The sequence below is a fragment of the Nonomuraea turkmeniaca genome, assembly GCF_005889735.1.
Taxonomy (GTDB): domain Bacteria; phylum Actinomycetota; class Actinomycetes; order Streptosporangiales; family Streptosporangiaceae; genus Nonomuraea; species Nonomuraea turkmeniaca.
Genome location: NZ_VCKY01000047.1, coordinates 1 through 53095, shown reverse-complemented (window position 1 = coordinate 53095; position 53095 = coordinate 1). Strand labels below are relative to the sequence as shown.

General features: G+C 71.1%; 53 protein-coding genes. 32 read left to right on the top strand and 21 right to left on the bottom strand.

Annotation, left to right across the window (positions count from 1 at the left end; translation table 11 throughout):
• The 3 genes from ETD86_RS16435 to ETD86_RS16425 form a co-directional block, all read left to right on the top strand.
• A partial coding sequence (locus ETD86_RS16435) for a DUF4394 domain-containing protein (RefSeq protein WP_138667021.1) occupies positions 1–398 on the top strand: 398 nt, incomplete at its 5' end.
• Between the two features lie 57 nt (positions 399–455).
• Positions 456–2156, top strand: coding sequence for a CocE/NonD family hydrolase (locus ETD86_RS16430; protein WP_211370091.1), 1701 nt, complete (start codon positions 456–458; stop codon positions 2154–2156).
• Positions 2138–3079 (top strand): helix-turn-helix transcriptional regulator, encoded by a 942-nt coding sequence (locus tag ETD86_RS16425; protein ID WP_138667020.1) that lies wholly within the window; start codon positions 2138–2140, stop codon positions 3077–3079. Before ETD86_RS16430 ends, ETD86_RS16425 begins: the two co-directional genes overlap by 19 nt.
• A gap of 16 nt (positions 3080–3095) precedes the next feature.
• Here the strand turns inward: ETD86_RS16425 and ETD86_RS16420 are convergent, their stop codons facing one another.
• On the bottom strand, positions 3096–3989 hold the full coding sequence (locus tag ETD86_RS16420; protein ID WP_138667019.1) for an SDR family oxidoreductase: 894 nt from the start codon (positions 3987–3989) through the stop codon (positions 3096–3098).
• A 299-nt stretch (positions 3990–4288) separates the two neighbouring features.
• Between ETD86_RS16420 and ETD86_RS16415 the strand changes: the two genes are divergently transcribed.
• Positions 4289–4498, top strand: a complete 210-nt coding sequence (locus tag ETD86_RS16415; protein WP_138667018.1) for a DUF3311 domain-containing protein — start codon at positions 4289–4291, stop codon at positions 4496–4498.
• Positions 4495–6108, top strand: a complete 1614-nt coding sequence (gene mctP, locus ETD86_RS16410) for a monocarboxylate uptake permease MctP (RefSeq protein WP_281286921.1) — start codon at positions 4495–4497, stop codon at positions 6106–6108. Before ETD86_RS16415 ends, mctP begins: the two co-directional genes overlap by 4 nt.
• Positions 6109–6152: 44 nt before the next feature.
• Here mctP and ETD86_RS16405 read toward each other — a convergent pair whose 3' ends face one another.
• Positions 6153–6494, bottom strand: a complete 342-nt coding sequence (locus ETD86_RS16405; RefSeq protein ID WP_138667017.1) for a DUF6285 domain-containing protein — start codon at positions 6492–6494, stop codon at positions 6153–6155.
• 39 nt (positions 6495–6533) lie between these two features.
• Between ETD86_RS16405 and ETD86_RS16400 the strand changes: the two genes are divergently transcribed.
• The 5 genes from ETD86_RS16400 to ETD86_RS16380 are packed head-to-tail and all read left to right on the top strand — an operon-like array spanning position 6534 to position 11080.
• Positions 6534–7316: a CPBP family intramembrane glutamic endopeptidase gene (locus tag ETD86_RS16400; RefSeq protein ID WP_138667016.1), complete on the top strand. Its 783-nt coding sequence runs from the start codon at positions 6534–6536 to the stop codon at positions 7314–7316.
• A 40-nt stretch (positions 7317–7356) separates the two neighbouring features.
• Entirely contained in the window at positions 7357–8547 is a 1191-nt protein-coding gene (locus ETD86_RS16395; RefSeq protein WP_138667015.1) for an acyl-CoA dehydrogenase family protein, read from the top strand.
• Positions 8544–9515 carry a phosphotransferase family protein gene (locus ETD86_RS16390; RefSeq protein WP_138667014.1) on the top strand — a complete coding sequence of 324 codons (972 nt, stop codon included), beginning with the start codon at positions 8544–8546 and terminating at the stop codon, positions 9513–9515. The genes ETD86_RS16395 and ETD86_RS16390 overlap by 4 nt, the downstream gene beginning before the upstream one ends.
• Positions 9516–9542: 27 nt before the next feature.
• Positions 9543–10262: an ABC transporter ATP-binding protein gene (locus ETD86_RS16385; RefSeq protein WP_138667013.1), complete on the top strand. Its 720-nt coding sequence runs from the start codon at positions 9543–9545 to the stop codon at positions 10260–10262.
• Positions 10259–11080 (top strand): ABC transporter permease, encoded by an 822-nt coding sequence (locus ETD86_RS16380; RefSeq protein WP_138667012.1) that lies wholly within the window; start codon positions 10259–10261, stop codon positions 11078–11080. Before ETD86_RS16385 ends, ETD86_RS16380 begins: the two co-directional genes overlap by 4 nt.
• Here the strand turns inward: ETD86_RS16380 and ETD86_RS16375 are convergent.
• Together ETD86_RS16375 and ETD86_RS16370 are read right to left on the bottom strand one after the other, a co-directional pair.
• Entirely contained in the window at positions 10986–11642 is a 657-nt protein-coding gene (locus ETD86_RS16375; RefSeq protein ID WP_138667011.1) for a TetR/AcrR family transcriptional regulator, read from the bottom strand. The genes ETD86_RS16380 and ETD86_RS16375 overlap by 95 nt on opposite strands.
• Positions 11639–12079: a hypothetical protein gene (locus ETD86_RS16370; RefSeq protein ID WP_138667010.1), complete on the bottom strand. Its 441-nt coding sequence runs from the start codon at positions 12077–12079 to the stop codon at positions 11639–11641. The genes ETD86_RS16375 and ETD86_RS16370 overlap by 4 nt, the downstream gene beginning before the upstream one ends.
• 441 nt (positions 12080–12520) lie before the next feature.
• On the opposite strand from ETD86_RS16370, the gene ETD86_RS16360 reads away from it, so the two are divergent.
• From ETD86_RS16360 to ETD86_RS16345, 4 genes are read left to right on the top strand one after another with little or no spacing between them, the layout of a single operon-like run.
• Positions 12521–13300 (top strand): hypothetical protein, encoded by a 780-nt coding sequence (locus tag ETD86_RS16360; protein WP_138667009.1) that lies wholly within the window; start codon positions 12521–12523, stop codon positions 13298–13300.
• Positions 13301–13305: 5 nt separating this feature from the next.
• Positions 13306–14415: a hypothetical protein gene (locus ETD86_RS16355; RefSeq protein ID WP_138667028.1), complete on the top strand. Its 1110-nt coding sequence runs from the start codon at positions 13306–13308 to the stop codon at positions 14413–14415.
• Between the two features lie 52 nt (positions 14416–14467).
• Positions 14468–15907 (top strand): hypothetical protein, encoded by a 1440-nt coding sequence (locus ETD86_RS16350; RefSeq protein ID WP_138667008.1) that lies wholly within the window; start codon positions 14468–14470, stop codon positions 15905–15907.
• The gene (locus tag ETD86_RS16345) at positions 15904–17181 is read left to right on the top strand and encodes an AAA family ATPase (RefSeq protein WP_138667007.1); all 1278 of its coding nucleotides are present in this window, start codon (positions 15904–15906) and stop codon (positions 17179–17181) included. Before ETD86_RS16350 ends, ETD86_RS16345 begins: the two co-directional genes overlap by 4 nt.
• Positions 17182–17235: 54 nt before the next feature.
• Here the strand turns inward: ETD86_RS16345 and ETD86_RS16340 are convergent, their stop codons facing one another.
• Entirely contained in the window at positions 17236–18177 is a 942-nt protein-coding gene (locus tag ETD86_RS16340; protein WP_138667006.1) for a GNAT family N-acetyltransferase, read from the bottom strand.
• Positions 18178–18245: 68 nt separating this feature from the next.
• Between ETD86_RS16340 and ETD86_RS16335 the strand changes: the two genes are divergently transcribed.
• Positions 18246–18566 (top strand): STAS domain-containing protein, encoded by a 321-nt coding sequence (locus tag ETD86_RS16335; protein ID WP_170223108.1) that lies wholly within the window; start codon positions 18246–18248, stop codon positions 18564–18566.
• Here the strand turns inward: ETD86_RS16335 and ETD86_RS16330 are convergent.
• The gene (locus tag ETD86_RS16330; RefSeq protein WP_246147944.1) at positions 18547–20118 is read right to left on the bottom strand and encodes an MDR family MFS transporter; all 1572 of its coding nucleotides are present in this window, start codon (positions 20116–20118) and stop codon (positions 18547–18549) included. The genes ETD86_RS16335 and ETD86_RS16330 overlap by 20 nt on opposite strands.
• Positions 20119–20220: 102 nt before the next feature.
• On the opposite strand from ETD86_RS16330, the gene ETD86_RS16325 reads away from it, so the two are divergent.
• On the top strand, positions 20221–20766 hold the full coding sequence (locus ETD86_RS16325; protein WP_138667003.1) for a TetR/AcrR family transcriptional regulator: 546 nt from the start codon (positions 20221–20223) through the stop codon (positions 20764–20766).
• Positions 20767–20856: 90 nt separating this feature from the next.
• Entirely contained in the window at positions 20857–21288 is a 432-nt protein-coding gene (locus ETD86_RS16320) for an ATP-binding protein (protein WP_138667002.1), read from the top strand.
• 139 nt (positions 21289–21427) lie between these two features.
• On the opposite strand, the gene ETD86_RS16315 is transcribed toward ETD86_RS16320, so the two are convergent.
• Positions 21428–21790: a hypothetical protein gene (locus ETD86_RS16315; protein ID WP_138667001.1), complete on the bottom strand. Its 363-nt coding sequence runs from the start codon at positions 21788–21790 to the stop codon at positions 21428–21430.
• 58 nt (positions 21791–21848) lie between these two features.
• A complete protein-coding gene (locus ETD86_RS16310) occupies positions 21849–22817 on the bottom strand; it encodes a Ppx/GppA family phosphatase (protein WP_138667000.1) in 969 nt (322 codons plus the stop codon).
• A 313-nt stretch (positions 22818–23130) separates the two neighbouring features.
• Between ETD86_RS16310 and ETD86_RS16305 the strand changes: the two genes are divergently transcribed.
• Complete coding sequence (locus ETD86_RS16305) at positions 23131–23946, top strand: formylglycine-generating enzyme family protein (protein ID WP_211370093.1); 816 nt, start codon at positions 23131–23133, stop codon at positions 23944–23946.
• A gap of 4 nt (positions 23947–23950) precedes the next feature.
• The gene (locus ETD86_RS16300) at positions 23951–25096 is read left to right on the top strand and encodes a UDP-N-acetylglucosamine--N-acetylmuramyl-(pentapeptide) pyrophosphoryl-undecaprenol N-acetylglucosamine transferase (RefSeq protein ID WP_138666999.1); all 1146 of its coding nucleotides are present in this window, start codon (positions 23951–23953) and stop codon (positions 25094–25096) included.
• Between the two features lie 48 nt (positions 25097–25144).
• Here ETD86_RS16300 and ETD86_RS16295 read toward each other — a convergent pair whose 3' ends face one another.
• The 5 genes from ETD86_RS16295 to ETD86_RS16275 form a co-directional block, all read right to left on the bottom strand.
• A complete protein-coding gene (locus ETD86_RS16295; protein WP_138666998.1) occupies positions 25145–26074 on the bottom strand; it encodes a hypothetical protein in 930 nt (309 codons plus the stop codon).
• A gap of 21 nt (positions 26075–26095) precedes the next feature.
• Positions 26096–26980 carry a hypothetical protein gene (locus tag ETD86_RS16290; RefSeq protein ID WP_246147943.1) on the bottom strand — a complete coding sequence of 295 codons (885 nt, stop codon included), beginning with the start codon at positions 26978–26980 and terminating at the stop codon, positions 26096–26098.
• Positions 26981–27026: 46 nt separating this feature from the next.
• Entirely contained in the window at positions 27027–27869 is an 843-nt protein-coding gene (locus ETD86_RS16285) for a coiled-coil domain-containing protein (RefSeq protein WP_246147942.1), read from the bottom strand.
• A gap of 300 nt (positions 27870–28169) precedes the next feature.
• A complete protein-coding gene (locus ETD86_RS16280) occupies positions 28170–28823 on the bottom strand; it encodes a response regulator transcription factor (RefSeq protein WP_138666997.1) in 654 nt (217 codons plus the stop codon).
• Positions 28820–29902 (bottom strand): sensor histidine kinase, encoded by a 1083-nt coding sequence (locus tag ETD86_RS16275; protein ID WP_246147945.1) that lies wholly within the window; start codon positions 29900–29902, stop codon positions 28820–28822. Before ETD86_RS16275 ends, ETD86_RS16280 begins: the two co-directional genes overlap by 4 nt.
• A 105-nt stretch (positions 29903–30007) precedes the next feature.
• Here ETD86_RS16275 and ETD86_RS55150 point away from each other — a divergent pair, with 105 nt between their 5' ends.
• Positions 30008–30154, top strand: coding sequence for a hypothetical protein (locus tag ETD86_RS55150; RefSeq protein WP_170223107.1), 147 nt, complete (start codon positions 30008–30010; stop codon positions 30152–30154).
• Here ETD86_RS55150 and ETD86_RS16270 read toward each other — a convergent pair.
• Both ETD86_RS16270 and ETD86_RS16265 read right to left on the bottom strand, forming a co-directional pair.
• On the bottom strand, positions 30117–32966 hold the full coding sequence (locus ETD86_RS16270) for an NACHT domain-containing protein (protein WP_138666995.1): 2850 nt from the start codon (positions 32964–32966) through the stop codon (positions 30117–30119). The two genes, ETD86_RS55150 and ETD86_RS16270, sit on opposite strands and share 38 nt — an antisense overlap.
• A 64-nt stretch (positions 32967–33030) precedes the next feature.
• Positions 33031–34896, bottom strand: a complete 1866-nt coding sequence (locus tag ETD86_RS16265) for a propionyl-CoA synthetase (protein WP_138666994.1) — start codon at positions 34894–34896, stop codon at positions 33031–33033.
• Between the two features lie 45 nt (positions 34897–34941).
• Here ETD86_RS16265 and ETD86_RS16260 point away from each other — a divergent pair, with 45 nt between their 5' ends.
• From ETD86_RS16260 to ETD86_RS55145, 3 genes are all read left to right on the top strand, one after another.
• Positions 34942–35580, top strand: coding sequence for a nucleotidyltransferase domain-containing protein (locus ETD86_RS16260; protein WP_246147941.1), 639 nt, complete (start codon positions 34942–34944; stop codon positions 35578–35580).
• A complete protein-coding gene (locus ETD86_RS16255; protein ID WP_138666992.1) occupies positions 35577–36326 on the top strand; it encodes a nucleotidyltransferase domain-containing protein in 750 nt (249 codons plus the stop codon). The genes ETD86_RS16260 and ETD86_RS16255 overlap by 4 nt, the downstream gene beginning before the upstream one ends.
• Positions 36327–36466: 140 nt before the next feature.
• The gene (locus ETD86_RS55145) at positions 36467–36622 is read left to right on the top strand and encodes a hypothetical protein (protein ID WP_170223106.1); all 156 of its coding nucleotides are present in this window, start codon (positions 36467–36469) and stop codon (positions 36620–36622) included.
• On the opposite strand, the gene ETD86_RS16250 is transcribed toward ETD86_RS55145, so the two are convergent.
• Positions 36619–37533, bottom strand: a complete 915-nt coding sequence (locus ETD86_RS16250; RefSeq protein ID WP_138666991.1) for a hypothetical protein — start codon at positions 37531–37533, stop codon at positions 36619–36621. The two genes, ETD86_RS55145 and ETD86_RS16250, sit on opposite strands and share 4 nt — an antisense overlap.
• Positions 37534–38085: 552 nt before the next feature.
• Between ETD86_RS16250 and ETD86_RS16245 the strand changes: the two genes are divergently transcribed.
• Positions 38086–40317, top strand: a complete 2232-nt coding sequence (locus ETD86_RS16245; RefSeq protein WP_138666990.1) for a hypothetical protein — start codon at positions 38086–38088, stop codon at positions 40315–40317.
• A gap of 335 nt (positions 40318–40652) precedes the next feature.
• On the opposite strand, the gene ETD86_RS16240 is transcribed toward ETD86_RS16245, so the two are convergent.
• Entirely contained in the window at positions 40653–40889 is a 237-nt protein-coding gene (locus ETD86_RS16240; protein ID WP_138666989.1) for a hypothetical protein, read from the bottom strand.
• A 528-nt stretch (positions 40890–41417) separates the two neighbouring features.
• Between ETD86_RS16240 and ETD86_RS58160 the strand changes: the two genes are divergently transcribed.
• A complete protein-coding gene (locus ETD86_RS58160) occupies positions 41418–42992 on the top strand; it encodes a PQQ-dependent sugar dehydrogenase (protein WP_138666988.1) in 1575 nt (524 codons plus the stop codon).
• A 144-nt stretch (positions 42993–43136) separates the two neighbouring features.
• Here ETD86_RS58160 and ETD86_RS16230 read toward each other — a convergent pair whose 3' ends face one another.
• The 3 genes from ETD86_RS16230 to ETD86_RS16220 all read right to left on the bottom strand — a co-directional run bounded on the left by ETD86_RS16230 (position 43137) and on the right by ETD86_RS16220 (position 45760).
• The gene (locus ETD86_RS16230) at positions 43137–43403 is read right to left on the bottom strand and encodes an ATP-binding cassette domain-containing protein (RefSeq protein ID WP_138666987.1); all 267 of its coding nucleotides are present in this window, start codon (positions 43401–43403) and stop codon (positions 43137–43139) included.
• 123 nt (positions 43404–43526) lie between these two features.
• Positions 43527–44363 (bottom strand): carbohydrate deacetylase, encoded by an 837-nt coding sequence (locus tag ETD86_RS16225; RefSeq protein ID WP_138666986.1) that lies wholly within the window; start codon positions 44361–44363, stop codon positions 43527–43529.
• Positions 44360–45760: an MFS transporter gene (locus tag ETD86_RS16220; RefSeq protein ID WP_246147939.1), complete on the bottom strand. Its 1401-nt coding sequence runs from the start codon at positions 45758–45760 to the stop codon at positions 44360–44362. Before ETD86_RS16220 ends, ETD86_RS16225 begins: the two co-directional genes overlap by 4 nt.
• Before the next feature lie 327 nt (positions 45761–46087).
• Between ETD86_RS16220 and ETD86_RS16215 the strand changes: the two genes are divergently transcribed.
• From ETD86_RS16215 to ETD86_RS16205, 3 genes are read left to right on the top strand one after another with little or no spacing between them, the layout of a single operon-like run.
• Positions 46088–46615 carry a PadR family transcriptional regulator gene (locus ETD86_RS16215; protein WP_138666985.1) on the top strand — a complete coding sequence of 176 codons (528 nt, stop codon included), beginning with the start codon at positions 46088–46090 and terminating at the stop codon, positions 46613–46615.
• 14 nt (positions 46616–46629) lie between these two features.
• Positions 46630–47358 (top strand): ABC transporter ATP-binding protein, encoded by a 729-nt coding sequence (locus ETD86_RS16210; RefSeq protein WP_138667023.1) that lies wholly within the window; start codon positions 46630–46632, stop codon positions 47356–47358.
• 5 nt (positions 47359–47363) lie between these two features.
• Complete coding sequence (locus ETD86_RS16205) at positions 47364–47771, top strand: FtsX-like permease family protein (protein ID WP_211370089.1); 408 nt, start codon at positions 47364–47366, stop codon at positions 47769–47771.
• 106 nt (positions 47772–47877) lie between these two features.
• Here the strand turns inward: ETD86_RS16205 and ETD86_RS16200 are convergent, their stop codons facing one another.
• Entirely contained in the window at positions 47878–48639 is a 762-nt protein-coding gene (locus ETD86_RS16200) for a FadR/GntR family transcriptional regulator (protein ID WP_211370088.1), read from the bottom strand.
• 174 nt (positions 48640–48813) lie between these two features.
• Between ETD86_RS16200 and ETD86_RS16195 the strand changes: the two genes are divergently transcribed.
• The 4 genes from ETD86_RS16195 to dgoD are packed head-to-tail and all read left to right on the top strand — an operon-like array spanning position 48814 to position 53031.
• Positions 48814–50064: an ABC transporter substrate-binding protein gene (locus ETD86_RS16195; protein ID WP_211370087.1), complete on the top strand. Its 1251-nt coding sequence runs from the start codon at positions 48814–48816 to the stop codon at positions 50062–50064.
• A gap of 59 nt (positions 50065–50123) precedes the next feature.
• Positions 50124–51065, top strand: coding sequence for a carbohydrate ABC transporter permease (locus ETD86_RS16190; RefSeq protein WP_211370086.1), 942 nt, complete (start codon positions 50124–50126; stop codon positions 51063–51065).
• Positions 51062–51877: a carbohydrate ABC transporter permease gene (locus tag ETD86_RS16185; protein ID WP_138666982.1), complete on the top strand. Its 816-nt coding sequence runs from the start codon at positions 51062–51064 to the stop codon at positions 51875–51877. Before ETD86_RS16190 ends, ETD86_RS16185 begins: the two co-directional genes overlap by 4 nt.
• Positions 51878–51882: 5 nt before the next feature.
• Positions 51883–53031 carry a galactonate dehydratase gene (dgoD, locus tag ETD86_RS16180; RefSeq protein ID WP_138666981.1) on the top strand — a complete coding sequence of 383 codons (1149 nt, stop codon included), beginning with the start codon at positions 51883–51885 and terminating at the stop codon, positions 53029–53031.
• Positions 53032–53095 lie beyond the last annotated feature (64 nt).

Sequence of the window (53095 nt, the reverse complement as noted above, 5' to 3'; positions counted from 1 at the left end):
TCACCAACCCGCCCGTGCCCCCCGCCACGGCCGGGGCGACCGCGACCGGCGTGACCGGCGCCGGCTACACCAACAACGACCTGGACGCGGCCACCGCGACGACCCTGTTCGACGTGGACACCATGAACGACCAGGTCTCGGTCCAGTCCCCCGCCAACGCCGGCAACCTGGCCCCGACCGGCAAGCCGGCCGTGGACGCGGCCACCGACGCCGGGTTCGACATCTACAGCAAGCTGAACAACGGCGTGACGGTGTCCAACACCGCGTACGCCACGCTCAAGGTCCGCGGCGCGTACCGCCTCTACACGGTCAACGTGCTCACCGGCATGGCGAACCTCGTTGGAACGTTCCCCGGCAGTCGCCAGGTGACCGACATCGCCGTCCAGCTCGACAAATAGTTCCCAGAGCGCCCCCGGGCTACCGCACCCCGGGCGGCATCTGTTACTGGTTGGTACATGAGACGCGTGCGGCTCCACCGCGATCTTCCGGTGCCGATGCCCGACGGCGTGACCCTGCTGGCCGACCACTACGCTCCGGCCGCAGGCGGGCGGGCCCCCGTCATCCTGATGCGCTCCCCCTACGGCCGGCGCGGGCTGTTCGGCTGGCTCTACGGCCGCGGCTTCGCCCGGCAGGGCTTCCACGTCGTGATCCAGAGCTGCCGGGGCGGTTTCGGCTCCGGCGGGCTGCCCGACCCGCTCGGCGACGAGCACGACGACGGCCTGGCCACCGTGGCGTGGCTGCGCGAGCAGCCCTGGTACGGCGGCTCGTTCGCCATGTTCGGCCCTTCCTACCTCGGCTACACGCAGTGGGCGATCGCTCCCTACGCCGGGCCGGACCTGAAGGCCATGGCCGTGCAGATCACCGCCTCCCAGTTCAGGGACGCCGCCTACGTGGGCGGCGCGTTCGCCTTGGAGTCGGCGCTGAGCTGGACCACGCTCACCGACGCCATGTCACGCCGCTTCGGCGGCGCCGCGTTGTGGACCGCGCCCCGGCTCACCCGCAGGGCGGTCCTGTCCGGGCGGCCCGTGGCCGAGCTGGACCTGGTCTCGGCGGGCCGGCCGCTGCCCTTCTTCCAGGATCTGGTGACGCATCACGCGGACCCGGCGGTGCCGTACTGGGACAAGCGCGACTTCTCGCTGAAGGTCGGCGACGTGGACGCGGCCGTCACCATGCTGGGCGGCTGGTACGACGTGTTCCTGCCGTGGCAGCTGAAGGACTACGCGGCGTTGCGGGCGGCGGGCCGGCGGCCGTATCTGACGATCGGGCCGTGGTACCACATCGACACGCGGCACGGCCGGCCCACGATGGCGGAGGCGTCGGCGTGGTTCCGCGCGCACCTGCTGGGCGACATGTCGCGGCTGCGGCCCGACCCCGTGCGGATCTACGTGACGGGCGCGGAGGAGTGGCGCGACCACCCCGACTGGCCGGTGCCGGGCATGCGCGAGCAGCGCTGGCACCTGCAGCAAGGGTTCGGGCTGGGTCCGGAAAGGGTGGGCACCGGCGGGCCGCAGGAGTCCGAGCCCGACCGGTTCCGCTACCACCCCGCCCATCCGACGCCGGTGATCGGCGGTCCGGTGCTGCTCGGCGACTCCCGGCCGCGCGACCAGCGGCGGCTGGAGCAGCGCCGTGACGTGCTGGTCTACAGCTCGCCGGCGCTGGAGTCGGCCGTGGAGATGATCGGACCGGTCCGCGCGGAGCTGTTCGTGCGCTCCAGCACCCCGTACGTGGACGTGGTGGCGCGGGTGTGCGACGTGTGGCCGGACGGGCGCTCGTTCAACGTGTGCGAAGGTGTGCGGCGCCTCGGGCCCTCCACCGATGACGTGCGGCGGGTGGAGTTCGACCTGTGGCCGATCGCGCACCGGTTCCGGCGTGACCATCGGATCCGGGTGCACGTGGCGGCCGGGGCGTACCCGACGATCGCCCGCAATCCCGGCACCGGCGACCCGCTCGGCGCGGGCGGTGCGATGGTGCCCAACGACATCGAGGTGTTCCACTCCCCCGACCGGCCCTCGGCCGTGGTGTTGCCGCTGTGTTCATGGCCTCACTCCGTGAGGCGGACTCGTTCACCCAACGCCGCCGCCTTCCCCCGCTCTGGTCGCTACGCTCCCGCCGCTCCTCCAGACGACGGCGCTCACTCGTGCGCGCCTCGCGGCTGATGTCGCTGGTCCTGCTGTTGCAGGGCCGGGGCGGGATGACGGCGGCCGAGCTGGCCAAGGAGCTGGAGGTCTCCGAGCGCACCGTGCATCGCGACGTGCTGGCGTTGTCGGAGGCCGGCGTGCCGGTCTACGCCGATCGGGGGCGGGGCGGCGGCTACCGGCTGCTGGAGGGCTACCGTACCCGGCTGACCGGGCTGGACCGGGCCGAGGCAGAGGCGTTGTTCCTGTCGGGCGTGCCGGCCGCGCTGCGCGAGATGGGGTTGCAGGACGTGGCGGCGACCGCCCGGCTGAAGGCGGCCGCCGCGTTGTCCCCGGCCCTGCGGGACGCGCCGGCGACCGCGGCGCAGCGGTTCCACCTGGACGCGCCGGGGTGGTTCGCCGGCGACGACCCGCCGCCGGCCGCGCTCGCGCCGCTGGCCAGGGCGGTGTGGAACGACCGCCGCGTCCGGACCGCGTACAAGGGCAACCAGCGGACGCTGGAGCCGTACGGGCTGGTGCTGAAGGCGGGGGTCTGGTATCTGGCCGCGCGGCTCGGGACGCGGGTCCTGGTCTTCCGGGTGCACCGGTTCGGCGCGATCGAGGTGCTCCCCGAGTCCTTCGACCGGGATCCGGGCTTCGACCTGGCCGCGTTCTGGGCGGAGCGGTCGGCCGAGTTCACCCGCTCGCTGCTGCGGGACGTGATCACGTTGCGGCTGAGCGAGCGGGGGCGGCGCATGTTGCGGCACATCGCCGACCCCGCGGCGCTGGCGGACGCGCTGGGGTCGCTCCAGCCGGACGGGACCGTGCAGCTGGCGGTGGAGTCGGTGGAGGTGGCCTTCTCGCAGGTGCTGCGGTTCGGGCCGGAGGCGGAGGTGCTGGCGCCGCCGGAGCTGCGGGCGATGGTCGCCGAGGCCGCCGCCCGCACCTCCGCGCTCTACGATTAGCGGGTCGCACCTGCCGTCAGCGGTAGTCGTCCGGGCCGGCGTCCTTGCCGGTCTCCTCCACCTCGGTGATGAAGCGCCACACCTGCGGGCGGCTGCCGTCCACATCGGTCAGGCCGTACGCCTCGGCCAGCTGCCCGCTGTCCACGGACCGGCCCGACCACCGTTGCTTGTCCGGGTCGCCGGCGATCGCGGCGATCCCGCGGCCCACGTAGGCGGGGGTCTCGGAGACCAGCCAGCTCTTGTGGGCCACCTTGGCCTCGCGCCAGTTGTCCTCGGTGACGCCGAAGTTGTCGAGCATCGCCTCCGAGCGCAGGAACCCGGGCGTGACCGCCACGCCCGTCCCGCCGTACGGGCGCAGCTCCTTGGACCAGGCGTACGCCAGCCGGTTCACCGACATCTTGGCCAGGTCGTAGTAGACGTTCTCCCGGTAGCGGGTCTCGTTGAACTCCCAGGTGCCGTCCGTGACCTCCACGACCAGCCCGCCCTCGTTCCTGATCAGCAGCGGGAGCAGGAACCTGCTGCTGATGATGTGGGTGTCGACGGCCAGCCGGAGCAGCCGCAGTCCCTTGTCCAGGTCGTGTTTCCACACGGGGGTGTCCCACTCCCACAGGTGGTCGCTGCCCCATACGTCGTTGACCAGCACGTCGAGTCGCCCCTGCTCGCGCTCCACGCGCCCGGCCAGCGCCTCCACCTGGGTGGGATCGAGGTGGTCGACCTGGACGGCGATGCCCGTGCCGCCGGCCGCCGTGACCAGCTCCGCCGTCTCCTCGATGGTCTCCGCCCTGTTCATCTCCGAGCGCTGCCCGCGGATGCTCCTGCCCGTGCAGTAGACCGTCGCGCCGGCCGCGCCCAGCGCGACCGCTATCCCTCGTCCCGTGCCGCGGGTCGCGCCCGCCACCAAAGCAATCATGGGACCGATCGTTCCCGGGAAAGAGGACATCTCTTGTCATGTTTTCCGCGGGAGCCGTTCGGCGCGTGCAACCGACCATTCGCCGATCGATGATCGGCAGGGGATGCCCCGGTAACTAAGCTCCAAAAACGGTGTTACGGGCACGTGTCTCGTGTGCCGAGATGAGGTCTCAGCATTTAGGCCAAACCGTAATATAAGCGACATTGGGTTTAATACCGCCGTAAAGCTACTCTCCCTCCATTGACTACCTGTCAGTAGCCGGTCACTACCGGCTGCTGAACCCTGCCATCGGAGGGTCGATGACTACCGGGGAACCCGGGCGGCCACGCACTGACCGCAGCCCATGGAACTGGCTGCTGGTCCTGCCCATCGTGCTGCCGCTCCTGACGTTCTTGTTCAACGCCGACGAGCCGCGCCTGCTGGGCTTCCCGCTCTTCTACTGGCTGCAGCTCGCCTTCATCGGAGTCGGCGTCGTGTCCACCACCATCGTCTACAGGATGACCAAGTGAGCGGGCACACGACCGAGCTGGTCGTCTTCACCCTGCTGTTCCTGGTCGTCAGCGGTATGGGCTTCGTCGCGGCCCGCTGGCGGCGGCCCGAGAACATCGAGAGCCTCAACGAGTGGGGGCTGGGCGGGCGGAACTTCGGGTCCTGGATCACCTGGTTCCTGGTCGGCGGCGACCTGTACACCGCCTACACGTTCGTCGCGGTGCCCGCGCTCGTGTTCGGGGCGGGCGCGCTGGGCTTCTACGCCGTGCCGTACACCGTGATCATCTACCCGCTGGTGTTCCTGGTCCTGGCCAGGATGTGGTCGGTCTCGCACGTGCACGGGTTCGTCACGCCGGCCGACTTCGTCCGGGCCCGCTTCGGGTCGCCGACGCTGGCGCTGCTGGTGGCGATCACCGGGCTGGTGGCGACCATGCCGTACATCGCGCTCCAGCTGGTCGGCATCGAGGCCGTGCTGAAGTCGATGGGCGTCACCGGGCACCTGCCGATCATCATCGCGTTCGCGATCCTGGCCGCCTACACCTACCAGTCCGGCCTGCGCGCCCCCGCGCTGATCGCCTTCGTCAAGGACACGCTGATCTACATCGTGATCCTGGCGGCGGTCATCTACATCCCGGCCAAGCTCGGCGGCTGGGGATCGGTCTTCGACGCGGCCAAGGCCAAGTTCGACGCCTCCCCCGCGCCCGGTGACGGGATCATCCTCAACGCCAACAACCAGCTGCAGTACATCACCCTGGCCTTCGGCTCGGCGCTGGCGCTGTTCCTCTACCCGCACAGCCTCACCGGCGTGCTGGCCTCCAAGAACCGCAACGTGATCAAGCGCAACATGTCGGCGCTGCCCGCCTACAGCCTCCTGCTCGGGCTGATCGCGCTGCTGGGCTACATGGCGATCGCGGCGGGGACCAAGCCGGTCATGAACCCGGACGGCAAGACAGCGGACAACAACACGATCGTGCCGCAGCTGTTCGACCAGATGTTCCCCGACTGGTTCACCGGCGTCGCCTACGCCGCGATCGGCATCGGCGCGCTGGTCCCCGCGGCGATCATGTCGATCGCGGCGGCCAACCTGTTCACCCGCAACATCTACCGTGAGTACTTCAACCAGCACGCCACCGACGCCCAGGAGGCCCGGGTCTCCAAGCTGACCTCGCTCCTGGTCAAGGTCGGCGCGGTGCTGTGCATCCTGGTGCTGGACCCGCAGTTCTCCATCGACCTGCAGCTCATCGGCGGCGTGATCATTCTGCAGACGCTGCCGTCGGTGGCGCTCGGCCTCTACACGCGCTGGTTCCACAAGGGCGGCCTGATGGCGGGCTGGGCGCTCGGCCTGGCGGTGGGCATGTGGATGCTCTACCTCATCCCGAACCCGGTCACCGGCAAGCAGCACTTCGGCGGCTCGGCGTTCGCGCTGTCCAACTTCGGCTTCGACACCAAGATGACCATCTACGTCGGGTTCGTGGCGCTGGCCGTCAACCTGGTGGTGGCGGCGCTGGGCACGCTGCTGTTCCGGGCGCTCAAGGTGGCCGACGGGCCGGACGCGACCTCGCGCGACGACTACTTCGCCGACGAGGGCGACCCCAAGGTCAAGGACCTGGACCTCACCGGCTCGCACTGACCGCCGGCGGCCCGCCCCCGTCCCCCCGGGGGGCGGGCCGCCGGTCACACCAGATAGCCGGGATTGGCGACCTCGAGCTTGGCCCGCACGGCCTCCTCCAAGGCGGTGACGAGCTCGTGGTCGTCGTCGATCCGGCCGTCGCGGATGGCGGCGGCCAGCTCGGCGTCACTGCCCATGCCGAGTGCGGCCAGCCGCGCCGCGTGCTCCGCCGCCTGGGCGGGCCCCAGCTCGATCTCCCGCTCCACCATGCCCAGCACGTTGATCGCGACCCGGGTGTGGAACCGCACCCGGCCCTCGACGGCCGGCAACACGTCGCTCTCGAGGAAATCGCGCACGGCGGCCACCAGCTGCGCCGCCGTCGGCACGTCGTGCGGGCCCTTCGTCATCTGATCTCCCTTTTAACGGTGAACGGCTAGCCTGCGGCCATGCGCACAGAGTCTCCCACCGCACCGGACCCGGTGCTCGGGCCCAAGCTCATCCGGGCCGAGATCTTCGTCGTCATGTCGGTCTCGCTCGGCGCGAGCGGCCTGGTGGCGCTCGTGCGGCTGATCGGGGCGCTCACCGCGCCGAAGGAGCTGAAGAGCCAGCAGGCCGTGCTCGTCGGGTCCATGGCCCCGGGGCGGCCGTGGCTGGACCTGACGTTGCAGCTGGTCCAGATCGCGATCTCGGTGGCGCCGGTGGGGCTGGTGGCGTACCTGCTGGTGCGCTCCGGGGAGTCGCTGCGGACCGTCGGCGCGGACCTGCGTGAGCCTCGGCGCGACCTGGTGCGCGGGGCGCTGCTCGCGGCCGCGATCGGCGGCACGGGATTGGCGTTCTACCTGGCGGTGTGGGCGAGCGGGGTGAACCTGACCGTCGTTCCCGGCGCGCTGCCCGAGGTGTGGTGGCAGGTGCCGGTGCTGCTGCTCGCGGCGGCCCAGAACGGCGTGCTGGAGGAGGTGCTGGTCGCCGGATACCTGCTGCACCGGCTCGGGCAGGCCGGGTGGGGGCCGTGGAAGGCCGTCGCGGTCTCGTCACTGCTGCGGGGGTCGTACCACCTGTATCAGGGGTTCGGGGGGTTCGTCGGGAACGTCGTGATGGGGGTGGTGTTCGGGCGGCTGTACCAGCGGTGGGGACGGGCGATGCCGCTGGTGGTGGCGCACACGCTCATCGACTCCGTCGCCTTCGTCGGGTACGCGTTCCTCCGCGGACGGGTCAGCTGGCTGCCCTGAGACCGTTGACTCGGCAACGATTGTCGGCTGAGATCCTTTCATGAGCTTCGCCGTGCCCGCCGGCGTCCGGCCGATCCGCGATGCCGTCCACGCGTTCATGACCGAGCGGGTCGAGCCCGCCGAGCCGGTGCTGCACGCGGGAGGGCCCGCCGCCGCGGCCGCGATGGACGAGCTGCGGGCCGAGGCCAAGAAGGAAGGCCTGTGGGCACTCGGCCACCCCAGGGAGCTGGGCGGCGGCGGGCTGCCGTTCCTCGACTACGTCTACGTCAACGAGGCGCAGGGGCGCAGCGAGTACGGGCAGCTGGCGCTGGGCACCTTCACCTTGCAGGACTCGCTCATGCTGCACGAGCACGCCTCGCCCGAGCAGCGCGAACGCTATCTCGAGCCGCTGGTGCGCGGCGACATCTGGCCCAGCTTCGCCATGACCGAGCCGTCGGTGTCCAGCTCCGACCCCACCCAGATCCGCACGGCCGCCGTGCTCGACGGCGGCGAGTGGGTGATCAACGGGCACAAGTGGTTCACGACCGGGGCCTCGCGGGCGGCGTACACGACCGTGATGTGCCGCACCGAGCCGGACGCCCCGCCACATCGGGCCTTCTCCATGATCCTGGTGCCGACCGACACGCCCGGCTACACGATCGTCCGCGAGACGCCGGTGCTGGGGCTGGACGGGGCGCACTGCGAGGTGCGTTACGAGGACGTCCGCGTGCCCGCCGCCAACCTGCTCGGGCAGCGCGGCCACGGGTTCGTCATAGCGCAGAAGCGCCTGGGGCCCGGCCGGATCTTCCACTGCATGCGCTGGCTCGGGCAGGCCCAGCGGGCCTTCGACCTGATGTGCCGCAGGCTGCACGAGCGCAGCGCGTTCGGCGAGCCGCTGGCGAACAAGCAGCTCATGCGGCAGCACGTGTTCGACTCCGCCACCGAGATCCAGGCCGCCAGGCTGCTCACGCTGCAGGCCGCCGAGGCCATCGACGCCGGCTCCGATGCTCGGGTGGAGATCGGGGTGATCAAGGTCGTCGGAGCGCGTATGCTGCACAACGTGATCGACCGCGCCATCCAGGTCTATGGAGCCGCGGGCCTGACGCCGGACACGCCACTGGAGCGGATGTACCGGCACGCGCGGGCCGGGCGGATCTACGACGGCCCCGACGAGGTGCACATCGACTCGGTGGGGCGGCGGATCCTGAGCGTGTACGCGGCGGGCGGCAACTGGGAGTTCGGCCTGCGATGAGCCGGCTCGAGGAGATCGTCCGCACGGTGTTCGGGGCCGGGTCGGCGATCCCGCACCGGGTCCGGCTGCCCGGAGGGGCCTCGCGCGAGACCTGGGCGCTGGACGTGGCCGCCGCCGACGGCACCCGGCACGAGCTGGTCCTGCGGCTCGACTCCCCCGGCGCCGCGCTGGAGGCCGGCGCCACGCTGGCGGCCGAGGCGGTGCTGATGCGGACCGCGTTCCAGGCCGGGGTGCCGGTGCCGCGGATCGTCTCCTGCGGCGAGTCGCACATCCTCATGACCCGCGTGCCCGGCGAGACGATCCCGCGCAAGATCCTGCGCGACGACGCCTACGCCGCCGCCCGGCCCCGGCTCGCCGGCCAGTGCGGGCAGGCACTGGCCGCCATCCACCGCATGCCGGTGTCGTGCGTGCCCCCAGAGACCGGGACCGGGACCGAGACCGACCCCCTGCGCCGCTGGCGGGACGTGCTCGACCTGCTGGGCGAGCCGCACCCGGTGTTCGAGCTGGCGCTGCGGCGGCTGGCCGCCACCCGGCCGCGCGCGGGCCGGCGGGCCGTGGTGCACGGCGACTTCCGCAACGGCAACCTGATCATCGGCCCCGAGGGCATCAGGGCGGTGCTCGACTGGGAGCTGGCCCACGCCGGGGACCCGCTGGAGGACCTCGGGTGGTTGTGCGTGAAGGCCTGGCGGTTCGGCTCGCCGCTGCCGGTCGGCGGGTTCGGCGCGTACGACGACCTCATCCACGCCTATGAGCGGGCCGGCGGCGACCCGGTGGACCGGGACGCGCTGCGCTGGTGGGAGACCTTCGGCGTGCTCAAGTGGGGCGTCATCTGCGTCATGCAGACCATGCGGCACCTGCGCGGCGGCGCCCGCTCCGTCGAGCTGGCCGCGATCGGCCGCCGCGTCTGCGAGAACGAGTGGGACCTGCTCGGGATGTTGCGCGACCGGGCGGAAAACCCGTTGCCTTGACCGAGCCTGGGATCGCAGGCTTGACCAGTGGCCATCCTGCAAGCAACCCATCTGCTCAAGCGGTTCGGATCGGTCACGGCCGTCCGCGACCTGAGCCTCACCATCGCCGAAGGCGAGGTCGTGGGGCTGCTCGGCCCCAACGGCGCCGGCAAGTCGACCACCCTCCACATGATGCTGGGCCTCATCACCCCGGACGCCGGCAGCATCAAGCTGTTCGGCATGGAGCTGGCCCAGCACCGGACCGAGGCGCTCAGCCAGGTCAACTTCGCCGCCAGCTACGTCGATCTCCCCGGTGTGCTGCGGGTGCGGGAGGTGCTCGACGCCTTCGCCCGGCTCTACGCCGTACGTCATCCGCGCCGGCGGGTCGACGAGATGATCGAGCTGTTCGAGCTGGGCCCGCTCGCCAAGCGGCAGTTGATGGCGTTGTCGTCCGGGCAGCGCACCCGCGTGCAGCTGGCCAAGGCGCTGCTCAACGCGCCCCGGCTGCTGGTGCTCGACGAGCCCACGGCCAACCTCGACCCTGACGCCGGTGACCGCATCCGCGGCCTGCTGTCCCGCCTGGCCAGGGAGAACGGCAGCGCCATGCTGATCACCTCGCACAACATGCGGGAGGTCGAGCGCATGTGCGACCGCATCCACTTCATGTCCGACGGCGTCGTCGTGGCGGCCGGCAGCGCCGCGGAGCTGGCCGGGCGTTATGGGGCCGAGGACCTGGAAGAGGTGTTCTTGAAGGTGGCGCGCGGATGACGACCCTGACCCTGCCCCCGTTGAGCCTGGCCGCGCGGCGCACCCGCGTCCTCGGCGTGGTCCGGCGCGACTTCGCGGCGCTGCGGCGCAGCCCGATCCGGATGTTCGAGATCCTGTTCTGGCCGACGGTCGAGCTGGTGCTGTGGGGCTTCGTGACGTTGTTCCTGCAGGCGCAGAAGGTGCCGTTCGTGGTGTCGTTCCTGCTCGGGGCCGTGCTGCTGTGGCAGGTGCTGCAGAAGGCGTCGAACGAGATCTCGATCGCGTTCCTCGAGGACATCTGGTCGCGCAACCTGCTCAACGTGCAGGTCAGCCCGCTGTCCAGCGTCGAATACCTGGTCGGGCTCGTGCTGTTCTCGCTGGGCAAGGTGGCCTTCGCGGTCGCGGTGATGGCCGCGCTCGCGCTGGGGCTCTACGGCTTCGGCGTGACGAGCCTGGGCGTGGGGATGGTGCCGTTCATGGGCGTGCTGCTCGTGCTCGGCTGGTCGCTCGGCCTGGTCGGCATCGCCGCGGTGCTGCGTTTCGGGGAGAACGCGCAGGTCATCGCCTGGTCCCTGGTGTTCGTGGTGCAGCCGCTGGCCGGGATCTTCTACCCGGTGTCCGTGCTGCCCGCGCCGCTGCAGGCCGTGTCGTGGTTCCTGCCCGCCTCCCACGTCTTCGAGGGCATGCGCACGGTCATGGCGGGCGGCGCGCTGCCGTGGGACCGGCTGGCCTGGGCGGCCGCGCTCAACGTGGGCTACCTGGCGGGGACGCTGGGACTGTTCGCGTGGGCGCTGCGGTACGCCCGGAAGCACGGGAAGCTCTCCCGCTTCGGGGACTGAGCGCGGCGGCGATCACCTCCACCAGGCCCTCCACCACCTGGTCCCGGTCCACCTCGGGATGCTCCAGCCACCAGTCGCCGGTCGTCTGCACCATGCCGACGAACGCGTGCCCCAGCACCTGCGCCCGCACCGGGTCCAGGGCAGCGCGCTCGGCGGCCAGCACCCCGCCCAGCTCCTCGCCCAGACCGCGCACCAGCGAGGTCATGTGGGAGCGGATCCTGGTGTCCTCGGCGCTGGCCCGGTGGAGCAGGAAACGGTAGAGGTTGAGGTTGGCCGCGATCAGGTCCAGGTACGCGCCGATCGTCGCCCTCGCCCGGCCGCGCAGGTCCGTCCCCGGCTCGGCGAACCGCGGTCGCAGCTGGGCGGTCAGCCTGCGCACGTGCCGGTCCGCGAGCGCCTCGTACAGGCCGCTCTTGTCGCCGAAGTGGCGGTAGAGGATGGGCTTGGTGACGCCGGCCGCGGCCGCGATGGCCGCCATCGACACGTCGGGACCCTCGCTGGAGATGACCCGGTCCGCGGCGTCCAGCAGCGCCCTGCGCCGATCCGGGTCCCGTCCGCTCACGCACTCAGGATAGATCGCCAACGGGCCGGCAGCAGCGCCGAGAGCACCAGCAGGGCGCCGATGAGCGTGTAGAGGCCCGTCAGGCCGGCGAGCGTCCCGGGCGGCTCCGCCAGCTCCGCCGACGGCAACCCGTCCCACGCCAGTCCTTCCCAGGGGAGCGTCGCAGCGACGCCCAGCGCGGCGTCGGCGTCGACGGCGAACAACGCGCCGGCGGAGAACAGCGGGACACCGCAGGTCACCGCCGCCGCCGGCCAGGCCGACAGGACGGCGACGAGCACCGCGACGGCCGCCAGGCAGGCCAGCCCCACCGGCGCCGGGCCGCCCTCGGCCGCGCCCATCCGCAGGGCCTTGGCGCCTGCCTCGGTCAGGTAGTAGACGGGAACGAGGGCGGCCAGGCCGGCGACGGCTCCCATCAGATGACGACTCTCACGGGTCACACCGCCATCGTCCCCCTCTCCCGTGCCGGTTACGCGCGGCGGCGACAGCGGATGATCGACCGGGAGCCACGCGCGCGGCGGCGCGCACGCCATGCGCCGGCGGGGTCGCACGTGCGGGGTCGACCCTCCGCGGTCCCCGCTGGACGGCGTTAGCTTCGGATCATGGCGAACAGCGGAACGGGCCCAGGGCCCATCACCCCCGACGGATCCTCCGTCGAGTTCTACAGCGTGCTCAGAGCCGGCGCCGAGCCCGACATCGTCGCCCACCGTCATGATGGCCTCCCAGATCGGTGGCAGGTCGGCCGGGGGCGGGTCGACGGGGACGTCACCGGAGGACCGCGCGTGGGTCCTGGCGGTGCCCTTTACATTGTAGATCACACAATGGCCTCGATCTCGGTGTAATTACTGGAGAATACTGGGACTGTTGGTACGCTCACGGCCATGAGTGACCGGCTGGACGATCTGGAGCGGCGGATCGACGAGCTGCGGGCCGGGGTGCGCAAGGCCATGCGGGCCAGGGACGGCGCCAGGGCCCGGGCGCTGCGGGCCGAGCTGCGGACCGCCGAGCGCGACTGGGACGCCCTGGTCAGCGGCGAGCAGCCGGCGGCCGCGCCCGAGCCGACCCCGCTGGTCACCGTGCGCGAGCAGGTCCACCAGGGGCTGCGGCTGCTCGGGGCGACCGCGCAGCCCAGGCTGATCGTGGCCGTCAGCGAGGCGTTCCTCGGTGGGACGATCCGCAGCGCCCAGCTGACCAGTCTGCGCAGGGACGAGGAACGTTCGTTCCGGACCGCACCGTACGGACGCCCGTACTACCTGGGCGCGGCCCTGACGGACCGCCTCTCCCCCGCCCGTGGCCTGCTCACGCTCAGCGGCTGGCCGCTGGAGCGGCGCGTGGTCGGGCCGCTCAGTCCCCGCGTCGACTTCCTGACCTGTGCCATCGCGGTGGCCTCACAAGAGTCCGAGGACGAGCGGGCGACCAGGTTATTGGGGCGGATGGCCAGGAACATCCCCGGCGCCACCAACGCGAGCTCCGGCGCACTGGGCCCGCCCTGCCCCGAGCGGGTGATCGAGGCGGCCCGCGCCGAGCTGGCGGTGCACGCCGAGCGCGACACGCGGGACCGCGCCGAGCTGGCCCGACGCGCCGCCGCACAGCTGGATGACGCCGCCCGCCTGTTCGGCGCCGCTACGCTGAGCACGATCAAGAAGGAGTACGTCACGTGAGCGGCATGAACACGCAGCAGAGGCTCGACGCGCTGCGCGGCGCCACGCCGCCGCGGCCGCACGACGCCCGCGCCATCGCGGCGCTGGCCGCCAACCCGGGCTGCACCCGCCGGGCGCTCATGGACGGGGCCGGCGCCGACAAGGACGCCGCGGCCCGCCACCTCGGATTCCCCGCGCCCTTCGGGCAGTCACCGTTCGCGATCACGCGCGGGAACGTGTTCGAGTCGCTGGTCAAGGCCGACGGGTGCGCGGAGCTGCTGCGCATGCTGCGTGAGCTGCTCGGCCTGCCGATCGCCGAGGTGGCCTACCACGACGTCGAGAACGTCGGCGCCCACCTGCGCCACGCCCACACCCGCGCGCTGATCGACCGGGCGGCCCGCGACGCGCAGGACGCGGGCACGCTGTACGACCACCCGCTGCTCACCCTCCGGATCGCCGGCCACACCGCCTACCTGGAGCCGGACGTGGTGGCCTTCCAGCTGGGCGGCCGCTTCCACATCGTGGAGATCAAGTCGTTCGCGGTGATCGACGGGCAGGCCGACCCGGCGGCGGTCGCGGCGGCGGCCCGGCAGGCGGCCGTGTACGTGCTGGCGCTGCGCACCCTGCTGGAGGAGCTGGGTCACGACCCGCTGCAGGTCTCCCACGACGTGGTGCTGGTCTGCCCGGAGAACTTCGCCAACCGCCCGGTCGCGACGCTGGTCGACGTGCGCAAGCAGCTGGCCGTGCTGCGGCGCCAGCTGACCAGGATGACCACGCTCGACCGGCTGCTGGAGGGGCTGCCGGACGATCTCACGTTCGACCTGCTGCCCGGCGAGGACGGCCGGCCCACCAGGCCGGTCGCCGAGCTGGCCGACGCGCTGCGCAGGACGACCGCGCGGTACGCGCCCGACTGCCTGTCCACCTGTGATCTGTGCTTCTTCTGCCGTGACGAGGCCCGCCAGGAGGGCGCGTCCGACCTGCTCGGCCGGCAGGTGCGCGACGAGCTCGGCGGGGTCGGGTCGGTGGCGGAGGCGCTGGGGCTGGCGGACGGGGCACGGGATCCCGCGGCGGGCCAGGAGGAGATCGCCCGGCTGCTCCGCAACGCCGAACGCCTCCGCAGAGAGTGCCTGACGTGAGCCCGCCGACGCCTGCGCGAACGCCCCTGCCGGGCCGATGGGGGTGCCCGGCGTGAGCCTGCTGACGTCGCTCGCCCGGTTGCGGGCCCTGGACGAGGGCATCGCCCAGCCCATCGCCACCGTCCGGCACTGCCACCTGCGGGACCAGCCGATGGTGTTCATCCCGCTGAAGTTGTCGGGCGAGGCCGCCGCCCCGCTGGCCGCCATGCTCGGCACCGAACGCGACCGGCCGCGTCTGCTCGTGGTGTCCCAGCCGCGCAACCGCGACCTGCGCTTCGCCTGGGCGGCCGAGCTGGCCGGGGTGCTGCTGCCGTACATCGCGCGTTTCCTCGCCGACACCGAGACGGTGGAGCGGCGCGGCGCCGACCCGTACGAGCGGGCGCTGGACGCGCCGCAGCTCATCGTGCCGAACGCGGCCGGCGTGGCCTTCACCAGGCTCCTCGGGCGCTCCACCCGCTTCCGCCGCGCCGACGGACCGTACCCGGTGCCGGACGTGGTGCCGCTGCTGGGCCGGTGGCTGACCTACTTCGGGGAGCGGGCCGCGTACCCGGGCTCGTCACTCATGTTGGCCGCCACCGAGGAGCTGGGCCGGCACTGGGCGAGCGGGCAGAGCTCGCTGGAGGACGCCAACCTGGCCGCGCTGCTCGGCTGGATCACCGAGGGGCCGAGCGACGCCGCCGAGGATCCGCTGATCTGGCCGCCCGCCGGGCCCGCGACCGACCCCGGGTTCGACGCGGAGGTGCTCGCCCCGGCCATCGACAGCGGGTCGGCCGAGCGCATCACGGAGGCGCTGCGTTCCCAGCTGGAGCCAACGTGGCGGCTCATGTGGCAGGCGATCGACCTGCTGGCCGGCCTGGAGGCGGGCGCGAGCGTGGCGCAGCGGTGGGAGCAGGATCGCGGCTCGTTCAGCGGCATGGCGCAGAGCATCGCCGAGGGCGCGCCGCCGCAGGCCCGCAGGGACGGCGCGATCGCGGCCGCGGCCAAGCTGGCCCGCATGGAACGCGCGCAGGCCGGGTACGAGGTGCAGCGCGCCTACGACGACCCGTTGATCATGGCGGAGTACCGGCTCACCGGGGAGGCGTTCGCGGGCGAGGTGATCGAGACCGTCCCCGACAACGTCGAGGGCGAGGGCCGCTCCCGCAAGCTCCGCCCGCTCGTGGTGATCAAAACCGACGATCCGGTACGCCTGCCGCCCGGCGCGTCCCTCGGCACCCCGCAGCGCCGCGGCCAGGGCGCCGAGCTGGTGTCCGCGGACGAGGGCCTGGTCACCGTGAAGATCACCAAGGGCATGGGCCGGGGCAAGACGCCGACGCCCGGGGCGGTGCCCGAGGTCGGCGAGCGGGTCTGCTACACCTCCCTCACCGACGACTTCCAGGGCTCGCCGAACCTGCCCGACGCCGAGGCCACGCCGTGGACCCACGGCGGGCCTCCGCAGCACCACGCCGCGGAGCACACGCCCGACGACGAGGACGCCCAGGAGGAGTGGTCGTGACCGGCAGCCCGGAGCGGGTCATCGCGGACGTGCTGGCCGACCTGCCCCGGCACCGGGGCGTGGTCGTCGACTCGCCGCCGGGTGCGGGCAAGTCCACGCTCGTCGTACGCGCCGCCGCGCACATCGCGGCCACCGGCGAGCCGCTGATGATCGTCGCCCAGACCAACGAGCAGGTCGACGACCTGGTGGCCAGGATCTCCGACAAACATCCGCGGCTGACCGTGGGGCGGCTGTCGGCGAGCGGGTACGTGCCGCCGCTGCGGCTGCTGGAGCTGCCCGGTGTGCGGTTCGGCACCAGGATTCAGGATCTCGGTGATCCGGACATCGTCATCGCCACCGCCGACAAGTGGGCGTGGATCGGGGACCGGGTGTGGCCGTGGGCGATCGTGGACGAGGCGTACCAGATGCGCTCGGACAAGCTGCTGCGGATCGCGGGGTTGTTCGAGCGGGCGTTGTTCGTGGGCGATCCGGGGCAGCTGGACCCGTTCTCGATCGTGGACGGGGACCGCTGGTCGGGGTTGTCGTGGGACCCGCTGCAGAGCGCGGTGTCGGTGCTGCTGCGGCACAATCCGGACCTGCCGGTGCACCGGCTGCCCGTGTCGTGGCGGCTGCCGGCGTCGGCCGCGCCGGTGGTGTCGCGGGCGTTCTACCCGTTCACCGGGTTCCGGTCGGGGACCGGGCCTGGAGATCGGCGGCTGGAGCTGGTCACGGGCGGCATGGGGACCGTGCACGACCGGGCGCTGGAGGAGGCGGCGCGGTCGGGGTGGGCGCTGCTGGAGTTGCCGAACCGGCACACGGTGCGTACCGACGGGGAGGCCGTGCAGGCGGTCGCGCTCCTGGCCGCGCGGCTGCTGCAGCGGGGCGCGGTGGCGAGCTCGGAACAGGGCGAGCGGCCGGTGACGGCGGACCGGATCGCGGTCGGGGCGGCGCACCGGGACCAGGTGGCGGCGATCCGCGCCGCGGGACTGCCGCCGGAGATCACCGTGGACACCGCGAACCGGCTGCAGGGCCGGGAGTACGACGTGACGATCGTGCTGCACCCGCTGTCCGGGCGGCGCGACGCGACAGCCTTCCATCTGGAGTCGGGGCGGCTGTGCGTGCTGGCCTCGCGGCACCGGCACGCGTGCGTGGTGGTGGCCCGGGCGGGCATCGCCGAACTGCTCGACGCCCATCCATCGGCGGAGCCGGTGCAGCTGGGCGTGCCGGTGAAGTTTCCGGACGGGTGGGAGGCCAACCAGTCGGTGCTGGAGCACCTGTCCCGCCACCGCGTCTGAGGCCGGGCGGCCACCGGCGACGCGTCGGACGCCCAGGCCGGGAGCAAGGGCCGATCAGAGCCGGCGGCGCCAGACATCGATGACCATGACCGGGCGCATCCCCGCCGACTCGTACAACCCGAGCGCCGGCGTGATGTTGTTGGAGTCCACGTGCAGGATCGTGCCCTTGCGCCCGCGGGCCGCGTCGGCGGCGAAGGCGTGCCGCAGCAGGAACCGCCCCAGCCCCCGCCCCCGGAACTCGGGCAGCACGGCCAGCGTGGCCACGTACCCGCAGTCCTCGTCGCTCAGGAACTGGTTGCTGCCGATCAGCGCCGCCGCCGGCCGCCCGTCGAGCCGGGCGAGCGTGAGCTGGCTCCAGTCGGTGACGCTCTGCGCCTGCCGCCGCGCGTACCATTCGTCGTAGTCGATCTTGACGAAGCCGAAGTGCTGTGCGAAGGCCTCCTGCTGCACGCCGTGGGCCTCGCGCCGCACCTCCTCGCTCTCACCGGTGTGCAGCGTGATCCCGGCCGGCACGGCAGGCGGCTCCACCTGCTGACCCACTGGGCCCTCGTGATCGATCCGCATGCGGTGGAAGCTGGTCGCGGGCTCGAAGCCGTGTGCCTTGGCCAGGGCCTGCTTGCCGTGGTCGACGCGGTAGATGCCGAGGTCCATCGTGACGCCGGAGTGGCCACGCTCGGCGGCCAGCTCGCGGGCGCGCCCGGTCACCGTGCGCAGCAGCTCGTCCGCCAGGCCGTCGACGCCCGGCCGGGTGATCACCTCGACCTCGACCAGGTCGCTGTCGCCGTTGGCGCACGCCCAGGCCCAGGCCACGAGGGTGCCGTCCGCGTCGTGCGCCAGCCAGCCGTCCTTGTCGCGGTCGAAACCGGGCTCGACCAGCTCGTCGGCGATGTCGTCCAGCGTCATGTCGGGCACGCCGATCACCGCGGTGTCGTAGGCCGCGACAAGCTCGTGAATGGCCTCGGCGTCTTCAACCCTGGGCCGGCTGATTGCATGCATGGGGTGGATTGTGCACCTATGCCCCTCCCCCGCGCCTCCCATTTTTCCCGCCCGGCTAAGCTGTGGGGGTGCTCGACAGGGTGCCGTTGCGCATCGAGGTCGCCGTGCCCGACGCGACGACCGTCGCGCTCGCGCTCGGTGGCGACCTCGACCACGGCTCGACCCCCCAGCTCACCGCCCTTTCCTTCGCGGAGGGTTACCGCAGGATCGACGTGGACCTGTCGGAGCTGACCTTCATCGACTCCTCCGGCCTGGCCGGTCTCGTGGGCTTACGGCAGCGGGCGGCGGACGCCGGCGCCGTGGTGCACGTGGTGGCGCTGACGCCCTACCTCCGCAAGCTGCTCACGATGACGGCGCTCGACCTGCTGTTCAGCCTGCCGCCGGAGTGACGGGCTCCTTCGGCGAGGCGGCCACGGGGTCGCCGCCGCGCAGCGGGATCTCCTTGATGAACGCCGCCAGCACCGGCACCACCACGGCGAAGGCGATGGCCCACCAGAAGACGCCGGAGATCGACGTCGCCAGCGACTCCAGCAGCCCCGTACGCTGCGCGGCCGGCAACTGGGCGAGGGCCGCCGGGTCCGTCCTGCCGCCGCCCGCGGCGATCGCCTCGGCCGCCGGCGCCCCCAACCTGGCGGTCAGCTCGGACTGGAAGGAACTGTTGAAGACCGCGCCGAACAGCGAGACGCCGAACGAGCCGCCGATCGACCTGAAGAACGTGGTGGCGCTGCTGGAGACGCCCAGGTCGCGCTGCTCGACGCTGTTCTGGGCGATCAGCAGCGTGGTCTGCATGAGGAAGCCCATGCCGAGGCCGAGCACCGCGATGTAGACGCCGGTCAGCCAGGTGGGGGTGCCGACGTCCATCGTGGACAGCAGCCACATGCCGGCCGCCATGCCGACGCCGCCGATCACCGGGTAGATCTTGTACTTGCCGGTGCTGGTGATGGCCTTGCCCACGATCAGCGACACCACCATGGCCGCGGCCATCATCGGCAGGAGCAGCAGGCCGGAGTTGGTGGCGCTCGCGCCCTGCACGGTCTGCTGGAACAGCGGCAGGAAGTTGATCGCGCCGAACATGGCGAAGCCGAGCAGGAAGCCGATGGCCGAGATCAGCGTGAAGTTGCGGATCCTGAACAGCTGCAGCGGCATGATCGGCTCGACGGCCTTCCGCTCGACCAGCACGAACGCCGCCAGCGTGAGCACGGCGAGCGCGGCCAGGCCGAGGATCTGCCAGGAACCCCACGGATACTGGTTGCCGCCCCAGGTCGTGATGAGCACCATCGAGGTGATGCTGATCGACAGCAGGATCGCGCCCGCCCAGTCGATGCGTACCTTGTTGTGCAGCTTGGGGAGATGCAGGTTCGTCACGATGAGGACCAGCGCGACCGCGCCGACCGGCAGGTTCACGTAGAAGGCCCAGCGCCAGTCGAGGTGGTCGGTGATGAACCCGCCGACCAGCGGACCGGCGATCATCGCCAGTGACATGACGCCGGCCATGATGCCCTGGTACTGGCCGCGCTCGCGGGGCGGAACCAGGTCGCCGATGATCGCCATGACGTTCACCATCAGGCCGCCCGCGCCGAGGCCCTGCACCGCCCGGAACGCGATCAGCTCGGCCATGCCGCCGTCCGGCCCGCCGAACAACGACGACCCCGCCATGCCGCAGAGCGCCGACCCGATCATGAAGATGACGATCGAGATGATGAAGATGCTCTTGCGCCCGTACAGGTCGCCGATCTTGCCCCAGATGGGCGTCGACACGGTGGTGCCCAGCACGTACGCCGTCACGACCCAGGACAGGTGCGACAGGCCGCCGAGCTCCCCCACGATGCGTGGCATGGCCGTGCCCACGATCATGTTGTCGAGCATCGCGAGCACCATCGCCAGCATCAGCCCTGGCAGGACCACCATGACCTCACGGCGCCGCCCGACTGCCTCCGCCACCCTTCGCACCCCCAGTATTAAGATCTTGCTTACTTGCCGCCCGGCAAGCATAGACTAAGCTAAATACTTACTTGTCGGCCGTCAAGCTGAATTAGGTGCACAGTGCGGGAAGACACGCGAACCCGGATCCAGGAGATCGCGCTGAGGCTCTTCACCGAGCAGGGGTACGAGGCGACCTCGCTGCGGGAGATCGCCGAGGAGCTCGGCGTGACGAAGGCCGCCCTCTACTACCACTTCAAGACGAAGGACGACATCGTCACCAGCCTGGTGGACCTGCGCGTCGCCGAGATCGGGGAGCTGGTGGAGTGGGCGAAGACCCGGCCGAAGACGCCGGAGACGCGGCGTGAGCTGCTGGAGCGCTACGCCGCGAACCTCCGGCAGCCCCGCCACGTCGAGATGGTGAGGTTCCTCGAGCGTAACCAGACGGCGCTGCGCGACCATCCGAAGCTCACCAGGATGCGCGACACGATGCTCGAGCTGACGAAGCAGCTCTACGAGCCCGGGGCTCCGCCGGTGGAGCGGATCAGCCGCACGCTGGCGTTCTTCGCTCTGCACGCGGGCAAGTGGCTGTCGCTGCAGGAGGATCTCACCGAGGAAGAGATCGACAAGGCGTCCATGGAAGTGGCCCGGCGGCTACTCGAGCTGTAACATTTCCGGACTTTTGGCCTTTAAAGGGACGATTGGGGTGGATAAACGGGGGCAGGGGAGCACTTACGCATCCAGACGGGAGGAGGCGCAGTGGAGGCCACGATAGCGCTCCGACTGCCCAGGGATGCGGCGAGCGTCCCGTTGATCAGGCAAATGCTGGACGGCACACTCCGCTCGCTCGGCGTCGAGCAGCAGGTGCGCGACGACATCGAGCTCATGCTGACCGAAGCGTGCGCCAATGTGATCAAGCACGCGGGCCCCAGTGACGAGTACACGGTCAGCGCCAACGTCCGCCATCACGTGTGCGTCATCAGGGTCGTCGACACCGGCAACGGCTTCGATCCGCGGACGGTGATCGACCCCGAGCCGGGAGCCGAGCATGGACGAGGGCTGCAGATCATGCGGGCGCTCGCCGACGACATCCGTTTCACCAACAGACGCGAGAACGGGGCCATGGTGTGCCTGGAGAAGAGGCTGCGGTACGCGCCGGGAGCGGCGGGCCCCCCTCTCATGGCGTCGTGACCCATCCCCCAGGAAGTTTGGAGTAACCCCCAAGGACGGCCCAAGGACGGCTTGGAGCGCCGTCACCGGGAGCCTAGAGAAGCTTGGAGCGCCGCCCCACCGGAGCCTAGAGAAGCTTGGAGCGCCGCCCCACCGGAGCCTAGAGAAGCTTGGAGCGCCGCTCCAGCGGCCGGTGACCCCAAGGCGCGGAGCGGCGCGGGGCGCCGCCGAAGCCGCGGCGTTTCCTGGGCTCGGCACCGCCGAGCAGGAAGCGCCGCCGCAGCCGGGGCGTGCCGCCGCTCAGCTCCGCCCGCCGCCGTTCGGGCACCGTGCTCCCGCTGAGCTTCAGCGTCAGCCGTGCCTCCGTGCGGGTCAGCCGAGGCCACCACCTGCGCCAGTCGATCATCGACCCCGCCATGGCCGCGAGCGCCACCAGGACGACGATCGAGATGGCAAGAGTGGCCACGACGATCAGCAGGAGTACGACCACCAGGGACCCGATGGTGCCGAGGACGTCCAACATTCGCCGGAAGATGCCCGACCGCCGACGCCTTATGCCGACTCTTGGGGATACATCAGTCTTACTCCGACCTCTCCGGCGCGGTGGCGGACGGGTCGTGACGCCCGGGCAGGATGTCGAGCCGGCGCAGTATCACGCCCTCGCGCAGCGCCCACGGGCAGACCTCCAGCCGATCCACCTCGAACAGGTCCATCACCGCGTCGGCGACCAGCGCCCCGGCCGCGAGCTGCGCCGCCCTGCCCTCGGACACGCCGGACAGCTCCGCCCGCTCGGCCGCGTCCATGGTGGTGAGCTTGACCGCCCAGTCGGCCATGTCCTGCCTCGACAGCGAGCGCGTCACGTACGGACCGTCGCTGGACGGCGCCGCCCCGGCGATCCTGGCCAGTTGCTTGAAGGTCTTGGAGGTGGCCACGGCGCGGTTGGGCTCGCCGTACCTGACGATGCCGCCCACGGTGCGGGCGATCTCGGTGCGTACGTGCTTGCGCAGCTTGCGCACCTCCTCGGTGGACGGCGGGTCGGCGGTGAACCAGTCGCGGGTCAGCCGCCCGGCACCCAGCGGCAGCGACACGGCCACGTCCGGCTCCTCGTCCACGCCGGCGGCGATCTCCAGCGAGCCGCCGCCGATGTCGAAGGCCAGCAGCCGCCCCGACGACCAGCCGAACCAGCGGCGCACGGCCAGGAACGTCAGCCTGGCCTCATCCCGCCCGGACAACACCTCGATGTGCACGCCGCAGCTGTCCTCGACGCGCGCGAGCACCTCCTCGCCGTTGGCCGCCTCGCGCACGGCGGAGGTGGCGAAGGCCAGCAGGTCCTCCACCCCCTTGTCCTCCGCCAGGTGAACGGCCTCCTGGACGAAGGCGCACAGCCGCTCGATGCCCTCGTCCGCCAGCCGGTCGTCCTTGCGGAGGTACTCCGTTAGACGGAGCCCCTCCTTGTGTGAGAACGCGGGAATCGGCCGGGCGCCACGGTGGGCGTCGACGACCAGTAAATGAACGGTGTTCGAGCCGATGTCCAGCACGCCGAGTCGCATGGGCAAACGCTACCGTTCTAGGACTTTTGCGGCGAAACAGAGGGAGACTGCGGGCACCGGATCCTCCAACGTGACATGACCTGACAGAGCGCTCACGCTGGAACGCCCGCGGGCGCCCGGGTTCGAGGCGCGGCCGGCCCGGGGCAGACGCGTGATCGGGGGCGCCATCCAAAGGACTACCCTTCCTTGGTGTCATGACACGTTGGGGGGATCGTTGAGCGCTTGCTGTGGTCCGAGCAGGGACGGCGCCGCCGCCGCGGCGACGCACCGTCAGCCGGTGGGGATCACCACGCGGCGGGTGGCGCCACGCGGGATGGTGCGCATCCCCGGCGGGACGTTCCTCATGGGCGGCACCGACCCGGACGGCCGGCCCGAGGACGGCGAGGGCCCGGTCAGGGAGGTGCGGGTCGACCCGTTCATGATCGATCCGGCCTGTGTGACGAACGCGCAGTTCGCCACGTTCGTCAAGGAGACCGGGTACGTCACCGAGGCCGAGACGATCGGCTGGTCGTTCGTGTTCCGGCAGTTCGTCACGGGCGGCGTGATGGACGCGACGGTGCCGGGGGCGCCGTGGTGGGCGGGCGTGGAGGGGGCCACGTGGCGCTCCCCCGAGGGCCCTGGGTCGTCGATCGGCGACCGGCAGAACCACCCGGTCGTGCACGTGTCGTGGAACGACGCCACCGCGTACGCCACGTGGGCAGGCAAGCGCCTGCCCACCGAGGCGGAGTGGGAGATGGCCGCCCGCGGCGGGCTGGAGCAGAAGAGGTATCCGTGGGGCGACGAGTTGGCGCCCAGCGGGCGGCCGCGGTGCAACATCTGGCAGGGCCGCTTCCCCACCGCACCGAGCCGGGGCACGATGCCGGTCAAGTCGTTCCAGCCCAACGGGTACGGCCTGTACAACGTGTCCGGCAACGTGTGGGAGTGGACCGCCGACTGGTGGGGCACGACGTGGGAGCCGTACGCGGACAACCCCGCCGGACCCGCCGAGGGGACGGCGAGGGTGATCCGCGGCGGCTCGTACATGTGCCACGATTCCTACTGCAACCGCTACCGGGTGGCCGCCCGCACCGCCAACACACCGGACTCCTCGACCGGGCACACGGGTTTCCGCTGTGCGGCCATAGTCTGATCGCATGTCACGAACCCTGCGACTGTTGATCACCGGCGGCGGCACCGGCGGTCACACCTATCCGGCCTTGACCACCCTGTCGGCCATCCAGCGGCGGCAGATTCCGCACGACGTGCTCTGGGTGGGGACGGCCAACGGCCTGGAGGCCAGGATCACGGCCGAGCACGGCATCCCGTTCAAGGCGATCACCACCGGGAAGCTGCGCCGCCGCCCGAACCTGAAGGAGCTGGGCACCAACATCGCCGACGTGTTCCGCATCCCGGTGGGGGTGTTCCAGGCGATCGGGCACGCGGCCCGCTACCTGCCCGATGTGGTGTTGTCGACCGGGGGTTACGTGGCGGTGCCCATCGGGGTGGCGGCCAAGCTGATCAGGCGGCCGCTGGTCATGCACGAGCAGACGACCGTCGTGGGGCTGGCCAACCGGATCCTGTCCCGGCTGGCGACCAGGATCGCGTTGTCGCACGAGTCGTCGCTGGAGCACCTGCCGGCCTCGGCCAGGAAGAAGGCCGTGGTGACGGGCAACCCGGTCCGTCCTGAGCTGCTGCAGGGCAATCGGGCGGCGGCGTACGACATGTTCGGGCTGACGTTCGAGGTGCCGCTGATCTACGTGACGGGGGGCGCGCAGGGCAGCAAGCAGATCAACACGCTGATCGCGGAGATCCTGCCGCGGCTGCTGCCGCACGCGCAGGTCGTGCATCAGTGCGGCCCCGCCTGGATCGAGCAGATGCGGGCCGTCGAGGTGCCCGCCGAGCTGGCCGACCGCTACCATCCCGTGCCTTACGTGGGTGGTGAGCTGGCCGATCTGTTCGCCGCCGCCGACGTGGTGATCGCGCGCAGCGGGGCGGGGACGGTGTCGGAGCTGACGGCGATCGGCAAGCCTGCCGTGTTGATCCCGCTGATCCCGACCGGGGGTGACGAGCAGCGCAAGAACGCGTCGTACCTGGCTTCGGCGGGGGCGGCGCGGGCGCTGCTGGAGCCGCGTCCGCCGGCCGAGCAGTTGCTGGCGGAGCTGATGCCGCTGCTGGCCGACCCCGGGCTGCGTCAGGCGATGGGACAGGCGGCGGCCAAGCTCGGCCGCGTGGACGCCGCGGACGCCCTGTGCGATCTGCTCCTGGAGACGGCCGGGGCCCAGACGGCCTCGCGCCCGTAGGGTCCCGCAACTCGCCGCACACCGGTGCCGGTCCCTTGGGGGAAGGGGCTAAGGCGCGTGTCCCAGGGGCGGCGGGTCGTCGTCCCGAGGTGGGCTGGGGTCGAGGTAGCGGAAGGCCTCGTGGGCGGAGCTGACGCTCTGCCGCAGCGCCTGCTCCAGCCGGTCGGCGTCGGCGGCCAGCCGCTCCAGCTCCACCGTGGCGAAGCCGTCCGCGCCGGTCTCGGCCACCAGCTCCTCGTACTGGTGCAGCCGGCCGCGCAGTTCCTCGATCTGCTGGTGGGCGCGGTACGCACGCTCGGCCTCGGTGACGTTGGCCGCGTAACGTTCCAGCGCCTCGACGCGGGCGATCACCGCGGCCTCGCTGCTGTCGAGCGCCCTGGCCAGGGGCGCGGCCACCGCCTCGACCTCGGGCGTGACCCCGCGCGAGACGGTCTCCCTGTGCTTGGCGCGCAGCGCCGACAGCTTGGCCAGGAGCCGGGCGATCTCCCACTCCTGGACGGGCAGCATCACCGCGTTGCGGGCGTCATCGAGCAGCCCCTCGGCGTTGACCCGGGAGCCGGTCACGGTGGCGATGGCCCGCTGGGCGCGGGTGAGCAGCCGCTTGGAGGACTCGTCGAGGTCGTCGGTCAGCACGAAGCGGCCCTCGTACCAGCGCAGTTGCTCGAAGATCTCGCGCTCGAAGTCGTCCTCCTCGTCGCCCGGCAGGTCGTTGCGGACGAACAGCACGATCATGAGGGGGATGCCGAAGAGCACCAGCATGAGCAGGCCGAGTCCCCTGCCCGCGGCGCCTAAGCCGAGCATCAGCCCGAAGAAGGCCACTGTGGCGAAGGCCGCCACCATACGCCAGTGCGCGCTGGACAGGACCCTGCGCGGTTGCGGAGCCCAGCCCTGTCGCATCTTGATGAGGACCCGCCGGCTCTGTTTCAGCAGTTGCGCGTCGTCCGGCGGCACTCCGGGGTCTACCACGACATCCGCCACAAAATCGGATCCTAAGCGAAGTCACCCCCGAAGGTGGCGAAAAGCCTCATGCGCTGAGCTGACACTGTCCCGTAATGCCTGCTCAAGCCGATCGGCGTCATCGGATAATCCGCCGAGTTCCGGTACGGCGGAACCATGGGCGCCCGACTCGGCCAGAAGCTCCTCGTAGCGGGGCAGCGTGGCGCTGAGGCGTTCGATCTGACGCCTGGCGCGATAGGCGCGCTCGGCGTCGGCGACGTGGCCGGCGTAACGCTCCAGCGCCTCCACGCGGGCGAGCGCCTCGGCGAGGGCATCGGCCACGGCGGCCACCTCGGGCGTGACCCCTTCGGAGACGACCTCCTGGCGCTCGCCGCGCAGCTCGGACAGCTTGGCCAGGAGCCGGGCGATCTCCCATTCATGCACGGGCAGCATCACCGCGTTGCGGGCGTCGTCCAGCAGCCCCTCGACGTTGACCCGGGAGTCCATGACCTGCTCGACGGCCGCCTGGGCGCGGGACATGAGCGCGCGGGCCGGCTCGTCGAGCTGCTCGTGCAGGACGTAGCGGCCGTCGTACTCGCGGCTCCTGTCGTGGACGAGGCGTTCCAGCGCGTGGCGGCGCTCCACCTCGGCGTCCGGTCTGGGCCTGAGCAGGAGGGCGACGATCATGAGCGCGGCTCCCGTCGTCATCACGACGAAGGGGGTGTAGAGGCCGGCGACGAAGAGGACGAGGCCGTACAGCCCGGCGAGCGCGGCCGTTCCGGTGACGGCGACCTTGACGGTGAAGCCGGCCACCAGGCCCAGGCGTTTGTGCGAGGGCGCCCAGCCGGCGTGGATGCGGGCGAGGATCTTGGGGTTGTCACGTAAGAGGTCCGCGACGTCGCGGAGCACCGCCGGATCGACTATCACCTTCGCCTGACGTCCGGGCACGTAACTGATCCTATGTACTAATGCTATGGGACGGTCTGTCCGACTCTCAGCCTTCCAGATACCTGAACGCCTCGTGCGCGGAGGCGACGCTGCGCCGTAAGGTCCGCTCCAGTACGTCGGCGTCCTGCGCCAGCTGCTCGATCTCGGGCACCGCGAGCGCGTCGGCCCCCGACTCGGCCAGCAGCTCCTCGTAGCGCGGCAGCCTCGACCGCAGCTCCTCGATCTGGCCGCGGGCGTGGTAGGCGCGCTCGGCCTCGGCGACGTGACCGGCGTAACGTTCCAGCGCCTCCACGCGGGCGATCACGGCGGCCTCACTGCCGGCCAGCGCGCGTTCGAGCGGCTCGATCACCGAGGCGACCTCCGGGGCGATGCCCCTGGCCAGCAGCTCCTTGTGCTCACTGCGCAGGGCCGACAGCTTGGCGAGCAGGCGGGCGATCTCCCACTCCTGGGCCGGCAGCATGATCGCGTTGCGGGCGTCGTCCAGCAGGCCCTCGGCGTTGACGTGGGAGCGCAGCACCGAGCCGATGGCCCGCTGCGCCCGGCCCAGCACGAGCCTGGCGTCGTGGTCGAAGTCGTCGGCCAGGAGGTAGCGGCCGTCGTACCAGCGGGCCTGCTCGTACACGTGGCGCTCGTGCGGGCGGTCGTCCTCGGGCACCTCGCTCATGGAGGCGATCTTGACGAGGACGATGAAGACGTACGTGCCGAGCAGCGCGAAACCGGCCGGCGCCAGGTGCGAGGCGAGCAGGACGGCCATGAGCGCGATCACGGCGGGCGTGATGGCCAGCAGCAGGGCGCTGGAGGGGCCTTTGCGGCGGGGCTGGTGTACCGCGGCAGAGGGCACCCAGCCTGCCCGCACCCTCGCCAGGAGCGGGGCATTGGCACGCAACAAACCGGCTACCTCCGGGGGGACTCCCGGATCGACGACCACACCCACGCTCTGTCCTGGCACCCTGGCGCCCCCAACGCTCGTGATGTGTGGATATTACGTAACATTCCCCCGGAGTGTCAGCCTCGGAAGGGTCAGGGCAAGGGAACCCCACTCGCGCTCACCGGGCACTTCCCTGGGCGCGGGCCCCGGGGCCGGCCGCATGATCGTGGCGTCGACCAGCACCGACGGCCCGTGACCCGCATCGACGCGTCCACGGGCCCCGCCCCAGCGCACCGGCTGGAAAATCGGCGGCAGCACGCCTCAGGCGCGATGGTCGCCGGGGCGGACGAGGCCGGTCTCGTAGCCGATGACGACCAGTTGGGCCCTGTCGTGTGCGCCGAGCTTGGCCATCATCCGGTTGACGTGGGTCTTGACGGTAAGAGGACTCATGACGAGCCGCTCGGCGATCTGGGCGTTGGTGAGGCCGCGGGCGACCCCGGCGAGGACCTCGCGCTCGCGGCCGGTCAGCGGGGCCAGCCGGTCGGCGTCGAGGTCGGCGGGGCGCGCGGTGAACTCCTCGATCAGCCGCCGCGTGACGCCGGGCGAGAGCAGGGCGTCACCCCGGGCGGCCACCCGGACGGCGTGCCGGATCTCGGCCGGTTCGGCGTCCTTCACCAGGAAGCCGCAGGCTCCCGAGCGGAGCGCCTCGTACACGTACTCGTCCAGGTCGAAGGTCGTCACCACGACCACCCGCACGCCGCCCGCGGCCAGCAGCCTGGTGGCCTGGAGGCCGTCGAGTTCGGGCATACGGACGTCCATCAGCACGACGTCGGGCTGGAGCCGGCCCGCCATCCGCACCGCCTCTGCGCCGTCGGCGGCCTCGCCGACCACGGTCATGTCCTCTTCTGTGTCGAGCAGGGCCCGCAGACCGGCACGTACGAGGGGCTGGTCGTCGGCCAGCAGGACCGTGATCACGCGGGGAGCCGGGCGGTGACACGGAAGCCGCCGGAGGGGGCGGTCCCGGTGGTGAGCAGGCCGCCCACGGCGGCGACCCGCTCGGCCATGCCGGTCAGGCCATGACCGCGCGGCGCCTCGCTGCCCCGGCCGTCGTCGTCCACCCGCACGGTCACGGCTCCCGTCTCGTAGGTCAGCGTCACGGCCGCCGTGGTGGCGTCCGCGTGCCTGATGGTGTTGGTCAGCGCTTCCTGGACGACACGGTAGACGGTCAGGTCGGCGGCGGGCGGGAGGGTCCGCTGCTCCCCCTCCACGTCCAGCCGTACAGGGAGGCCGACGGTCCGCAGGAGTGCGGGAAGCTGCGCGGAGCCGGGCAGGGGTTGCCGCCCGTCGGGGCGGAGGACGCCGAGGGCGGCCTTCATCTCCGCCATGGCCTGCCGGCTGGAGGTGCGGATGACCTGGAGTGCGGCGGCGGCCTCCGGTGGTCCTCCGGCGCGTGTCACGGCCTCGGCGGCCACGGCGGCGTGCAGCGCGATCACCGACACCGTGTGCGAGGTGACGTCGTGCAACTCCCTGGCGACCCGCAGCCGCTCCTCCTGGGCGCGCCGCAGCGCCTCCTTCTCCCGAGTGCGCTCGGCGTCCGCGGCCCGGCGCTCCACCTCCTCGGTGTAGGCGCGCCGGGCCCGCGACACCTCCGCGGGCTGGGCCGCCGCCAGCACGAGCAGCGCCCAGACGAGGACCGCGATCGCGACGTCGGCGTCCCATCGCACGACAGCCGCCGCGCCGGGCACCGCCACCAGGAACGCCGCTCCCGCCCATCCAGCCAGCCGCCTCCCGGCCGCGATGGCCGAGAACACCGCGATCAGCGGGGGCACCGCCCACAACGACAGCGCGTACCCGAGCACGAAGACGGCCGCCCCCGCGCCGGCGCACACCGCCAGCGTCACCAGCGGCCGTTCCTGCAGCCAGGCCACCCCGAGCGTCATCGCGCCGAGCAGCGTGCAGCCGAGCAGGTCGAGCGGCCTGGCGTCCGGCTGATTGCCATAGGCCATGACCGTCGAGAAGAAGACCGCCGCCGCCATCCCGCACACCAGGGCCATCGTCTTCACACCCGCACGGTAGTGCGCTCCTCCCCCACCGCGCGATACTCCATCCGCGGCAACCGGGGTACGGCCCACGCAGGCGGCGGGCCCACAGCCTGACTGGTGCACCCCGAGGGAGAGGTGGGGGTGACGACGCGGCGGCGCGCCGATCTGGCCGAGGCGTACGACGGCACGGTCACGGCCAGGCCGCGGAACGAGGGCGAGCTGCCGATCACCGTGGGGCTGCCGGTGGATCCGTCGGCTCCCTGACGTCCTCGTGGATGTCCCACAGCTCGGTCTCCGGGATGCCGGCCTTGACGAGCTGCTCCCAGGTCGCCTTCCGGCCGGCGGGGTCGGCGAGCATGGCCCGCAGCAGGGGCCGCAGCTCGGCGTGGTCGGCGCCGGGCTCCGCCCACAGCGCGCCCGCCGCCTGATGCATGGCGGGCGAGCGGACCGCGGCCGTGCGCAGCAGCTCCTCGATGATGGCGACACGGTCGCGGTAGGGCAGGGCGCGACCCTCTCCCAGCGCGCGCAGCAGCAGGTCGAGCAGCCGGCGGTGGTGCGGGCTGTGGCCGGTGGCGACGGCGACGACGACGTCGCCCATGCCGGAGGTCTCCGTGCCGCCGAGCACGACGTCCTCCTTGCCGTCCTCGACCACCCGCTGGGCGGACAGGGCGGTGATCAGGCCCTGCCAGCCCTCCTCCCCCAGCTGGCCCTTCCACAGATGGGTGAACGACGCCCAGCGTTCGAGGTGGCCGGGTCCGGGCAGGAGCGAGGAGACGGTGACCGGCTCCTCCGAGGCGGCCACGATGAGCAGGGTGAGGTTCGCCGAGTAGGCGGCCAGGCGGCGGGTGACCGTGTGCCGCACCGGGCGGAAGCCGGTGAAATGGCGGCGGCTCCGCTCGTGCAGGGAGCGGCGCAGCTGCCCGGTCAGCAGCTCGGCGCAGCGGGCCCGCACCGCGCTGGGCACCTCGTCGAGCAGCTCCAGGATGAACCCGACCGTCGCCCCGCGCTCGGCCAGGCACGAGTGGGACGTGACGGCGTACAGCAGGTCGTCGTCCACGCTCTGCACCAGGGCGAGCGGCTCGTCACCGGCGTGGCGGCGCCTCCTGTCCAGGTCGCGCAGCGCGTACATGGCCAGCCAGGCCACCAGGAACTCGCCGAACGTGGAGTGCAGGAACGCGTGGCCGTTCCTGCGGACGAAGAAGAACCGCTCGGTGGCCCTGCGCGCCCAGTCGACGCGGTCCTCCTCCTCGTGCGGGTCGTCCTCGCCGCCGTGGCACAGGGCGGGCAGGTCCCGGTCGAGGGCCTCGTCGGTGATGACCTGGCGGCCGCGGGCGAGCATGGACAGCGCGACCGTGCCCAGCATGACCAGCTCCTGGTCGATCAGCACGCGCCGGGCCCCGCCGGTCTCCCGTTCGGTGAAATCCCGCAGCAGGACCTCGTACAGGCGGGAGCGCTTGAGCGGCGCCGCCGCACCGCGCTGCAGGGCGTTGCCGCCGGCGTCGTAGAGCGCCAGCAGGAGCAGCAGGAGCGGCTGCCTGGCCATCTCGCCATGGGCGAGCGCCGCCTCGGCGGGCAGCGGTTTCAGGTCGCGCCTGGCCAGCAGGGCGCGGTTGGCCTGGTCCCAGATGTCCAGCCACTGGCGTACCTGGTCGTCCTCGAACGGCTGCAGCTGCAGCGCCAGCAGCCCGTCGGGGAACCTGATCCGGTCGGCCACCACCGTCCGGCTGGTCACGATGGCCGCGGCCGGGCGGCCGTGCCCGGCCTCCCTGCGCTGGAACTCCTGGACCTGCGCCAGGTAGTCGTAGCGGTCGACGCCGCCCTGCACGAGCTCGTCGAACCCGTCGAGCAGGATCACCGGCAACGCGCCGTCGGCGGCCGACACGAGCTCGCCGTACTCGACCTCCTCCCCCAGGAGCGCGGCGATGGCCTGCTCGATCTGCTCGGTGACGCTCGCCCGCGCCGCCACGCTCTGCAGGTCCACCCTGATCGGCAGGAACTCCGAGCGGGCCAGCCGGGCGGCCAGCACCTCGGTCAGTTTGGTCTTGCCGGAGCCCGGCTCGCCGAGCACGAGCAGCGGCGCCTGGGTGGCGCGCAGCGAGGTGAGGTGCCCGACGAGGAACGCCTCCGTGTCGGGGAGCAGCCGCTGCTTCTCCCACCAGGTACGCAGCGCGGGCGCGGCCTCGCGGGTGAGCTCGGCGACGCGGCAGCGCGGGGTGAGGTAGCCCTCACCGAGCAGCGGCAGGTAAACGTCCTCGGGCAGCTTGCCGGCCAGCAGGAGCGGCTGGTCGAGGGCGTTCGCGGCCATCCTGGCCAGGTGGATCACGGGGCGGTCGCCGACCCGGGGCGGAGCCAGCTCGGCCAGCAGCCACGCCACCCGCGACAGCGCCGTCGCCGGTTGGGGGCGCTCGGTGACGAGGCTGCGCACCCCGAACTCGTGGCTGTCCAGCGCCAGCGACCGGTAGTCCTCGTCGTAGATGCGCAACGCGTGCGCGGGCGGCCCCTCGGCGAGCATCCTGGGCAGCAGGAGCTGGTCGTCGACGGTCAGCTCGTCCCAGACGGACACGCCGCCGGCGTACCCGGCCAGCGCCTCGGACATGCGCAGGTAGGCACGTTCCACGGCCTGACGGGTCTCGCCGTACGGCAGGTGCGGCTCGGGCGTGGGCAGCCGCTCCAGCAGCAGCTCCGCCATCAGCCGGGCGAACCGCTCGCGCGTGGGCACGCCGCGGGCGATCTGGTCGCTCCGGTCGAGCTTGTCCAGCGTGAACGGCAGCTTCGCCTCGCCGAGGGCCTCGAAGTACGCCGAGACGACGATCACGGCGTGCGCGGCGGCCAGCCGCTGGGTGCGGGTGTGCCGGTCGACGCCGCCGCGCAGCTCGGGCATGCGGCCCACGACGTCCTCGCCGAAGCGGACGATGGACGCCCGCATGTCGGCCAAACCCATCGCCAGCTGCCCGGCTCCGGCCAGCGCCCAGCCGGAGCGCTCGGCGGCCGCGGCGAACCCGATCACCTTGGCCAGCCTGCCGTCCTTGCATCCGAGGATCCTCAGGGCGTCGGCGTAGCTCGGCGTCTCGATCATGCCTTCTCCCGGGGACTGGGATGTCCCATCATGCGCTGTATGCCGCCGTTCCGCAGGCTTCCTGTCACTTTCCGCCCATGGCTTCGGCGATCTCCGGCAGCGTGGCGGGGTCCTCGATCGTGGACGGGGTGGCGTACGGTCTGCCGTCGGCGATGTCCCGCATCGTGGCGCGCAGGATCTTGCCCGAGCGGGTCTTCGGCAGCCGGGCGACCACCACGGCGCGGCGGAAGGCGGCGACGGGGCCGATGCGCTCGCGCACCAGGGCGGTGAGCTCGCGCTCGAGCTCTCCGGGGTCGCGGTCCGCGCCGGCCTTCAGCACCACGAAGCCCATCGGGAGCTGGCCCTTCAGCTGGTCGGCCACGCCGATCACGGCGCATTCGGCGACGTCGGGGTGCGCGGCGATGACCTCCTCCATCGCGCCGGTCGAGAGGCGGTGCCCGGCCACGTTGATCACGTCGTCGATGCGGCCCATGACGTACAGGTAGCCGTCGGCGTCCAGGTGACCGCCGTCGCCGGTCAGGTAGTGGCCGGGATAGCGCTCCAGGTAGGAGCGGCGGAAACGGTCGTCGTCGCGGTAGAGGGTGGGCAGCGCGCCGGGCGGCAGCGGCAGCTTGACCGTGACGGCGCCGTCGGTGCCCGGCGGGCAGTCGCCGCCGTCGGCGTCGAGGATGTGGACGTCCCAGCCGGGCACGGGCCTGGTCGGGGAGCCGGGCTTGATCGGCAGGGACTCGAGGCCGACGCAGTTGGCGGCGATCGGCCAGCCGGTCTCGGTCTGCCACCAGTGGTCGATGACCGGGATGCCGAGCAGGTCGGACGCCCAGTGGTAGGTGTCGGGGTCGAGGCGTTCACCGGCCAGGAAGAGGTGGCGGAGTCCTGACAAGTCCCACTTTTTTGCGAAACTTCCGGATGGGTCCTCTTTTTTGATGGCTCTGAATGCGGTCGGGGCGGTGAACAACGTCCGCACGCCGTGCGTGGACACCACCCGCCAGAACGCGCCGGGGTCGGGGGTGCCGACCGGTTTGCCCTCGTACAGCACGGTCGTGCAGCCGGCCAGCAGGGGCGCGTACACGATGTAGGAGTGGCCGACCACCCAGCCCACGTCGGAGGCCGCCCAGTAGACCTCGCCGGGGGCGGCGCCGTACACGTGCGGCATGCTCCAGTGCAGCGCCACGGCGTGCCCGCCGTTGTCGCGGACGACGCCCTTGGGCGAGCCGGTGGTGCCGGAGGTGTAGAGGATGTAGAGCGGGTCGGTGGCGGCCACGCTCACGCAGGCGGCCGGCTCGGCGTCTTGTACGGCCCGAGCCCAGTCGACATCGCGGCCCTCGGTGAGTCGTGCCTGGCACTGCGGCCTCTGGAGGATCACACACCGGTCCGGCCGGTGCCCGGCCTGCTCCAGCGCGGCGTCCAGCAGCGGCTTGTACTCCACCAGCCGGGCCGGCTCGATCCCGCACGACGCCGACACCACGACCTTGGGCCGGGCGTGGTCGATGCGCACGGCCAGCTCCCTGGCCGCGAACCCGCCGAACACCACCGAGTGCACCGCGCCCAGCCGCGCGCACGCCAGCATCGCGACCACCGCCTCCGGCACCATCGGCATGTAGATCACGACGGTGTCCCCGGCGCGCACGCCGAGGTCCCGCAGCATGCCCGCGGCCCGCGCCACCTGGTCGAGCAGCTCGGCGTACGTGAAGGTGCGCACGACGCCGGTGACCGGGCTGTCGTAGATCAGCGCCGCCTGCTCGCCGCGGCCGGCCGCCACGTGCCGGTCCAGCGCGTTGTGGCAGGTGTTGAGCCGCCCGTCGGGAAACCATCGGCCGTCACCGTAGACGGTCGCGGGTGCCACGTCCCAGTCGATGCCGCGGGCCGCCTCGGCCCAGAACTCGTCGGGGTGTTCGATGCTGTGCCGGTAAGCCTCGTCATAACCGCCCACTTATCGATCAGACCAGTCGCCGGGCCCATGGCGCAAGATGTTCGGGTGAGTGATGACCTGATCCTTTCCGTAGTTGTGGGCTCCCGGGCATACGGGCTGCAGACGGATACCTCGGACACCGACCGGCGGGGGGTGTTCGCGGCGCCGACGGCCGCGTTCTGGCGGCTGGACAAGCCGGCCACGCACCGGGACGGGCCGCTGCCCGAGCAGTTCTCGTGGGAGGTCGAACGTTTCTGCGTGCTGGCGCTCGACGCGAACCCCACCGTCCTGGAGTGCCTGTGGTCCCCCATCGTGGAGCTGATCACGCCGGCCGGGCGGCGGCTGCGGGACCTGCGCCGGGCGTTCGTGTCGGCGAGAGCGCACCGCTCCTTCGCCGGGTACGCCGACGCGCAGTTCCGCCGGCTCGACCCCGCCGCGCCGACGTGGAAGCAGGCCATGCACATGGTGCGGCTGCTGCTCAGCGGCCTCCACCTGGTGCGTCACGGCGAGCCGCTGGTCGACGTGACGCCGTACCGGGAGCGGCTGCTGGCGATCAAACGGGGCGAGGTCCCGTGGGCGGAGGTGGACGCCTGGCGGGCGGCGCTGTCGGCCGAGCTGGCCGCCACACCGGGCGTGCTGCCGGCGGAGCCGGACCGGCAGCGGGTGGAGGACTTCCTGATCGGCGTACGTAAGGAGAACCTGTGAGTGTGTTGCCCGGCTGGCTGTCCGAGATCCCCGGCTCGCAACCGTATCCGCTGGTCTTCGCGACGGTGAGTGGTGCGCACCTGTACGGGTTCCCGTCGGTGGACTCCGATGTGGACCTGCGGGGTGTGCACGTGCTGCCGGTCGAGGAGGTGGCGGGGCTGCGGCATGGGCCCGAGACGCTGGAGCGGACGTGGACGCGGGACGGTGTGGAGATGGACCTGGTCACGCACGACCTGGCCAAGTTCTGCCGGCTGCTGCTCGGGCGCAACGGCTATGTGCTGGAGCAGTTGCTCTCACCGCTGGTGGTGGCGTCGTCGCGGGTGCATGAGGAGCTGGTGGCCCTAGCGCCGGAGTGCGTGACGCGGCATCACGCCCACCACTATCTGGGGTTCGCTCGTACGCAGTGGGGGCTGTTCCTGAAGACCATGGAGCTGAAGCCGCTGCTCTACACCTTCCGCGTGCTGGCCACGGGGACGCACCTCATGCGTACAGGGGAGCTGGAGGCCGACCTGACGCGGCTGTACGCGTACGGGCCCGCGTACCTGCCCGAGCTGGTGGCCGCGAAGCGGGACGCCGAGCACGGCCGGTCACCTTCGATCATGGGGCTGGAGGCGGACGTGGAGCGGATGACGGCGGCGCTGGAGCAGGCCCGGGACACCTCGACGCTCCCGGAGCGGGCGACGGCGGAGGCGGCACTGCACGATCTGGTGGTGCGCGCCCGCCTACGGTCGGAGGCGGCGCTGTGACGCTGGTGCACCGGTCACGGCCGGAGGCGGCCCGGTGATGCTGGTGAGCAGGGCGGATGCGCTCCAGGTCACCGACGGTGGCCGGCCGCGGGGGCCGGGTGTGTGGTCGTGGAGGGACCGGCGGCGGTCGGGAAGAGCCGTTGCTGAGGAGGCGGCCGGCTGCCGCCTTCACCCCAGGCCCCAGGCTCGGCACGGGACTCGACGACACCCTCGACTCGCCGCAGCAGGTCCGCGACGAGCAGCGGCTCGCCGATCCGGTCACGGTCCGCGAGACGAGTCAGGACGACGACCGTTAGGACAGGCCACCCTCGGCAAGTCTCCAATGGGTGGCCAGGATCCTGAAGGTGTCCAGGATGCGCATGCCGTCGTCGGCGCGCCGCCAGCGGTAACCGCTCTTACGGATGACGAGGCCGCCGCGGTATTTGTTCTCCAGGTAGGTCAGGACGTCGAGGTGGTCGGCCCGGTCCCATACCAGTGCTCGGGGGGTCTCGCCGGCCGGGACCTTGATGGCGGGTCGAGCGGAGGTTCCGGTAGCGAGATTCCAGAACCGGATGTAGGTAGGCCTGCTGTAGTGCGAATCGATGTAAGCGACGATAGATCCACCCATGCGCAGCGCACCGACCTGCGTGCCGCGATATACGACGGTCCAGGTCTCCGTCGAGAACACCTCGGTGATGCCGGGGTCGCGGCTGACGAGGTCGGGATCGGTCTTGCGGTGAAAGAGCACGTACTTGTTGTCGGGACTGAACGAGAACTTCCCGTAGTGTCCAGAAGGAAGCGTGTGGGCCTGCCCGGTAACGGTGTCCACGATCTGATACGGCTGGCGGCATACGACCAGGAAGCGGCCTCCAGGGGAAAGCTTGCAGAACCCGCCCCCGCGTGAGAAGCGTCCGGGTACAGCTCGGACCTTACCCGTGGTGAGGTCACGGACGACCCAGGCGCCGTCGGACTTACGGTAGTAGGCCACCTGGCTGCCATGCGGCGTGAGGACAGGCCAGGAGGGTGGGTCAGAGAACATGGCGTCGGTCAGGCGAATCAGCCGGCCGTCTCGCAGCCGCAGCCGCCAGGGGCTGATGGGGTCCTCGTCGGGGTGCGTTCCCACCGGGGAGCTGTCCACGACGTAGCGGGCGAAGACCTTCTTCGCGGCGGAGGTGTCCGCAGCTCCCAGTGCCGGTCGCACCGGCGTGATCGCCAGTACCGTGACCATGGCGAATGCGATGACCCATCGAATACCCGGCGTCATCGCGGCCCCCTTGATCGATCTGTGGTGGGCCCGATTATCACAAGAACCGCCCGCGACGGCCAGCCGCTCAACCTGGAGCGGCCGGAGCGTGCCATGACTTGGCGTTTCTCGCGCCGCTCGGCGGACAAGTGCGAGACGGCGAGGAAACGATCCACCGCCCCGGACGACTGAAGTCGGCGTACTCCGAACCCTCCGATCCGGATCGAGCGCGGATGGACCCGGCAGGGCAGTACGGCGGTCGAGATCAAGGACTTCCCTGGCACGGGCGGATCGCCGTCTCACCGCAGGGTGGCGAACAGCATGCCGTCGCATACCGCTCCGTCCTCGACCTCGACGCACGAGCGAGGACGAGCGGCAGCCTGGCCGGGTCCGATTTCCCGCACATTGCGAGCCCAGGCCGCCTGGTCATGCCTCCGCTTCTCAAGGCGGTCGTTGACGCGAAGGGAAGATGGTGCCGGCATAGCCGTTCTGGAATAGGGCGGGACGGCACGGAGGCCGCTCTGCCACAGTCGCGGCGTGGAGACCGTCGAGGAGATGGACGCCGACGTCCTGAAGCAGCTGCGGCGCGACGGGGTGGTGCGGTGGAGTTACGCGGCCGCGCTCCGCCACGTGCTGCGGCTGGCGACGCCCGGGGCGCTGGTGCTCCTGCCGATCGGCGTGGTCGCGCTGCTGTGCTTGATCCCGCCGACCGGTGACGCGCTGGTGGTGGTCGACGGGCGGCCGCAGCTGGTCGGCGCCTCGCCCGTGCCGATGCTGGTATGGGGCGCGGCGGTGCTGGTGGCCTGGGCCGCCGGGCAGATGGTCGTGTTCCCCGCGACGGTGGTCCTCGCCGCGGGCGTTCTCACCGGTCGGACGGTGTCCGTGGCGGATGCGATGCGGGCCGCGGCACGGCGGCTGCCCGCCATGCTCGTCCTCGCCGGGGTGGCCGTGGTCGTGCTGGTGGCGATCCTGGCCGCGGGCCTCGGCATGCTGGCGGTGACGGCGGACGCCTTCCCGTCGATCGTCGTGATGGTCGCCCTGGCGCCGCTCGCAGTGCCCATCGTGCTGGCCGTGCCGGCCGTCGTGCTGGAGGGCCGATCCGCCGTACGGGGGATCGACCGCGCCTACCGACTGGCGGCGCGGCGCTTCTGGAAGAGTGTGCTGACGGTGGTGTTCGGCGGATGGGCCATCCCCGCGCTGGCCTCCTGGACCGCGGACACGGCGATCCCCTGGATTCCCGGCCCGGCCATGCCGATCGTGCTGGGGCTGGCGGCCTCCGCGCTCGGCCTGGTCGTCACGCCCTTGCAGGCGGCGGTGAGCACCGGCCTGTTCCTGCATCTCCTGGCGATTCACTTCCACGAAGAGACCGACCCAGAGATCACGGGCGTTCTGCGGGGTCTGCCCGCCACCCGGGAACGCCCGCTCCGGCTCGTGCCGGTGCTGGCCGCGTCGCTCCTGCCCGGCCTCCTGTACGGCGCCACCGTGCTGGTCAACCCGCTCGGCTGGCCGGAGGTCCGCGAGACGGTCGTGACGCGGTCGTGGAGACCCGGCCTCGTGGACGGTGGCCGTGTCCGCCCGCACATGGGGGCCCTCCGCTCCGAGATCCTCTGGGGCCTGCACGCCGGGCCCGGATCGCGCGTGGCGGTGTTGATCCACGACCTGGACGCGCCGGCGCTGCTCACCTGCGCCGATCCCGCCTGCGACAAGCCCACCTACGAGTACGCCGAGCCGAACGCCCACAACTTCCTGGCCCACGCCACGGCGGCCACCGGGCTGGGCGACGGGCGCTTGGCCATGACATTGTGGCGGCGGATCGGCGTGAAGGAGCCACCGGCGGCCCAGCTCGAACTGCTGATCTGCGACGCGCGCGGATGCCTGCCCGCTTCCGAGGGCACGGCCCTGGTGCGGCCGACCGGCCTGGGCGTCGACAACTCGCTCATGGCGCTGGCCCCGCGCCCCGGCGGCGGCCTGGTCCTGGCCACGGCGGAGCAGGAGCCCGCGCCCGAGGGCGGGGACTCGGACCGGCACCTGATCCGCCTCGTCCTCTGCCCAGACCTGACGTGCGCGCGCCCCTCCGCGAAAGAGATCGCCCGCACCGGCACGCACGGCGGCAGCCGCCGGCTGAACGACTTCACCGTCGACGTACGACCGGACGGCCGGCCGGTCGTCGCGCTGCTCAACGGCGCGACCGGCGCCCTCGACGTGCTGTCGTGCGAGGATCCCGCCTGCGACCGGCTGCGTACGGCCCAGCCCCTGGCCCCGGGCCCCGAACGCAACAGCTACCAGATCAACCGGCGGCCGGGCCTGACCACGGTGGTACGCCCGGACGGCCGGCCGTTGATCGTCTATCAGGACGTGGACGGCGCTGTCAGGCTGCTCGACTGCCTCACCTGGGACTGCACGCGGACCGAAGCGGCCGCGCTGGGCGGGGCGGTGGAGCAGCCGGCCGCGCCGGCGCTGGTGCTGGACCGGTCGGGCCGGGCGCTGGTGGCCTTCCACGACCGGGTCCGCGACCGGATCACGCTCGCGACCTGCGAGGGCATCAGATGCGTGAGCGCACCGGTGAGCAGGACACGGGACGACACGTGGACCCGGCTGGCGATCACACTCGACCCGAGGGGACGACCGATGATCGCCTGGGGAGACGGCACGGGCGAGCTCCATGAGGGCGACTGGCAACTGATGCTCGCCACAGTGACCCGCCCCTGCCGCTGCGCCCTCCCCCGGCCGCGCCCGTCCCAGCCGGCCGCGACCGGCGCACCGGACTGAGGTGATCGCCACGCAGCGTGGAAGACCTCCCCTCGCGGCCCGTTCTGCTGCTCCTGCTGTGCGCCGCCTGCTCCTCCACACCGCCCCCGCCCTGAGGCTCGTCGTCGGAGCACTTCCCGTCCTGACGACGCACTTCCCATCCTGACGACCACCACGGGCTGCCCGACAAGCGCCCGCCCAAGGGCCGCCGCTCCACCTCGGGCGGCGTCAAGGTGGACGACGCCCGAGAAGCCGGGAGTGACCGGTACGGTGATGCGCACGAGCCGACCCGCGGGGAGCATCCGCATGACCATCGACCAGCTCGCCGACGAGCTCATGGACGACCACGTCAACGCCTAGCCCGTCGATGCCTCGCTGCTCAGCGTCCGTGACCGCAGGGATCGGCTGACCGACAACACCGAGGCCGCCGGGACCGCGCGCAGCACCCGGCTGGTCGGCGAGACCGGCCTGCGTGCCCAAGGCTGGAGCCGGCAGCAGGCGGTCGGCTTCATGGTCGGCCCGCTGGAGAGGCGGCCCATCCGGGCCGCCGCAGCCGCCCCCTGGGCGAGGCGTTCGGCGTCACGGCGTTCCACGACGTGATGCGGGGCACTGAGCCGCTGCCGATGGGGATGCTCGACGAGGTCGTCCAGGCGTGGGCCGGCGGGCAGCCGTGACGCTGGACGGGCTCGAGCTGGCCCACCGCCGCGCTGGCACCGTCGGCCTGGGCGGCGCGCAGCCTGCGCCGTTCGCCGACGCCGCCGAGGTGGTCGGCTGGTTCCGCGCGTTGCAGTCTGGCGATGTACGTTTCATAGGCCGATGGCGGGCCTTGCCGAAACGCTCTCCTATCGCCGCCGGTCACAGGGGAAGGGAAGTGTCCACAACGGCCTGGTGCCGCTTCTCGGGACGGAAGTCGTGGTCGCGGGCCTGGTTGTGATGGCTGGCGAGCGTATACCGTCCGGTCGGGCACGTCAGAGCACGGAATCTGCCCGATCGGCACCGTACTCCGCGCGCTTCGGGGCGGAATGCGACCGGCCGCGCAGTGTTGCGAGCCCGGACGCGCCCCGCTCCGGGGGCATCTTCGTCCTCCGGATCCCGACGAAGCCCCGCCTGTGGAGACCGACATGCCAGGAAAACGCTGGGCAGCCCCTGTGCTGCTCGCCTTGTCCCTGCCACTGCTCGCCCCCGTGAGCGCACTCACCCCACCGGTCGCCGCCGCGACATCCTCATCCGTTCTGGCCACGTCGTCCATCGCGGACACCGGCGCGCGAGGGTCGGAGGCCTCCACGGTGCCGTTGGAAGAGATCAATGCGACCACCACCCAAGTCGCCTTCGGGTTACGCCGCCCCACCGCCATCGCCGCACCCGACGACGGGACGAACAGGCTGTTCATCACCGAGAAGCGTGGGACTGTGCGCGTCTACCACCCGGACACCGGTCTCGGACAGACCCCGATCATCGACATCACGGCATCGGTGGACGAATCCGGCAACGAGCGAGGGCTGCTCGGCATCGCCCTCTCGCCCGACTTCGCCGAGAGCCAGGACCTGTATCTGGCCTATACCGCGCTGCCGGACGGCGCAGTGACCCTGGCCCGATACAGGCTGGACGACGCCAGACTCGAGCCCTTGCTCTCCCAGGAGCACGCCGAGCACAACAACCACAACGGCGGCCAGATCACCTTCGGTGCCGACGGCAACCTGTACATGAGCATCGGCGACGGCGGCGGCTCCGGAGACCCCTTCGACTCCGGGCAACGCCTGGACACCCTGTTGGGCAAGATCCTGCGCGTCGACGTGAGCCGAAGCTGCGGCGACCTGGCCTACTGCGTTCCCGAGGACAACCCGTTCGTCGGCGTCGAGGGCGCCCGCGAGGAGGTATGGATGTACGGCGGGCGCAACCCCTGGCGCTTCTCCATCGACCTCGCGGACGGCTCGATGTGGATCGCCGACGTCGGCCAGGGCAGGTGGGAGGAGATCAACCACATCGAGACGGGGCGGCAGGCGGGCGCGAACCTCGGCTGGTCCTGCTATGAAGGGCTGCAAGTATTCGACGCGACCCAATGCCGCACCGACGCCGAGTACACCAAGCCCATCTTCACCTACTCCCCGCACACCGGCGGCTGCGCGGTCATCGGCGGACAGGTATACCACGGTGAGGAATTCGCCGGCCTGGTCGGCGACACCTACATCGCCACGGACTACTGCTACTCCACCGTGTGGGCGCTGCGCAAGAACGCCGCGGGCGGCTACTCGCAGGCCGAGATCGGGCAAATGCCCACGCAGGTCACCGCGTTCGGCGCCACGCCGGAGGGCGAGCTCTATGTCGTCAACGACCTTCCCGGCGGCCTGCACCGCGTCTCGTTCGAACACGCCAAGCCGACCTGCCGGATCGGGTACACCACGCAGGTCTGGGGTGGCGGCATGACCGTCGACCTCACCATCACCAACACCGGCACCACACCGATCAACGGCTGGACACTGAGATTCCCCCTCTCCCGAGGACAGACCATCATCTCGGACTGGAACACCAACCTCACCCAGAGCGGTGACATCGTCACCGCGGTCAACGCCGCCCACAACGGCTCCATCGCGCCCGGCCGCAGCGTCACCATGGGCTACCTCGCCAGCCACACGGGCGACGCCTCCCTGCCGAGCCGGTTCTCCCTCAACAGGGACGCCTGCGCCGTCGACCGCTGACCGATGCCCTGCCGGTCGCCGACGACGCCGGCGTGGGAGCGGTTCGGATGTGCAGGCGGAGTCACGATTCGGCCAGGGCACGATCGCCGTGTCCGCACCGCGTCGCGCGGTGCGGACACGCGCGCTGCGGTCAGCGGGCTCCGGTCAGGTACGCCGATGGCGTCCCGGTCTCCGGAGGCGACGTCCTGCGAGCGCGACGTTGTCGCGGACCGATCCGTTCAGCAGCTGCACGTCCTGCAGCACGAATCCGATGTGGCGGTAGAGCCCGGCCGGGCCGATATGCCGGACATCGACGCCGCCGACGCGGGTCGCGCCGGCGGTGACGTCGTGGAACCGGGGCAGCAGGATGGCCGGCGTCGGCTTTCCGGCACCGGATGGCACCACCAGCGCCGTGACGACCCCCGCTCTCAGGTGAAGCTCACTCCGTGCAGGACGTCGTGGCCGTCACGGTGACCCCGCCCTGGCCGACGAACCAGGCGGCACCGGCGATGGTGACCAGGCCGACCACCGGGTGCGTGCCCCTTGAGGACGTGCTCATGGGTCAGGTCCACAGCCTCCGACGACCTCGACGCCCTCACTCTCGAGGGCGTCATGCCAGGCCGGGTCACGCAGCAGCCTCGTCTCCCAGGTCCGCACGATGCCGTCCGGTCCCGTGACCGCGTCCTCGCGGGACGGGTGCAGGAACAACTCGCTCGTGCCCTCGGGGAGGGCTGCGAGCCGGCGGAGGTAGTCGTCCCGGAGTCGCTCATAGCCACCGAGCTCGTGTGCGCTGCGCCGGTTGGTCGCGATCGTCTGCGGGATGGACACGCCTAGTGCGTCGGCGAGGGCGACGGCGCGCTCGTGCGCTGCCGCGAGCTGCGGCGGGAGCGGCCCGCCGAAGTACGGCTCCGGGTCACGGGGCAGCCGGAAGGCAAGGCCGTGGCGCGCACACCACTCAAGCGCCTCGGCCAGCCACGATCTGCCGTGCAGGCCGTAAAGGGTGCCTGCATGGGAGTCGGCCGCCTGAGGCATGGGGCCCCGGTCGCGCATCCAGTGCAGCTGTGCGTCCGCCTCCCGGATGACATCCTGGCCCTCACCGCGGGCTCCGAGGGCCAACGGATCGTCACTGAGTGTCCCGTCCGGATCGACGAGGCTCGCCGCCCCGTTGAGGGGCCGCCAGCGCGGGAGCCCGCGCTCGCTCGTGAGCGTCACGTGCAGTCGCGGCACCACGCCGAGCTCCCAGACCTGGTGCGCGGCTTGCTCCGCGGCCGGCGAGACGCAGATGAGCGTCGTCGCGGTGACATGTCCCTCGGCGAGCAGCGCGACGATGACCTCCGTCGTCCCGGGCTCACGACCGAGATCGTCGGCCGTGATCACGACGCGACGGGTCATCGGGGGCGCTCCCCGGCGGACTCGTCCACGGGACCGGCGGGTGGCGGCTCGACCGGCTCGACCGGCTCAGCCGCCTCAGGCGGCGTCTCGATCGGGACTGAGATGAGTCGCGCCGCGACCGCGCCGATCGTCGTCAGCACGAACGGGTACACGCACAAGTACATCCGGAACGCGAGCCCGGGGTCGCCGCCGGGGTCGTCGCCCGAGTTGTAGCCGAAGAACACGCCCAGCGAGGTGAGCGCGAGTCCGGTCACGATCCCGTTGAGCCGGCCGAAGAAGCCGAACGCGGACAGGAAGAGTCCTTCGCGGTGTTCACCGTTGCGCGCTGCGTCGGCGTCCAGCACACGCGCGACGATGAGGTCGTTCGTCGCGAGCATTCCCGACCACCCGGCCCCGACGAGCACCCCCGCGGCGATCGCGGTGACGAGGTCGGTGGCGAAGAACAAGGCCGCGAAGCCGGCCGCGAGGACCGCGAAGGCAAGCCGCCAGGCCCACAGGGCGCCGCGGCGCGCGACGACGCGCGTCCACACCACGAGGCCGCCCGCCGAGATGAGGATGACGATGCCCTGAAGGTAGAACGCGTTCCCGACCGGGAGCCCGAGCGAGTAGCGGACGTACAGCTGGATGCCCGACAGTACGAGTGCCATGGCTATCCCGTAGCAGGCTCCGGTGAGCCCGACCGTCCAGAACATCCGGTTGCGCACGATCGACCACACGCTAGGCAGCAGCAGCGGCCGCTCGCGCGTGGAGTAGCGGGGCCTCTCCCGCGCGCCGAGCGCCATGAACACGATCACGACGAGCGCGACCGCACCATAGATGATCGCCGTGATCTGGAAGCCCTGGGTGGAGTCCTCGGTGCCGAACACCTGCGTCGTGAGCAACGGGGTGACCGCGAGCGAGATCACGAGCGCCACGAGCTGGAAGCCCTGGCGCAGGCCGTTGGCCACGGCGCGGTCGCGTTCCTGCGGGTACAACTCGGGGAGCAGCGCGCCGTAGTTCGCGTTGAGCATCGAGTCGAAAGCCTCACACAGGATCGCGAACACCGCGAACCAGAGCACGAGGCCGATGCCCTGCAGAGAGGTCGGCGCCGAGAAGAACGCGATCATGCAGGCCGCGAGCATCGGCGCGCCGACGAGCAGCCACGGCCGGCGCCGGCCGAACCGGGTCCGGGTGCGGTCGGAGAGGTGGCCGAGCAGCGGGTTGTCGAGCGCGTCGATGACCGCGTAGATCACCATGACCACGCCGTAGGCGCGTACGTCGAGCCCGAGAATGTCGACGTAGAAGGTGATCATCGATCCCTTGATCATGTTGATCGGGATGGAAGTGCCGAACATCCCGATGGCGTAGCGCCATGCGGGAGTCCGCCCCGGGGCGGAGGCCGTATCGAGCTGGGACACGCGATCACCTTCCTTGCAGATGCCGGCGCCGTGCACGGCGTTTCCTTCACACCCGAAGGAGGACAGCGGGTGATGCACGCTCGGTGGTTGCTCGGCGGCTGCTCGGACGCGTTCGATCTGCCATGAAGCTCGGGGCCTCCGCTCCGCCGACCTGGCCTGCGCGCTATGACGCGGATAAGAACATGCAGACAAATGGCACATCATGTCAATGGTCAAGAACGGGCTTCGCCGGCCGTGGCGGGTCCTCCCACGGGTACCGGGGACTTGACAGCGACGGCGATGAGTATAACCGTTAGCCCTAGTGGCTAACGGTTATAGGAGGGGCCGATGCAGCAGGAAGTGGTGCTGGCGATGCTGGCCAAGGAGCCCTCGCACGGCTACCAGCTGCGCGCGCGGCTGCGCGACGCGCTCGGCCCCCTCGGTGACGCGATGAACGCTGGGCAGATCTACGTCACGCTCACCCGGCTGGAAAAGGCCGGCCTGTTGGCGGTCGAGAGGTCTGCCGAGAGCGCCGACCGGTCGGATCGCAAGGTGTACGCGCTCACCCCCAACGGCCAGCAGCGAGTCTCCGAGTGGATCGCCGAGGTGAGCTGGCCAAGACCCGACCTCGCGGAGTTCCATCTGAAACTGGTCGCGGCCGCGGCGGCCGGGCTTGCCGACCCGCTCACGATCGTCGACACCCAGCGCCGCGAGCTGCTGCGCCGGCTGCGTGACGCGCAGCGCGCCGCCATGGCCGAGCCGGACCGCTCGGACGCGGCGCTGTTGCTGGAGGGCATCGTGCTCCGGCTTCAGGCAGACCTGCGCTGGCTCGAGGCATGTGAGAAGACCTGGACCCACCGAAGGAGTGGATCGTGAGCAACGCCGCCGACATGCCCGTTCTTCGCGCCCGCGGGTTGCGCAAGGAGTACGGCAAGGGGCTAGGACTGGTGCGCGCCGTCGACGGGGTCGATCTCGACATCGGCGCGGGAGAGACGGTGGCGGTGATGGGACCCAGCGGCTGCGGGAAGTCCACCATGCTGCACCTGCTCGGGGGGCTGGACCGGCCCTCGGGTGGAGAGGTGTCGCTGAACGGCCGTCGCATCGACGACATCGGCGAGAGGGCCCTGGCCCGGATGCGCCGGACTGTCGTCGGCTTCGTCTTCCAGGCATTTCACCTGATGGAGGAGCTCACCGCCATCGAGAACGTCGAGCTGCCGGCACTGCTGGCCGGACGCTCCCCGCGGGCCGCCAGACGGCGTGCGGAGGAGCTGCTGGAGCAGGTCGGGCTCACCGACCGGGCGCGTTTCCTGCCCTCCGCGCTGTCCGGCGGCCAGCGGCAGCGCGTCGCGGTCGCCCGGGCGTTGAGCAACGAACCGTTAGTCGTTCTCGCCGACGAACCGACCGGAAATCTGGACAGCGCCGCCACCCTGGACGTCCTCCAGCTCTTCGAGAGCCTGCACGGGTCCGGGCAGACGCTGGTGATCGTCACCCACGACCCGCGGATCGCGGCCACCGCAGACCGGCTGATCTCGATGCGCGACGGCGCGTTCGTGGACGAGACCAGGTTGAGCGGTGGCACCACCGGGCAGCTCGGCGCACTCGTCGGGCTGGAGGACTGAGGGCGATGGGCCGCATCCTGCTCGTGGGCCGCCTCGCCGTGCGTGACCTCCGGCGGCGCCGCATCGAGGCCGCGCTGCTGCTGCTCGCGGTGCTCGACAACCGGCATTCGTCGGCGCTGGAGCGCGCCCTCGGCGCAACCCCTCGTGACGTGAGTGCGGCACTGGCGGCCGCGCAGGTGCTCCCCGCGCTCGCCGGCGCTGTCCTGGGCGTCTTCCCTGGAGGCTTCGCACTGTTCGCCGCGGTGAACGCGATCACCGGCGGCGACGGCGACAGGGCCACGCTTCCCGCGCTCTGGCAGCTGCTCGCCGTGGTGCTGGCAACCGTGCTCGTGGTGGCGGCGCTCACCGCTCTTCCCGCCCGCCTCGGCGGCCGCCGTCCCGTGACCGAGGCTCTCCAAGCCGAGCTCACATGATGCGAGCAGGCCTGCCAGAGCTCCCCCGGCGTCAGACGGAGCAGCGCGTCCGGCGCCTCGATGACCGCCATGACGGCTGCCGCTTGCGCCGGCGAAGGAGCGCCGGTCACGCACCGCCCGGCTCGGCGGTCCGCTCCCACATCGACTTCATCTCGGCGAACCCCTGCTCCATGATCCCCACCATGGCCTTCCGGGCCCGTTCGCCGTCGCGCCGCTGGATCGCCTGAGCCACGTCGGTGTGCAGCCGCAACGCCTGCTCATCCGGGTAGTGAGGCATCAGGTGGTAGTGGTGACGGCCGGCGAGCACCTCGGCGACGATCAGTTGCAGTTTCGCGAACATGTCGTTCCCGGAGGCGGCCAGCACCCGCCGGTGAAAGTCGATGTCCAGCTGGAGAAAGCGCGCCTCGTCACCGGCCTTCCCAGCGGCCCACATCTTCGCCGCGAGCCCGACCAACTCGCTCGCCTCGTCGTCGTCGATCCGCTCGGCGGCTAACCAGGCGGCGTGGGGCTCGATCGCGGTCCGTAGCTCGGTGATCGAGCGCATCTGCGTCATCCGCCCGTCCGAGGCGAGCCGCCAGCGGATCACCTGCGGATCGAAGACGCTCCACGCCTCAGCGGCCTGGATCATGATCCCGACCCGGCGCCGGGTCTCGATGAGTCCCATGGATGCCAGCACCCGCAGCACCTCGCGGATCACCGAGCGGGAGACCTGGTAGCGGTCGACCAGGTCGTCGATGCTCAGGACGGAGCCGGCGGCCACGTCGCCGCTGCATATGGCGGTGCCCAGGTGGTCGAGGACGCGTGCGTGCAGCCCAGCCTCGGCAGGGGCGTGCTGGCTGGATGCGCCCCCTGGGGAGGACTGATTCACGGCACAGAGCATATCAGTTCAAGACCAACCCTTGAATAAGTCAGCTTTTTTGTCCTAGCATCCCGGCATTAAGCAGATGTTACGGGAGTGTGGCGCTCTTCGAGGGAGGCGGCGGCCATGACAGAAAGGCGAGATGACGTGCGACGTCGATCGATATTCGGTACATCTCTGGCCGTGGTTGTCGCCATGGGCCTGTCCGCCTGTGGCGGTGGCGGCGACGACGGCGGCGCGTCCAAGACGGTCCGGGTCACCCTGGCCAACCACGTGTGGACCGAGAACATCAAGCAGGCACTGCCCGAGTTCGAGAAGCAGACCGGGCTCAAGGTCGAGATCACTCAGCTCGGCGAGGACCAGCTCTCCGACCAGTACAACGTCAAGCTGAACGCCGGCTCATCCGACATCGACGTGATGATGTACCGCCCCCTGCAGGAGGGGAGGCTCTTCGCCAAGAACACGTACCTGGCCGACCTGTCGGCCCAGGTGAAGTCCAATACCTGGGACTTCAGCGACTTCCAGGCGGGCCCGGTGGAGGCCACCACGTACGAGGGCAAGCCGGTCGGTGTCCCGATCATCACCGAGCAGGAGGTCCTCTATTACCGCAAGGACCTGCTCGCCAAGGCCGGCCTGAGCGCCCCGCCGAAGACCCTCGACGAGCTGAAGGCCGCCGCCGCCAAGGTCAAGGCGGCCGAGCCGGACGTCGCCGGCTTCGTCGCCCGTACCGGCAAGTCGGCGGCTGTCACCCAGTTCTCCAGCTTCCTTTACAGCTTCGGCGGCGACTTCGCCGACAGCAGCGGCAAGGCCGCGGTCAACAGCGACGCCGCCAAGCAGGCGTACGCCTACTACGGTGGGCTGATCAAGGACTCCGGCCCGGCGAACGTCAGCACCGACATGGGCTGGCCCGAGGCGATGGCCATCTTCACCCAGGGCAAGGCCGCCTTCTACACCGAGGCGAACTCGCTCTACAAGAACGCCACCGACCCGGCCAAATCCAAGGTCTCGGACCAGGTCGGCGTCGCGCCGTTCCCGGCCGGCCCGACCGGTTCGAAGCCGTACAACATCCCGTCGTGGGCGCTGGGCATCAACTCCAGCTCGGAGAACACGAGCAACGCCTGGAAGTTCATCGAGTGGGCCACCAGCAAGGAGCAGACGCTCGCCCAGCAGAAGTCCGGCGTGCCGGGCGCCCGTAGCTCCGTCTGGTCCAACCCGGAGGGCACCTCCTCCTTCCCGAAGGACCTGGTGGAGGCCATCGCGGCCAGCACCAAGGCCGGGGTGGGCCATGACCGGCCGCTGGTCGTGAAGGTCGCCGAGGCCCGCGAGATCGTCGGCCAGCCGATCGTTGACGCGATCACCGGCAAGGACGCCGCGGCGGCCGCTGACACGGCCAACGCCGCGTTCCAGAAGTTCCTGGACGACGAGGCCAAGTAAGCGGCACACGCGAGTGGCGGGATCGAGCACCCGCCACTCGTTCCACCCCTGGAGACCTCATGGCAACGATCACCACCACCAAGACGCCGCGCAGCGCCGGCGCCCCCGATACGCCGGGCTGGGTGCGCTGGGTCAACGACCACCGCAAATGGCTCTTCGCCGCGCCCGCGATGGCCTTCGTCGCCGCGCTGATCGTGTTCCCCCTGGCCTGGACCGGCTACCTCAGCCTGACCGACGCCGAGGGATCCGTCCGCGCGGAGAGCGAGTTCGTGGGCCTGCAGAACTACTTCGACGTCCTGACGGACACCGAGCGGTTCTGGCCCGCCGTGGGACGGACCGCCACGTTCACCGTCGTCGCGCTGCTGTTCGAGGTGGTGCTCGGGATGGCGATCGCCCTGCTGCTCTGGCGGCCGTTCAAAGGGCAGAGGTGGGTCCGGGTCGCCATCCTGATGCCGCTAGTCGCCACCCCGGTCGCGGTCGGCATGATGTGGCGGCTCATCTTCGACCCGAACATCGGCCTGGCCAACCAGGTCCTCGGCTGGGTCGGCATCGGACCGCAGCCGTGGCTCGCCGGCCAGCACTCGGCCCTGCCCACCACGATCTTCATCGACGTGTGGCAGTGGACGCCGATGGTGGTGCTGATCCTGCTCGCCGGCCTCACCTCGCTGTCGGACGAACCGCAGGAGGCGGCGCGCATCGACGGCGCCAGCACCTGGCAGCGTTTCCGGCACGTCACCCTGCCGCTGCTGACGCCCACGCTGACCGTGGCGATCCTGCTCCGCGGCATCGACGCGCTGAAGACCTTCGACATCCTCTACGCCACGAAGGGCCGTGGCGGCGGTTCGTTCCACGAGGTGGAGACCCTCAACGTGTACGCCTACGGCCTCAGCTTCGACTACAACGAGTACGGCGTCTCCTCCACCGTCCTCATCCTCTTCTTCCTGATCATCATCGGGGCGATGTGGGCCCTGACCGCCAGGCGCAAGGAGGCGCAGCGATGAAGCCCCGACCCGCGTACCGGGTGTTCCGGGTGGTGGCGCTCACCTTCGTGGTGCTCTCCCTGCTCGCGCCGCTGCTCTGGATGATCGCCGCGTCGTTCAAGACCAACGTCGACATCTACGACCCGGGCAAGGCGCTGAGTTTCTCGCCCACCATGGGCAACTACGCCAAGGTGCTCCAGCAGGCGAACTACGTCGAGTTCATCGTCAACAGCCTCTGGGTGGCGTTCGCCGCCACCGTGGCGTCGCTGATCCTCGGGCTGCCGGCCGCGTACTCGATGAGCCGGTTCAACATGAAGAAGTCCGCGCTGGTGGTGCTGATGGCCCGGGTCATCCCCGGCGTCTCGCTCCTGGTGCCCTGGTACTACGTCTTCTCCAACCTGAAGATGGTCGGGGGCTTCGGGGTGCTGATCATCAGCCACATGTTCGTCTCGCTGCCGCTGGTGGTCTACATCATGATGGGCTACTTCGACAGCCTGCCCGAGGAGTTGGAGGAGGCGGGGCTGGTCGACGGGCTGACCCACATCGGCGCGTTCCGCCGCGTCATCCTGCCGCTGTCGGTGCCGGGCATCGCCACCTCCGGGATCCTGTCCTTCATCTTCTCCTGGAACAACTTCATGTTCGCGCTCGTGCTCTCCGACGCCGACACCAAGACCCTCCCCGTGGCGATCTTCGACTTCGTCGGCTACGCCAGCATCGACTGGGGCGGCCTGATGGCCGCGAGCACCGTGGTCACCCTGCCGATCATGCTGATCGCCCTGTTCGTGCAGAAGTACGTGGTCTCCGGCCTCACCGCCGGCGCGACAAAGGGCTGACCGGGATGACGACCATCGCGCGCATAGAGACCTTCCTCGTCGCCCCCCGCTGGCTCTTCGTCCGGGTGGAGACCGACTCCGGAATCGCCGGCTGGGGCGAGGCCACCTGCGAAGGGCGCTCCGAGACCGTCCGCGCCGCCGTGCACCAGCTCGCGGAGCTGCTGATCGGCCGCGACGCGCTGCGCATCGAGGACCACTGGCAGGTGTTGACCAAGGGCTCGTTCTACCGGGGCGGCCCGATCCTGGCGAGTGCCGTGGCGGGCCTCGACCAGGCCCTCTGGGACATCGCCGGCAAGCACTTCGGCACCCCGGTACACCAACTGCTCGGCGGTCCGGTCCGGGACCGGATCCGGGTGTACGGCTGGGTCGGCGGCGACGAGCCCAGCGAGGTCCGCGACCACATCGCCGCCCAGGTCGAGGCCGGGCTCACCGCGGTGAAGATGAACGCCTCCGGCAAGATGAGCCCGGTCGCGTCGGTCGCCGAGCTGAACGGCGTGGTCGCCCGGGTGGCCGCCGCCCGCGAGGTGCTCGGCGACGAGCGCGACGTCGCCGTCGACTTGCACGGGCGGTTCACCCTGGCCAACGCGCGCCGGGTGGCGCCGCTGCTGGAGCCGTATCGGCCGCTGTTCCTGGAGGAGCCGGTCGTACCGGAGAACTCGCACCTCATCGGCGAGTTCGTCCGCTCGACCACCATCCCGGTGTCGACCGGGGAGCGGCTCTACAGCCGGCAGGAGTTCCTGCCCGTCCTCCAGGCCGGCATCGCGGTCGCCCAGCCGGACCTCTCGCACGCCGGCGGCATCACCGAGGTACGCAAGATCGCCACGCTCGCCGAGGTGTACGACGTGCAACTCGCCCCGCACTGCCCGCTCGGCCCGATCGCCCTCGCGGCCTGCCTGCAGGTCGGATTCGCCACACCGAACTACCTGATCCAGGAACAGAGCATCGGCATCCACTACAACCAAGGGGCCGAGGTGCTCGACTACTGCCTCGACAAGACCCCGTTGACCTTCGTGGACGGACACGTCGAGCGGCTTACCGCGCCCGGCCTGGGTATCGAGATCGACGAGCAGGCTGTCCGCTCCGCCGACAAAAAGGGACATGCCTGGCGCAGCCCCATCTGGCGGCACCGGGACGGTTCCTACGCGGAATGGTGACCATGACCCACGACCTCACCGCCACACTCGCCACCACCCGATTCCTGGCGACCGCCCGCGGCAC

Coding starts and splice junctions, on each gene's coding strand:
- ETD86_RS16430 (WP_211370091.1), top strand. CDS start 456: ATGAGACGCGTGCGGCTCCACCGCGATCTTCCGGTGCCGATGCCCGAC.
- ETD86_RS16420 (WP_138667019.1), bottom strand. CDS start 3,989: ATGATTGCTTTGGTGGCGGGCGCGACCCGCGGCACGGGACGAGGGATA.
- ETD86_RS16415 (WP_138667018.1), top strand. CDS start 4,289: ATGACTACCGGGGAACCCGGGCGGCCACGCACTGACCGCAGCCCATGG.
- ETD86_RS16405 (WP_138667017.1), bottom strand. CDS start 6,494: ATGACGAAGGGCCCGCACGACGTGCCGACGGCGGCGCAGCTGGTGGCC.
- ETD86_RS16400 (WP_138667016.1), top strand. CDS start 6,534: ATGCGCACAGAGTCTCCCACCGCACCGGACCCGGTGCTCGGGCCCAAG.
- ETD86_RS16395 (WP_138667015.1), top strand. CDS start 7,357: ATGAGCTTCGCCGTGCCCGCCGGCGTCCGGCCGATCCGCGATGCCGTC.
- ETD86_RS16390 (WP_138667014.1), top strand. CDS start 8,544: ATGAGCCGGCTCGAGGAGATCGTCCGCACGGTGTTCGGGGCCGGGTCG.
- ETD86_RS16380 (WP_138667012.1), top strand. CDS start 10,259: ATGACGACCCTGACCCTGCCCCCGTTGAGCCTGGCCGCGCGGCGCACC.
- ETD86_RS16360 (WP_138667009.1), top strand. CDS start 12,521: ATGAGTGACCGGCTGGACGATCTGGAGCGGCGGATCGACGAGCTGCGG.
- ETD86_RS16355 (WP_138667028.1), top strand. CDS start 13,306: ATGAACACGCAGCAGAGGCTCGACGCGCTGCGCGGCGCCACGCCGCCG.
- ETD86_RS16340 (WP_138667006.1), bottom strand. CDS start 18,177: ATGCATGCAATCAGCCGGCCCAGGGTTGAAGACGCCGAGGCCATTCAC.
- ETD86_RS16315 (WP_138667001.1), bottom strand. CDS start 21,790: ATGTTGGACGTCCTCGGCACCATCGGGTCCCTGGTGGTCGTACTCCTG.
- ETD86_RS16310 (WP_138667000.1), bottom strand. CDS start 22,817: ATGCGACTCGGCGTGCTGGACATCGGCTCGAACACCGTTCATTTACTG.
- ETD86_RS16305 (WP_211370093.1), top strand. CDS start 23,131: ATGGTGCGCATCCCCGGCGGGACGTTCCTCATGGGCGGCACCGACCCG.
- ETD86_RS16300 (WP_138666999.1), top strand. CDS start 23,951: ATGTCACGAACCCTGCGACTGTTGATCACCGGCGGCGGCACCGGCGGT.
- ETD86_RS16275 (WP_246147945.1), bottom strand. CDS start 29,902: ATGGCCCTGGTGTGCGGGATGGCGGCGGCGGTCTTCTTCTCGACGGTC.
- ETD86_RS16270 (WP_138666995.1), bottom strand. CDS start 32,966: ATGATCGAGACGCCGAGCTACGCCGACGCCCTGAGGATCCTCGGATGC.
- ETD86_RS16250 (WP_138666991.1), bottom strand. CDS start 37,533: ATGGTCACGGTACTGGCGATCACGCCGGTGCGACCGGCACTGGGAGCT.
- ETD86_RS58160 (WP_138666988.1), top strand. CDS start 41,418: ATGCCAGGAAAACGCTGGGCAGCCCCTGTGCTGCTCGCCTTGTCCCTG.
- ETD86_RS16225 (WP_138666986.1), bottom strand. CDS start 44,363: ATGACCCGTCGCGTCGTGATCACGGCCGACGATCTCGGTCGTGAGCCC.
- ETD86_RS16215 (WP_138666985.1), top strand. CDS start 46,088: ATGCAGCAGGAAGTGGTGCTGGCGATGCTGGCCAAGGAGCCCTCGCAC.
- ETD86_RS16210 (WP_138667023.1), top strand. CDS start 46,630: ATGCCCGTTCTTCGCGCCCGCGGGTTGCGCAAGGAGTACGGCAAGGGG.
- ETD86_RS16205 (WP_211370089.1), top strand. CDS start 47,364: ATGGGCCGCATCCTGCTCGTGGGCCGCCTCGCCGTGCGTGACCTCCGG.
- ETD86_RS16190 (WP_211370086.1), top strand. CDS start 50,124: ATGGCAACGATCACCACCACCAAGACGCCGCGCAGCGCCGGCGCCCCC.
- ETD86_RS16185 (WP_138666982.1), top strand. CDS start 51,062: ATGAAGCCCCGACCCGCGTACCGGGTGTTCCGGGTGGTGGCGCTCACC.
- dgoD (WP_138666981.1), top strand. CDS start 51,883: ATGACGACCATCGCGCGCATAGAGACCTTCCTCGTCGCCCCCCGCTGG.